Origin of the sequence: Comamonas kerstersii (assembly GCF_008801935.1) — a bacterium.
GTDB lineage: Bacteria > Pseudomonadota > Gammaproteobacteria > Burkholderiales > Burkholderiaceae_C > Comamonas > Comamonas kerstersii.
In genome coordinates, this window is sequence record NZ_VZOT01000015.1 from 1 (window position 1) to 55,525 (window position 55,525).

General features: G+C 60.4%; 54 protein-coding genes and 2 tRNA genes (1 of these 56 cut by a window edge). 26 read left to right on the forward strand and 30 right to left on the reverse strand.

What is annotated here, in order from left to right; genetic code table 11:
* The first annotated feature begins 765 nt into the window (after positions 1-765).
* From bioB to F7P80_RS17445, 5 genes are all read left to right on the forward strand, one after another.
* Positions 766-1,818, forward strand: a complete 1,053-nt coding sequence (bioB, locus tag F7P80_RS14615) for a biotin synthase BioB (RefSeq protein ID WP_077344763.1) — start codon at positions 766-768, stop codon at positions 1,816-1,818.
* Between the two features lie 133 nt (positions 1,819-1,951).
* Entirely contained in the window at positions 1,952-3,289 is a 1,338-nt protein-coding gene (gene bioA / locus F7P80_RS14620) for an adenosylmethionine--8-amino-7-oxononanoate transaminase (protein WP_151045743.1), read from the forward strand.
* A 21-nt stretch (positions 3,290-3,310) separates the two neighbouring features.
* On the forward strand, positions 3,311-3,994 hold the full coding sequence (bioD, locus tag F7P80_RS14625) for a dethiobiotin synthase (RefSeq protein WP_151045745.1): 684 nt from the start codon (positions 3,311-3,313) through the stop codon (positions 3,992-3,994).
* On the forward strand, positions 3,994-5,190 hold the full coding sequence (bioF, locus tag F7P80_RS14630; protein ID WP_151045776.1) for an 8-amino-7-oxononanoate synthase: 1,197 nt from the start codon (positions 3,994-3,996) through the stop codon (positions 5,188-5,190). Before bioD ends, bioF begins: the two co-directional genes overlap by 1 nt.
* On the forward strand, positions 5,187-5,474 hold the full coding sequence (locus F7P80_RS17445; protein WP_151045778.1) for a CoA-transferase: 288 nt from the start codon (positions 5,187-5,189) through the stop codon (positions 5,472-5,474). The genes bioF and F7P80_RS17445 overlap by 4 nt, the downstream gene beginning before the upstream one ends.
* On the opposite strand, the gene F7P80_RS14640 is transcribed toward F7P80_RS17445, so the two are convergent.
* Positions 5,431-5,507, reverse strand: a tRNA-Met gene (locus tag F7P80_RS14640). The genes F7P80_RS17445 and F7P80_RS14640 overlap by 44 nt on opposite strands.
* Before the next feature lie 42 nt (positions 5,508-5,549).
* Positions 5,550-5,634 (reverse strand) — tRNA-Leu (locus tag F7P80_RS14645).
* A 39-nt stretch (positions 5,635-5,673) separates the two neighbouring features.
* Here F7P80_RS14645 and cysM point away from each other — a divergent pair.
* The 3 genes from cysM (at position 5,674) to F7P80_RS14660 (ending at position 7,588) form a co-directional block, all read left to right on the forward strand.
* On the forward strand, positions 5,674-6,582 hold the full coding sequence (cysM, locus tag F7P80_RS14650) for a cysteine synthase CysM (protein ID WP_151045748.1): 909 nt from the start codon (positions 5,674-5,676) through the stop codon (positions 6,580-6,582).
* 76 nt (positions 6,583-6,658) lie between these two features.
* Positions 6,659-7,270 (forward strand): NUDIX hydrolase, encoded by a 612-nt coding sequence (locus tag F7P80_RS14655; RefSeq protein WP_054066541.1) that lies wholly within the window; start codon positions 6,659-6,661, stop codon positions 7,268-7,270.
* 90 nt (positions 7,271-7,360) lie between these two features.
* The gene (locus F7P80_RS14660; protein ID WP_054066540.1) at positions 7,361-7,588 is read left to right on the forward strand and encodes a sulfurtransferase TusA family protein; all 228 of its coding nucleotides are present in this window, start codon (positions 7,361-7,363) and stop codon (positions 7,586-7,588) included.
* Between the two features lie 74 nt (positions 7,589-7,662).
* Here F7P80_RS14660 and galU read toward each other — a convergent pair whose 3' ends face one another.
* From galU to hemC, 6 genes are all read right to left on the reverse strand, one after another.
* On the reverse strand, positions 7,663-8,550 hold the full coding sequence (galU, locus tag F7P80_RS14665) for a UTP--glucose-1-phosphate uridylyltransferase GalU (RefSeq protein ID WP_054066539.1): 888 nt from the start codon (positions 8,548-8,550) through the stop codon (positions 7,663-7,665).
* Between the two features lie 77 nt (positions 8,551-8,627).
* Positions 8,628-11,510 (reverse strand): valine--tRNA ligase, encoded by a 2,883-nt coding sequence (locus F7P80_RS14670; RefSeq protein ID WP_151045750.1) that lies wholly within the window; start codon positions 11,508-11,510, stop codon positions 8,628-8,630.
* A 186-nt stretch (positions 11,511-11,696) separates the two neighbouring features.
* On the reverse strand, positions 11,697-12,980 hold the full coding sequence (locus tag F7P80_RS14675; RefSeq protein WP_151045780.1) for a heme biosynthesis HemY N-terminal domain-containing protein: 1,284 nt from the start codon (positions 12,978-12,980) through the stop codon (positions 11,697-11,699).
* Between the two features lie 17 nt (positions 12,981-12,997).
* Positions 12,998-14,092, reverse strand: a complete 1,095-nt coding sequence (locus F7P80_RS14680) for a uroporphyrinogen-III C-methyltransferase (RefSeq protein WP_058879719.1) — start codon at positions 14,090-14,092, stop codon at positions 12,998-13,000.
* Positions 14,089-14,874 carry a uroporphyrinogen-III synthase gene (locus F7P80_RS14685; RefSeq protein ID WP_151045752.1) on the reverse strand — a complete coding sequence of 262 codons (786 nt, stop codon included), beginning with the start codon at positions 14,872-14,874 and terminating at the stop codon, positions 14,089-14,091. Before F7P80_RS14685 ends, F7P80_RS14680 begins: the two co-directional genes overlap by 4 nt.
* An 11-nt stretch (positions 14,875-14,885) precedes the next feature.
* Positions 14,886-15,818, reverse strand: coding sequence for a hydroxymethylbilane synthase (gene hemC, locus F7P80_RS14690; RefSeq protein WP_058879871.1), 933 nt, complete (start codon positions 15,816-15,818; stop codon positions 14,886-14,888).
* Positions 15,819-15,905: 87 nt separating this feature from the next.
* Between hemC and ppc the strand changes: the two genes are divergently transcribed.
* Positions 15,906-18,764, forward strand: coding sequence for a phosphoenolpyruvate carboxylase (gene ppc / locus F7P80_RS14695; protein ID WP_082669742.1), 2,859 nt, complete (start codon positions 15,906-15,908; stop codon positions 18,762-18,764).
* Between the two features lie 105 nt (positions 18,765-18,869).
* On the opposite strand, the gene F7P80_RS14700 is transcribed toward ppc, so the two are convergent.
* Positions 18,870-19,775 (reverse strand): AEC family transporter, encoded by a 906-nt coding sequence (locus F7P80_RS14700; protein WP_054066535.1) that lies wholly within the window; start codon positions 19,773-19,775, stop codon positions 18,870-18,872.
* 182 nt (positions 19,776-19,957) lie between these two features.
* On the opposite strand from F7P80_RS14700, the gene F7P80_RS14705 reads away from it, so the two are divergent.
* The 3 genes from F7P80_RS14705 to F7P80_RS14715 all read left to right on the forward strand — a co-directional run bounded on the left by F7P80_RS14705 (position 19,958) and on the right by F7P80_RS14715 (position 22,981).
* A complete protein-coding gene (locus F7P80_RS14705; RefSeq protein WP_054066534.1) occupies positions 19,958-20,923 on the forward strand; it encodes a tripartite tricarboxylate transporter substrate binding protein BugE in 966 nt (321 codons plus the stop codon).
* Positions 20,924-20,999: 76 nt separating this feature from the next.
* Positions 21,000-21,914, forward strand: coding sequence for a site-specific tyrosine recombinase XerD (xerD, locus tag F7P80_RS14710; protein WP_058879720.1), 915 nt, complete (start codon positions 21,000-21,002; stop codon positions 21,912-21,914).
* An 83-nt stretch (positions 21,915-21,997) separates the two neighbouring features.
* Positions 21,998-22,981 carry a Bug family tripartite tricarboxylate transporter substrate binding protein gene (locus F7P80_RS14715; protein ID WP_058879721.1) on the forward strand — a complete coding sequence of 328 codons (984 nt, stop codon included), beginning with the start codon at positions 21,998-22,000 and terminating at the stop codon, positions 22,979-22,981.
* Between the two features lie 78 nt (positions 22,982-23,059).
* Here the strand turns inward: F7P80_RS14715 and F7P80_RS14720 are convergent, their stop codons facing one another.
* The 3 genes from F7P80_RS14720 to F7P80_RS14730 all read right to left on the reverse strand — a co-directional run bounded on the left by F7P80_RS14720 (position 23,060) and on the right by F7P80_RS14730 (position 26,528).
* Positions 23,060-24,343, reverse strand: a complete 1,284-nt coding sequence (locus F7P80_RS14720; RefSeq protein ID WP_151045754.1) for an EAL and HDOD domain-containing protein — start codon at positions 24,341-24,343, stop codon at positions 23,060-23,062.
* Positions 24,344-24,438: 95 nt separating this feature from the next.
* A complete protein-coding gene (locus F7P80_RS14725) occupies positions 24,439-25,701 on the reverse strand; it encodes an EAL and HDOD domain-containing protein (protein ID WP_077344767.1) in 1,263 nt (420 codons plus the stop codon).
* 26 nt (positions 25,702-25,727) lie between these two features.
* A complete protein-coding gene (locus F7P80_RS14730) occupies positions 25,728-26,528 on the reverse strand; it encodes a ferritin-like domain-containing protein (RefSeq protein WP_054066529.1) in 801 nt (266 codons plus the stop codon).
* A 45-nt stretch (positions 26,529-26,573) separates the two neighbouring features.
* On the opposite strand from F7P80_RS14730, the gene F7P80_RS14735 reads away from it, so the two are divergent.
* Positions 26,574-27,098 carry a gamma carbonic anhydrase family protein gene (locus F7P80_RS14735; protein ID WP_054066528.1) on the forward strand — a complete coding sequence of 175 codons (525 nt, stop codon included), beginning with the start codon at positions 26,574-26,576 and terminating at the stop codon, positions 27,096-27,098.
* 41 nt (positions 27,099-27,139) lie between these two features.
* The gene (gene hslO / locus F7P80_RS14740; protein ID WP_054066527.1) at positions 27,140-28,132 is read left to right on the forward strand and encodes an Hsp33 family molecular chaperone HslO; all 993 of its coding nucleotides are present in this window, start codon (positions 27,140-27,142) and stop codon (positions 28,130-28,132) included.
* Positions 28,133-28,265: 133 nt separating this feature from the next.
* Here the strand turns inward: hslO and F7P80_RS14745 are convergent, their stop codons facing one another.
* The 5 genes from F7P80_RS14745 to pyrG form a co-directional block, all read right to left on the reverse strand.
* The gene (locus F7P80_RS14745; RefSeq protein WP_151045756.1) at positions 28,266-28,691 is read right to left on the reverse strand and encodes a hypothetical protein; all 426 of its coding nucleotides are present in this window, start codon (positions 28,689-28,691) and stop codon (positions 28,266-28,268) included.
* Between the two features lie 41 nt (positions 28,692-28,732).
* Positions 28,733-29,011 (reverse strand): septum formation initiator family protein, encoded by a 279-nt coding sequence (locus F7P80_RS14750; RefSeq protein ID WP_054066525.1) that lies wholly within the window; start codon positions 29,009-29,011, stop codon positions 28,733-28,735.
* Between the two features lie 65 nt (positions 29,012-29,076).
* Positions 29,077-30,363 (reverse strand): phosphopyruvate hydratase, encoded by a 1,287-nt coding sequence (gene eno / locus F7P80_RS14755; RefSeq protein ID WP_077344769.1) that lies wholly within the window; start codon positions 30,361-30,363, stop codon positions 29,077-29,079.
* 176 nt (positions 30,364-30,539) lie between these two features.
* Positions 30,540-31,397: a 3-deoxy-8-phosphooctulonate synthase gene (gene kdsA, locus F7P80_RS14760; RefSeq protein WP_058879724.1), complete on the reverse strand. Its 858-nt coding sequence runs from the start codon at positions 31,395-31,397 to the stop codon at positions 30,540-30,542.
* A 154-nt stretch (positions 31,398-31,551) separates the two neighbouring features.
* Complete coding sequence (pyrG, locus tag F7P80_RS14765; protein WP_151045758.1) at positions 31,552-33,213, reverse strand: CTP synthase; 1,662 nt, start codon at positions 33,211-33,213, stop codon at positions 31,552-31,554.
* A gap of 152 nt (positions 33,214-33,365) precedes the next feature.
* Here pyrG and coaBC point away from each other — a divergent pair, with 152 nt between their 5' ends.
* The 4 genes from coaBC to F7P80_RS14785 are packed head-to-tail and all read left to right on the forward strand — an operon-like array spanning position 33,366 to position 36,003.
* Positions 33,366-34,595, forward strand: coding sequence for a bifunctional phosphopantothenoylcysteine decarboxylase/phosphopantothenate--cysteine ligase CoaBC (coaBC, locus tag F7P80_RS14770; protein WP_151045759.1), 1,230 nt, complete (start codon positions 33,366-33,368; stop codon positions 34,593-34,595).
* A gap of 26 nt (positions 34,596-34,621) precedes the next feature.
* Positions 34,622-35,137 (forward strand): hypothetical protein, encoded by a 516-nt coding sequence (locus F7P80_RS14775; protein WP_054066520.1) that lies wholly within the window; start codon positions 34,622-34,624, stop codon positions 35,135-35,137.
* Positions 35,138-35,174: 37 nt separating this feature from the next.
* A complete protein-coding gene (dut, locus tag F7P80_RS14780) occupies positions 35,175-35,624 on the forward strand; it encodes a dUTP diphosphatase (RefSeq protein ID WP_054066554.1) in 450 nt (149 codons plus the stop codon).
* Positions 35,625-35,658: 34 nt separating this feature from the next.
* A complete protein-coding gene (locus F7P80_RS14785) occupies positions 35,659-36,003 on the forward strand; it encodes a zinc ribbon domain-containing protein YjdM (RefSeq protein WP_054066519.1) in 345 nt (114 codons plus the stop codon).
* Positions 36,004-36,128: 125 nt separating this feature from the next.
* Here the strand turns inward: F7P80_RS14785 and F7P80_RS14790 are convergent, their stop codons facing one another.
* The 3 genes from F7P80_RS14790 to F7P80_RS14800 form a co-directional block, all read right to left on the reverse strand.
* Positions 36,129-37,463 carry an ATP-binding protein gene (locus F7P80_RS14790; protein ID WP_151045782.1) on the reverse strand — a complete coding sequence of 445 codons (1,335 nt, stop codon included), beginning with the start codon at positions 37,461-37,463 and terminating at the stop codon, positions 36,129-36,131.
* 83 nt (positions 37,464-37,546) lie between these two features.
* A complete protein-coding gene (locus F7P80_RS14795; RefSeq protein WP_054066517.1) occupies positions 37,547-38,224 on the reverse strand; it encodes a response regulator transcription factor in 678 nt (225 codons plus the stop codon).
* On the reverse strand, positions 38,224-38,490 hold the full coding sequence (locus F7P80_RS14800) for a PepSY domain-containing protein (protein ID WP_114070924.1): 267 nt from the start codon (positions 38,488-38,490) through the stop codon (positions 38,224-38,226). Before F7P80_RS14800 ends, F7P80_RS14795 begins: the two co-directional genes overlap by 1 nt.
* A 232-nt stretch (positions 38,491-38,722) precedes the next feature.
* Here F7P80_RS14800 and F7P80_RS14805 point away from each other — a divergent pair, with 232 nt between their 5' ends.
* Together F7P80_RS14805 and F7P80_RS14810 are read left to right on the forward strand one after the other, a co-directional pair.
* Positions 38,723-39,088 carry a PepSY domain-containing protein gene (locus F7P80_RS14805; RefSeq protein WP_240183904.1) on the forward strand — a complete coding sequence of 122 codons (366 nt, stop codon included), beginning with the start codon at positions 38,723-38,725 and terminating at the stop codon, positions 39,086-39,088.
* Between the two features lie 63 nt (positions 39,089-39,151).
* On the forward strand, positions 39,152-40,516 hold the full coding sequence (locus tag F7P80_RS14810) for a ferredoxin reductase family protein (RefSeq protein ID WP_151045760.1): 1,365 nt from the start codon (positions 39,152-39,154) through the stop codon (positions 40,514-40,516).
* Positions 40,517-40,655: 139 nt separating this feature from the next.
* Here F7P80_RS14810 and F7P80_RS14815 read toward each other — a convergent pair whose 3' ends face one another.
* Positions 40,656-41,183 carry an FKBP-type peptidyl-prolyl cis-trans isomerase gene (locus F7P80_RS14815; protein WP_054066514.1) on the reverse strand — a complete coding sequence of 176 codons (528 nt, stop codon included), beginning with the start codon at positions 41,181-41,183 and terminating at the stop codon, positions 40,656-40,658.
* On the opposite strand from F7P80_RS14815, the gene F7P80_RS16965 reads away from it, so the two are divergent.
* Entirely contained in the window at positions 41,182-41,319 is a 138-nt protein-coding gene (locus tag F7P80_RS16965) for a hypothetical protein (protein WP_162777417.1), read from the forward strand. The genes F7P80_RS14815 and F7P80_RS16965 overlap by 2 nt on opposite strands.
* A 48-nt stretch (positions 41,320-41,367) precedes the next feature.
* Here F7P80_RS16965 and F7P80_RS14820 read toward each other — a convergent pair whose 3' ends face one another.
* The 4 genes from F7P80_RS14820 to F7P80_RS14835 all read right to left on the reverse strand — a co-directional run bounded on the left by F7P80_RS14820 (position 41,368) and on the right by F7P80_RS14835 (position 45,306).
* The gene (locus F7P80_RS14820) at positions 41,368-42,918 is read right to left on the reverse strand and encodes an FAD-binding oxidoreductase (RefSeq protein WP_054066513.1); all 1,551 of its coding nucleotides are present in this window, start codon (positions 42,916-42,918) and stop codon (positions 41,368-41,370) included.
* Between the two features lie 23 nt (positions 42,919-42,941).
* A complete protein-coding gene (locus F7P80_RS14825) occupies positions 42,942-43,439 on the reverse strand; it encodes a hypothetical protein (protein WP_151045761.1) in 498 nt (165 codons plus the stop codon).
* Positions 43,440-43,453: 14 nt separating this feature from the next.
* Entirely contained in the window at positions 43,454-43,777 is a 324-nt protein-coding gene (locus F7P80_RS14830) for a c-type cytochrome (RefSeq protein ID WP_054066512.1), read from the reverse strand.
* A 77-nt stretch (positions 43,778-43,854) separates the two neighbouring features.
* Positions 43,855-45,306 carry an aldehyde dehydrogenase gene (locus tag F7P80_RS14835; protein WP_151045762.1) on the reverse strand — a complete coding sequence of 484 codons (1,452 nt, stop codon included), beginning with the start codon at positions 45,304-45,306 and terminating at the stop codon, positions 43,855-43,857.
* 440 nt (positions 45,307-45,746) lie between these two features.
* On the opposite strand from F7P80_RS14835, the gene F7P80_RS14840 reads away from it, so the two are divergent.
* The 3 genes from F7P80_RS14840 to F7P80_RS14850 all read left to right on the forward strand — a co-directional run bounded on the left by F7P80_RS14840 (position 45,747) and on the right by F7P80_RS14850 (position 48,582).
* Entirely contained in the window at positions 45,747-46,721 is a 975-nt protein-coding gene (locus F7P80_RS14840; RefSeq protein WP_058879730.1) for a helix-turn-helix domain-containing protein, read from the forward strand.
* A gap of 135 nt (positions 46,722-46,856) precedes the next feature.
* On the forward strand, positions 46,857-47,987 hold the full coding sequence (locus F7P80_RS14845; protein WP_151045764.1) for a cupin domain-containing protein: 1,131 nt from the start codon (positions 46,857-46,859) through the stop codon (positions 47,985-47,987).
* 244 nt (positions 47,988-48,231) lie between these two features.
* Entirely contained in the window at positions 48,232-48,582 is a 351-nt protein-coding gene (locus F7P80_RS14850; RefSeq protein WP_151045766.1) for a hypothetical protein, read from the forward strand.
* 223 nt (positions 48,583-48,805) lie between these two features.
* Here F7P80_RS14850 and bamC read toward each other — a convergent pair whose 3' ends face one another.
* Positions 48,806-49,918: an NlpB/DapX family lipoprotein gene (bamC, locus tag F7P80_RS14855; RefSeq protein WP_054066551.1), complete on the reverse strand. Its 1,113-nt coding sequence runs from the start codon at positions 49,916-49,918 to the stop codon at positions 48,806-48,808.
* A gap of 50 nt (positions 49,919-49,968) precedes the next feature.
* Positions 49,969-50,865 (reverse strand): 4-hydroxy-tetrahydrodipicolinate synthase, encoded by an 897-nt coding sequence (dapA, locus tag F7P80_RS14860; RefSeq protein WP_054066507.1) that lies wholly within the window; start codon positions 50,863-50,865, stop codon positions 49,969-49,971.
* A 375-nt stretch (positions 50,866-51,240) separates the two neighbouring features.
* On the opposite strand from dapA, the gene F7P80_RS14865 reads away from it, so the two are divergent.
* Complete coding sequence (locus F7P80_RS14865) at positions 51,241-52,209, forward strand: DUF2254 domain-containing protein (protein ID WP_211372050.1); 969 nt, start codon at positions 51,241-51,243, stop codon at positions 52,207-52,209.
* A gap of 252 nt (positions 52,210-52,461) precedes the next feature.
* Here the strand turns inward: F7P80_RS14865 and F7P80_RS14870 are convergent, their stop codons facing one another.
* Genes F7P80_RS14870 through F7P80_RS14875 form a run of 3 tightly spaced genes read right to left on the reverse strand, consistent with a single transcriptional unit; the run spans position 52,462 to position 54,452 of the window.
* Positions 52,462-53,052, reverse strand: a complete 591-nt coding sequence (locus F7P80_RS14870) for a class I SAM-dependent methyltransferase (protein WP_211372051.1) — start codon at positions 53,050-53,052, stop codon at positions 52,462-52,464.
* A gap of 11 nt (positions 53,053-53,063) precedes the next feature.
* The gene (locus tag F7P80_RS16835; RefSeq protein WP_162777416.1) at positions 53,064-53,225 is read right to left on the reverse strand and encodes a hypothetical protein; all 162 of its coding nucleotides are present in this window, start codon (positions 53,223-53,225) and stop codon (positions 53,064-53,066) included.
* A 30-nt stretch (positions 53,226-53,255) separates the two neighbouring features.
* Positions 53,256-54,452: an MFS transporter gene (locus F7P80_RS14875; protein WP_054066549.1), complete on the reverse strand. Its 1,197-nt coding sequence runs from the start codon at positions 54,450-54,452 to the stop codon at positions 53,256-53,258.
* Positions 54,453-54,772: 320 nt separating this feature from the next.
* Between F7P80_RS14875 and F7P80_RS14880 the strand changes: the two genes are divergently transcribed.
* Positions 54,773-55,525, forward strand: partial view of a DNA topoisomerase IV subunit B gene (locus tag F7P80_RS14880; protein ID WP_054066505.1) — the beginning only. It continues 1,227 nt past the right edge of the window; 753 of the gene's 1,980 nt are visible here — the first part of the coding sequence; the start codon lies at positions 54,773-54,775; its stop codon lies off the right edge, out of view.

Genomic DNA, 55,525 nt, shown 5'->3' on the forward strand with positions numbered 1-55,525 from the left:
CACGTCAAAGTTCGCTACCGAGGCTTGAGAAAGAACACGCAGCAATTGCATACCCTGTTTGCCTTGGCGAACTTGTGGATGGCCCGTGGCCGTTTGCTGAAAAACAGCCAATCCAAACCTGGTGTGGGTGCATAAAAAGCAAGATGCCCGCGAAACGCGGGCATCTTGAGTGCCAGGGGCAAGGGAACATCACACTCGTTCAAGCACTATCACGCTTGAAATCGAGTTATGCAGAGGTTCCTTAGTTTGCAGGCGCGTAGTGTTCCATTCTCCATGGGTGCCAGATGACAGCAATTGCCTAGATCGCCGGTGATGAGCATGTATGGGGCATCAGCCTCTGAGCGAAAGTACGCAACATAGGTTTATTGGCCTCATGTGCTAGTGCGATAAATAGGCCGATCAATACACAAAAGAGAATTGTCACACAATATTACATTTCATAATGCGGAAATTTTCTGGTTTTCCGCCTAAATCATCTAAATTTTCAATAAAAAATACTCTATATGTCTTTAAATACGCTTAATTTGAATGAAACTAAATTCTGAATATGCGCAAGATGGCAGGAGATCAACTAATTTTCACCGATGATGAAGGATTGGTTTAGTAATTTGTGTCTATCTCCTTTTAAATTCTGAAAAATTTCAGCTAAAAATAGACAAATTTCGCGCAATAGTAATTTCGGTATATGTAGGACGAGCGGTAGATCTGCAGAGGTTTTTTTGTGCTGACAATGAATGGGATACCTTTTCAGAGGATTTATTTCTCATGTCACACACTTCTTGCACATCTCCCGATGTCTCTTCCGTAACCAGCCAAACGGTGAATTTCCACCAGCCTGTAGTCCGTACGACTGCTGATGCGGCTGCACAGCGATGGCCTGTAGAGGCTGTGCAGCAATTGCTGGATTGGCCCTTCATGGATTTGATGTTCAAAGCACAAAGCGTGCACCGTGAACATTGGCCGGAAGGTGAAATTGAGTTGGCGACTTTGCTGTCTGTGAAGACCGGCGGATGTCCAGAGAACTGTGGATATTGCCCACAGTCAGCGGAGTTTGATACCGGCGTGAAAGCAGAGAAATTGATGAGCGTGGAAGAAGTCACGCGTGCCGCCAAAGCTGCGCAAATTGCAGGAGCCACACGCTTTTGCATGGGAGCTGCATGGCGTGCTCCCAAGGATCGCGACATCGAAAAAATGAATGAGCTGATCGCTGCTGTCAAAGGGCTAGGAATGCAAACCTGTGCCACGCTGGGTATGTTGCAGCCACATCAAGCTCAATCTTTGCGTAGCGCTGGGTTGGACTACTACAACCACAACCTGGACACTGCACCAGAGTATTACCAAGACGTGGTGAGCACGCGGCAGTACCAAGACCGGCTCGACACCTTATCTGCTGTGCGTAATGCAGGCATCAGTGTGTGCTGCGGCGGCATCATTGGGATGGGTGAAGCACCAGTGCACCGCGCAGGATTGATTGCGCAGCTTGCCAATATGGAGCCTTACCCAGAATCAGTGCCTATCAACAGCTTGGTGCGTGTGCCTGGTACACCCTTGGCGGACAGTGATCCCGTCGACCCCTTGGACTTTGTGCGGGTGATTGCTGTAGCTCGTATCACCATGCCCAAAGCACGCGTTCGCCTATCTGCAGGTCGTCAGCAATTAGGTGAAGCGGTGCAGGCTTTGTGCTTCATGGCTGGAGCCAACTCCATTTTCTACGGCGACAAGCTCTTAGTGACGGGTAACCCTGATGTTGAAGCCGACACACAGTTGATGCAAAAGCTTGGGCTTAAGGGGCTGCGCATAACTGCTCACGCCAAATAGTTGCTAGCTCTACCGCGTTGAAGCAAAGGCGCAGACCTCACTAGCGTCATCCACTCCCCCCACCTTTAAGTCTGTATGACGTGCTAAATAAGCGGCCGTCACGGCGCAGCTTTGCCTGCGCAAGGAGACATCTATGTCTACATCATCACTCGCTGAGCGCAGCCTAGCTGCTGTTTGGCACCCTTGTACCCCAATGAAGCGACACGAGCATGAGCCTTTGCTGGCCATCGATCGCGCTGAAGGAACTTGGCTGTACGACACGCAAGGCCATCGTTATTTGGATGCGATCAGCTCATGGTGGGTCAATCTGTTTGGTCACAGCCATCCGCATATCCGCGAAGCACTCACGCAGCAACTGAAGCAACTGGACCACGTGATGTTAGCTGGTTGCACCCATGCCCCTGTCGTGGAGTTGTCTGAAAGGTTGGCTGCGCTGACTGGGCTCGGTCATGCGAGTTTTGGAAGTGACGGAGCTTCCGCAACAGAGATGGCACTCAAAATGAGCGCTCATTACTGGCGCAATAGCGGGCAACCTGAAAAAAATAGCTTTGTTGGTTTGGCCGGTGGTTATCACGGAGAAACTGTGGGTGCGCTCTCTATCACGGATGTAGAGATATTCCGCAGCGCCTACGCACCTTTACTGCGCCTGTCTGCCACCGTGCCAAGCCCGGATAAAAGACAAGCCTTGCCGGGAGAGTCTGCCGCTGATGTAGCGCGACGCGCTGCGGCCAAGCTGGAGGTGTGGCTGCAACAGCACCACGCGCATACCGCCGCTTTGGTAGTGGAGCCCTTATTACAGTGCGCAGCTGGCATGGTGATGTATGACCCACTGTACTTGCGCTTGGCGCGTGAGATGTGCACCCGCTATCAAGTGCATTTGGTGGTCGATGAAATTGCCACTGGCTTTGGGCGCACAGGCAGCATGTTTGCTCACCAGCAGGCAGGCATTCGACCAGATTTCATCTGCTTATCCAAAGGTTTGACGGGCGGCACATTGCCTTTGTCGGCAGTGCTCACCACGGAGGATGTCTACCAAGCTTTTTATGGAACAGACACTGCTCGCGCGTTTTTGCACTCACATTCGTACACAGGCAATCCTTTGGCGTGCCGCGCAGCATTGGCCACCTTGGAGCTTTTTGAAAAACGCAATGCACTGAAAGAAAACCAAGAGTTGGCAAAGCAACTGAGTGCAGCATTCCTTCCCCTCACTACCCATCAACGGGTGCGACATGCACGCCATTTGGGGATGGTGTGGGCTTGGGACATAGATACCACTTTGCCAAATTTTGCCCAGTGCTATCACGCTGCCGCAAAGGCTCGTGGGCTGTTGCTACGTCCTATTGGCAACACCTTGTACTGTATGCCGCCTTATGTGTTGCAAGCCAAAGAGGTGCAACACCTGTCTAGCCAAATGCTCGCAGCACTTGAGGACTGCTTGGCGCAAGAGGCGCAGCAGTATCCATTGATTTAATACCTGATAGGGGTAATTTCTATGATCGCTTGTTTTGTCACCGGCACCGATACCGGGGTCGGTAAAACGCTTTCCAGTTGTGCCCTGCTGCATGCACTTGCGCAGCATCACCCACGCGTGGTGGGTATGAAACCTGTAGCCTCTGGCGCACAGCGCGATGGGCAGGCCGGGTGGGCAAATGAAGACAGCATTGCCCTGCGCACTGCCAGCACATTGAAGGTGGCCGCTTCTTTAGATAACCCATTCTTACTGGCCGATCCAGTCTCCCCCCACATCGCCGCTGAGCGGGCGAAGGTGGTCGTCACACTGCCCCCAATTCTCGCGGCGTTCCAAGCTTTGCACCAGCAGGCTGACGCCATCGTAGTGGAGGGGGCTGGAGGCTGGCAGGTGCCTTTGTCACCCAGCTTGCGCATTGCAGATCTGGCTTTGGCGCTGCAATTGCCGGTGGTCTTGGTGGTGGGCATGCGCTTGGGGTGTCTCAACCATGCGTTGCTCACTGCGGATGCCATTCGCGCCAGTGGGCTGCAGTTGGCGGGCTGGATTGCCAGCCATGTGGACCCACACATGCTGGAGCCCGAGGCCAACATGAATTATCTGCGGGCACACATAGGTGCTCCCTTGTTGGCTGATATCCCATGGCAGGCGCAGCCTGATGCCAGCACCATCACTGTGCATCTACCCAAGGAGTGGACATGCAAGCCTTAATGCCTGACTCTTGGTTGCAAGCCTTGCCCCAGCAATTGCAAAAACTGCAAGACCAGCACTTGCAGCGACACAGGCGTGAGGTAGTGCCTGCGGGGGGGGCGCATGTCAAAGTGAATGGCCAGCCAATGCTGCAGTTTTGCAGCAATGACTATCTGGGTCTGTCACAACACCCCGCGCTGATCGAGGCTGCTCGCCAAGGCGCTTTGGAGTTCGGCGTAGGCGCTGGGGGATCCCCGATGGTTAACGGCCACAGTACCGCCAATGCGCAATTGGAGGAGGCACTGGCCAGTTATGTTCAACTTCCTCGTGCTTTGTATTTCTATGCGGGTTTTGCGACCAATGTCAGCGTGATACCCGCCCTAGTGGGGGCAGATGATGCTATTTTTTCCGATGCACTGAATCACGCCAGTTTGATAGACGGCTGCCGCCTCTCACGCGCCAGCATTCACCGCTATGAGCACACTGACCTTGCTGATTTAGAGTGTCGACTTGCCGCTAGTTCACATCGCCGAAAATTGGTGATCAGTGATGCCGTTTTCAGCATGGATGGGGACGTTGCAGACATCCGCGCGCTGGTGGCATTGTGCGAGCGTTATGACGCACTACTGATGCTCGATGACGCCCATGGTTTCGGTATTTGCGGCCCCCAAGGGCGTGGCAGCTTGGCTGCTGCTGGCCTAACTGGCACGAATGCCAGCCCTCGCGTGCTGTATATGGGTACGCTCAGCAAATCTGCGGGTGTTGCAGGTGGTTTTGTGGCCGGCAGTAATACTCTGATCGAATGGTTGTTGCAGCGTACGCGCAGCTACACCTTTGCAACAGCCGCTCCAGGGATGTTGGCGCGAGCGCTGCAACAGAGTTTGTCAGCGATGGAAGAAGGCGACCATTTACGCAGCCAATTGCAAGCGCGTATTGCGCAGTTGCGCGCTGGTTTAGCGCCAGTTTTAGCCATGACAGGCTGGCAGCTATTGCCATCGAACACGCCTATTCAAGCTCTGGTCATTGGTGACAACAGCAAGGCACTACAACTGATGGAGGCACTGCGAGAACGCAGCATTTGGGTGCCTGCTATTCGCCCACCTACCGTCGCTGCAGGTACCGCACGCTTGCGCATCGCTTTGTCGGCCGCCCATACCCCTCAAGATATCGTGCAGTTGGTGAACGCTTTGCAAGAAATCGCTGGTCGGTCGCGATGATTAACAAGATCTCAAGTGATTTGTCCGTAGCGATTGGGCACGTATCTGATGGGGATACCGTGTTGGTGAGTGGCTTTGAGCAAGCTGGTGCACCTGAACTACTGATTCAGGCACTCGTTGAAAACGGTGCGAAAGAGTTGACAGTGGTGAGCCATGGTGCGGGACCTGACATTTCTGGTAGCTGCAGAAATAGACAAGAAAAAAGCCTTGGTGAACATGGATTCACCAAGGCTTTTTATGTGGTTGCGAGGGCCGGATTTGAACCAACGACCTTTGGGTTATGAGCCCAACGAGCTACCAGACTGCTCCACCTCGCGGTAATTTTGATGCATGATGACGACGCTAGCAAACTTGTGCTGTGGTGCCCGGGGCCGGAATCGAACCGGCACGCCTTGCGGCGGCGGATTTTGAGTCCGCTGCGTCTACCAATTCCACCACCCGGGCGTCATCAGTGCGTGGCCGGAATTATGGCACATTTACGGGATGCAAAAAAAATATTCTTCGATTGAAGCAGCCATCGGTTCAACGCCGCTGGTCGCTTTGCAGCGTATCGAGGCTGCAGCCAATGCGCAGCGCGGCAACGTGGTGCTGGGCAAGCTGGAAGGCAACAATCCTGCAGGTTCGGTCAAGGACCGTCCTGCACTGTCCATGATTCAGCGTGCTGAGGAGCGCGGCGAGATCAAGCCTGGCGACACCTTGATCGAAGCCACATCGGGCAACACCGGTATTGCACTGGCCATGGCTGCTGCCATCAAGGGCTATCGCATGGTGCTGATCATGCCTGAGGACTTGTCCATTGAGCGTGCCCAGACCATGAAGGCTTATGGTGCGGAGCTGATCCTCACGCCCAAGAGCGGCGGCATGGAATACGCACGCGACCTGGCCGATCAGATGGTGGCACAGGACAAGGGTGTGGTGCTGGACCAGTTTGCCAATGAAGACAACCCCCGTGCGCACTATGAGACCACAGGCCCCGAGATCTGGGAGCAGACCGGTGGTGAGGTGACCCACTTTGTGAGCGCCATGGGCACGACCGGCACCATCACAGGCGTGGCCAAGTTCCTCAAGGAAAAGAACCCCAACGTCAAGATCATCGGTGCCCAGCCTTCGGAAGGCTCACGCATTCCGGGCATTCGCAAGTGGCCGGAGGAATACCTGCCCAAGATTTACGACGCCAGCCTGGTGGACGAGCTGGTCTATGTGAGCCAGGATGATGCAGAAGACATGTGCCGCCGCATGGCGCGTGAAGAAGGCATCTTCGCAGGCATTTCTGCCGCAGGTGCCTGCTGGGTCGCGCAGGAGATTGCCAAGCGCGAGCAGAACGCCACCATTGTGTTCATCGTCTGTGACCGTGGTGACCGCTATCTCTCAACGGGCGTATTCCCCGCCTGATTGAGCTTCACCACAAGCAAAAGGTCGCGCTGCTGCGGCCTTTTTTATCGCCCATACCTACAAGGAAAGCTGCTCCATGAGCCATGAAATGCGTTTTTGCCCCAGCTGTGCCACGCCTTTGCAGTGGAGGTCGCAGCAGGAAGACAGTGGAATGAAAGCGCGGCTGCGCTGCCCGGCCTGTGACTGGACGCACTGGGGCAACCCCACGCCCGTGCTGGCTGCGGTGGTGGAAAATGATGCAGAGCAGGTACTGCTGGCGCGCAATGCACTGTGGCAGGAAGGCATGTTCGGCCTGATCACGGGCTTTATGGAGGCCGGTGAGTCGCCAGAGGCCGGGATTTGCCGTGAGGTGCTCGAGGAAACCGGCTTGCGCGTGAAAGCGCTGCGCATACTGGGTTCGTGGGAGTTCCTGCGCATGAACCAGGTGCTGATTGCCTACCACGTGCGTGTAGAGGGCGAAGTGCGTCTTTCGCCAGAGCTGGTGGAGTATCAGTGGAAGAGCGCACAGGAGGCGCGCTGCTGGCCATCGGGTACAGGCTATGCGCTGGCACACTGGATTCGCAGCAAGGGGCTGGAGCCACAGTTTGGCGCTTTCCGGCCCAATCAGTCGCCAGAGCCTGATCCTGCCAAGTGGCCGCCGCAATACTGGGCCGAGGATGGCCGCTTTATGCTGCCGCCTGCGGTGTAGGCATGGGAGTGTTGCCGTACGCCACATGCGTGCACGGACTATGGATTTGCTGCGCTGCCTACAATGCAGGCAGTAAAAGGAATCTCAGTCATGGAAATTCACCAGGAAATTGACACACGCGGTCTGAATTGCCCCCTGCCTATCCTCAAGGCCAAGAAAGCCCTGGCCGCCATGAGCAGTGGTGAGCTGCTGAAGGTGGTGGCCACGGATACCGGCTCGCTCAAGGACTTTCAGGCCTTTGCCAAGCAGACCGGCAATGAGCTGGTGCAGCAGGAGACAGTGGGTGATGAATTCATCCACATCCTGCGCCGCCGTTAAAAATAAGAGCTGCTTACGCAAGAAAGGCCTGCATTTGCAGGCCTTTTGTATTGGAAACGCTTGAAAATCCAGCGTTAGATGCTCAGATTTTTGAGGTAGTCACGGAAATGCGCGCCCACATCGGGGTGCTGCAGCGCCAGCTCGACCGTGGCTTCCAGAAAGCCTTCCTTGCTACCGCAGTCATAGCGCTTGCCGATGTACTGGTAAGCGTAGACGGCCTCGTGCTGCATCAGGCGCTCGATGGCATCGGTCAGCTGGATTTCTCCGCCCACGCCCTTGGGCTGGTTGCGGATTTCCTCAAAGATGCGTGGTGTCAGCACATAGCGGCCAGCCACGCCCATGCGAGAGGGCGCCACTTCGGGAGCGGGTTTTTCTACGATCTGGTCAATACGCATCAAGGGGCCGCCAGCTGGCTCGCCCTTGACAATGCCATAGCGCTTGGTGTGCTCCTGTGGCACTTCCTGCACGGCCAGCAGTGAGCGGCCTTGCTTGGCAAAGGCGTCGACCATCTGTTTCATCACGCCGGGGCCACCAGCTTCGCCGCGCATCAGGTCATCGGCCAGGATGACGGCAAAGGGCTCGTTGCCCACCAGCGGCTCTGCACACAGCACGGCGTGGCCCAGGCCCAGCGAGCGGGGCTGGCGCACAAACAGGCAGTTCATGTCTGCAGGGGCAATGCTGCGCACCAGGTCCAGCATGGCATGTTTGCCAGCGCGCTCGAGTTCGTTTTCCAGTTCGTAGGCGGTGTCGAAATGGTCTTCAATCGCGCGCTTGCTGCGGCCGGTGACGAACACCATGTCGCGAATGCCTGCTTCATAGGCTTCTTCCACGGCGTACTGGATCAGGGGTTTGTCCACCACGGGCAGCATCTCCTTGGGTGATGCCTTGGTGGCAGGCAAAAAGCGGGTGCCAAGACCAGCGACAGGAAAAACAGCTTTGCGAACTGGGGTTTGGTTGGACATGGTCTTAATCCTTCTTGTTCTGGATGGAAAAAAGGCGCAGAGAACTGCGCCTTTTTGTTGCTCAACGACGAAGCATATCAGCCCAGACGGGCCAGTTGCTCCTGAATGCGGGCCAGTGTGGCGCCAAAGTCAGCAACGCGCTTTTTCTCCTGCTCCAGCACGGCGGCAGGGGCCTTGGCGCAGAAGGCTTCGTTGCTCAGCTTGCCGTTGGCCTTGGCGATTTCGCCTTCCAGGCGCTTTGCTTCCTTGGTCAGACGGGCCTTTTCGGCTTCCACGTCAATTTCCACAAACAGGGCCAGACGGGCATCGCCCACCACGGACACAGGTGCAGACTGCGCTTCGGCCTGCCATGCAGCTTCATCTTCAAACACCTTGACGTCGCTGAGCTTGGCCAGGTTCTTCAGCACGGCAGCGTTGGCACGCAGGAACTCTGCAGCTTCGGCGTTGTCGCCCATGACCAGCAGAGGCAGGCGCTGGGCGGGGGAGACGCCCATTTCACCACGCAGCGTGCGGCAGCTGTCCACCATGGCCTTGATGCGTTCCACGTAGGCGATGGAAGCCTCGTCGATCTTCTCGGGCTGGGCTTCGGGGTAGGCAGCCACAGCAATCGATGCACCTTCGCGGCCTGCCACAGGTGCCACTTTCTGCCACAGCTCTTCGGTGACAAAGGGGATGATGGGGTGGGCCAGACGCAAAATGGTTTCCAGCACGCGGATCAGCGTGTGGCGTGTGGCGCGCTGCTGGGCTTCGCTGCCGTTCTGGATCTGCACCTTGGCAATTTCCAGATACCAATCGCAGAACTCGTTCCAGACAAAGTCGTAGATAGTGTTAGCGACGTTGTCCAGACGGTACTCGGCAAAGCCCTTGGCGATTTCGGCTTCCACCTTTTGCAGCTGCGAGACGATCCAGCGGTCAGGCTGGCTGAACTGCATATAGGCTTTTTCTGTGCCGCAGGCCGACTTGTCGTGGGGCAGCAGACCGCAGTCGTAACCTTCGCAGTTCATCAGCACAAAGCGGGACGCATTCCACAGCTTGTTGCAGAAGTTGCGGTAGCCCTCGCAGCGCTTGCTGTCAAAGTTGATGGAGCGGCCCAGCGATGCCAGTGCGGCAAATGTAAAGCGCAGCGCGTCTGCACCGTAGGCGGGAATGCCTTCTGGGAATTCCTTTTGCGTGTTCTTGCGCACTTGCGGTGCGGTCTCGGGCTTGCGCAGGCCGGTGGTGCGCTTCTCGAGCAGGGGCTCCAGTGCAATACCGTCGATCAGGTCCACGGGGTCCAGCACATTGCCTTCGGACTTGGACATCTTCTTGCCCTGTGCATCACGCACCAGGCCGTGGATGTAGACATGCTTGAATGGCACGCGACCGGTGAAGTGCGTGGTCATCATGATCATGCGCGCCACCCAGAAGAAGATGATGTCGTAGCCCGTCACCAGCACGGAGGAGGGCAGGTACAGGTTGAAGTCGTCATCAGCGGCATCGGTCTGGTTGGGCCAGCCCATGGTGCTGAAGGGCACGAGGGCGGACGAGTACCAGGTGTCCAGCACGTCGGCATCGCGGCGCAGCTGCTTGCCGGGGGCCTGCGCTTGCGCTTCTGCTTCGTTGCGGGCAACGTAGACATTGCCTTCTTCGTCATACCACGCAGGAATCTGGTGACCCCACCACAGCTGGCGCGAGATGCACCAGTCCTGGATGTTGTTCATCCACTGGTTGTAGGTGTTGACCCAGTTCTCGGGCACAAACTTCACGTCGCCATTGGCCACAGCGTCGATGGCTTTCTGTGCAATGGACTTGCCGGTAGCATCGCCTTCGCCGACCTTGTTCATGGCCATGAACCACTGGTCGGTCAGCATGGGCTCGATCACCTGGCCGGTACGGTCGCAGATGGGCACCATCAGCTTGTGCTTCTTGATCTCGACCAGCAGGCCCAGTTCTTCCAGATCCGCCACGATGGCCTTGCGGGCCACAAAGCGGTCCATGCCACGGTATTTCTCGGGGGCTTCGTGGTTGATCTTGGCGGTCAGGTCCAGCACGCAGATCATGGGCAGGTTGTGGCGCAGGCCGACCTGGTAGTCGTTCTGGTCATGGGCAGGGGTGACCTTCACCACGCCGGTGCCGAATTCCTTGTCCACGTACTCGTCGGCAATCACGGGGATTTCGCGGCCCACCAGCGGCAAAGTCACGGTCTTGCCAATCAGGTGCTTGTAGCGCTCGTCTTCTGGGTGCACCATGACGGCCACGTCGCCCAGCATGGTTTCGGGTCGGGTGGTCGCCACCACCAGCTGACCAGAGCCATCGGTCAGAGGGTAGGCGATGTGCCAGAGGCTTCCGTCTTTTTCCTGGTTTTCCACTTCCAGGTCAGACACGGCGGACTGCAGCACAGGGTCCCAGTTCACCAGGCGCTTGCCACGGTAGATCAGACCTTGCTGATACAGACGCACAAAAGTCTCGGTCACGACCTTGGACAGCTTGTCGTCCATGGTGAAGTATTCGCGGCTCCAGTCCACGGTGTCGCCCATGCGGCGCATCTGGGTGGTGATGGTGTTGCCGGACTTTTCCTTCCACTCCCAGATCTTCTTGACGAACTCGTCACGGCCCAGGTCATAGCGGCTCACGCCTTGCGTTTGCAGCTGACGCTCCACCACGATCTGGGTGGCAATGCCAGCGTGGTCGGTGCCGGGAATCCAGGCCGTGTTGTAGCCCTTCATGCGGTGATAGCGCGTCAGCGAGTCCATGATGGTCTGGTTGAACGCGTGGCCCATGTGCAGCGTGCCAGTCACATTGGGTGGTGGCAGCTGGATGGCAAACGCAGGCTGGCTGGCATCAGGCTTGCCTGTGCCGCGTACGCCTGCAGCGCCATAACCGCGCTTTTCCCATTCTGGGCCCCAGTGGGCTTCGAGGGCAGCAGGTTCAAAGGATTTGGACAGGCTGTTCAGGCCTGGCTGGGCAATGGATTCACTCATGGCGTGTTTGCAAATGAAAACGGCATCCTGCTTGCGGGATGCCGTCTGGTAGCTAGTAGCTGAAATGACGGATTACCAAGGATTTTAGCGACCCCGTTCCTGCACCAGTCAGGGTGGGGCATTGTTTTGCGCTGTAATGGGTTCCAGCGCAGATGCATAAAGCCTTGGTAGCTATGGTTTTGAAAGTCATGCCGTCTGCTGCAGCGCGGCTTCGCGCCAGGCATGGGCGGCTGCGGCATGGTCTTCGCGCTGCTCGGCCAGCAGGGCCAGGGCTTTCCAGCTCTGGGTGCGCAGTGCGGGCTCCTGCAGGCGCTGCAGCGCCTGGCGCAGCAGTTGCTCGCCCTTGCCCCACAGCTGGCGCTGCACACAGGCCATACCGGCCAGATACTGCAGCAGCGCATCCTGTGGCGCAGCGCGCTGGGCTGATTCAATGCGTGCCAGCCAGTCTGCATCCAGATCTTCCAGCGCCTGCTGCAGGCACATGAAGAGGCGTTGCTGCTGGCCTGCATGCATCTGTCTGGGGGACTGTACATAGCGCTCCCACAGCGGCAGCAGCCAGCTGCGTGCGGTCGTACTGTCTCCACCTACATACAGCCAGCGCTGGGCAAAGCTCAGCACAATGTCTGCATCCTGGCGTTCCACGCTGGGCAGATCGCTCCACAGTTGCTGTACCTGGGCGCTGTCATGGGTGTCGTGCAGCTGCTCCTGCAGCAGGCTGCGGACAATACCGCTGGCTGCCTCGGTAGACAGGCCACCGTGCTTGTACAGCAGGCGCGCAGTCTCCAGCGAGGTCTGCACTTCCCGCGCCAGGCGACCGGCCTTGAGCTTGATGCGCAGCGCCATGGTGCGGCGCTTGGCGCCGGGAGCAAGCTGGTCCAGGCGGCGCAGGGCTTCCTGCGGGTCGCGGTCGTCCAGCGCCCAGCGCGCAGCACGCATCTGCGCACCTTCGCGCACTTCCTGCTGCTGCTGGCTGCCGTTGAGCGGCACATCTTCCAGCGCCTGGGCGTAGTGGCGGTCACGCTCTTCCACATTGCGCAGAGCGTGCGCGCTGTCGGCGGCAAACATATGGGCAATGGCGCGCATGGTGGAGTCTTGGGGAACCTTGGCGTGTTCATTGCGCAGCTCATCGCTGAGCTTGAGCAAGGTCTGCGCCGACTTGCTGGCGCGTACATAGCGGCCTGCCTGCAGGTGGGAAAAACTCTCGACGAAGGCCAGGTACATCTGGCGCTCCTTTTGCTGCTGGCGCCAGCGCTTGGCGTTCTGGGGCAGCATGAGCAGTGCAGAGAAGGCGCGCAGTGCCGCATAGCCGATGGCAAACGTGGCCAGCAGCGCCAGCAGCAGCATGTTCAGCGAGATATCGACGCGGTAGGGTGACCAGAACAGGCTGACCATGCCCTCGTTGTTGCCTGCGAACAGGGCAATGGCAACGGCCAGGGCAAACAGACCGACAAACCACAGGGCTGCACGGATCATGGGCATCTCTCCTTTCAGAGTGCGGCAGCAGCCGTGGACAGAGCGGTCAGCGTATCGTCCAGCGAAGGCTGCTGGCTGGCCTGCATATGGGTCTGCAGTTGTGCCAGCACGGCCTGGGCCTGGTGGATGCGGCGGGAGTTGCTGTCAAAGTACTTGCCCAGCGAGGCCTGTGCTGCACCGATGTCGGCACGTGCTGCATCGTACTGGCGCGCCAGTACGGCCAGACGTGCATTGAGCAGCTTGAGCTTGATGTTCTCGCGCACAAAGAAGGCCTGCTCGGGGGCCATTAGCATGGCATCGGGGTTGTCAATGCGGCTGACGCGCAGCAGATCGCGTGCTTCTTCACGCACTCCGAACCAGATGCGCTGGCCCCAGTGCACCCACCACTGCCATTGCGCAGGGCTGGAGGCTTCGTCGGCGGCAGAGATATCGGGCTCAGGTGCCGTACGCAGCGGCTGGCGCAGTTCCTTGGGCACTGGGGGGCTGTTCTTGACGTGCAGGTCATCGACCATGTGCACCACATCGTCGATGCGTGCCAGCAAGCCGGCGGTGTCTGTGACCTTGATCTGGGTCAGTCGCTCCAGATCTTTTTCCATGGCCTGCTGTACCGGTGCAAGACGTGGCTGGGCTGCGCGCTCAATGCGCTTGATGCTGCTTTGCAGCGTCGCGACCAGTGGCTCGGTGCTGCCCGTCAGCTGTACCTGTTGCTGGGCCATGCGGATGGCAGATTCAATGTCTACCAGCAGGGTGTCGTCGCGTGAGCGGGTCAGGTTCTGCACCAGGGTATCGAGCTGTCCGCGTTGCAGGCTGACTTCGTTGACACGCATCTCCATGACGGAGAGCTTGGCACTGGCGTCACGCACCAGATCCTGTGATTCGCGGGCCAGGGCACGTGCTTCCGTAGCCTGTGTGGCGGCATCCGCAGTCTGGCGGGCCAGCTGTTCCTGCATGCCATCCACTTTCTGCCAGAGCATGACGCTGCAGCCCAGGCCTGCAGCACCTATCACCAGAGATAACCAGGTCCAGCCGGGAGTGGCGGGGCGGGGGGCATATTGCTGCTCCACAGGAGCGGCTTGCGAAGGGGTGGAAGTGCCGTCAGAAGAGGTCATGCGAGGGATTTTATCGACGCCGCAATGCTGTGCACGGCCGGCAGGCTCTCGATCACCTGACCAAAACCCGCCTGTCGTGCCTGCTCGGCAATGCGTGGATGGGTGATCAAGGCAGTATGCGCCTGCCAGGACCAGCTGCTGTGGCAGTGCACCAAATGTTGCACACATTCGGAACTGCTGAACAGCCACAGCGCCTGCTGGGTGCGCAAGCTTTGAATATGTGCCAGCAGCGCCGGTGTGGCTTGCGGTGCCTGGCGTTCGTAGACCGAAACAAAGTCGATCTGCACGCCGTGCTGCTGCAGCTGCTCACTCAGCCACTGGCGGCCCTGGCCACCGGGCTGGCTGCCATCGCCGCCGCGCACGATGAGTACCCGGTCACCCGGCTGAATGTGGTGGCGAGCCTGCGCCCACAGTGCCTCAGAATCAAATTGAGGAGCATCTGGCGCAGGCTGGATAATGCTTTGTGCCGAAATTCCTTCAGAAAGCAGGGCCTTGCTGGTGCCGGGGCCGGGCGACCAGTACTGGGTCTGCACAGGGGGCGTGATCGCCTGTGCCTGCAGTGCCGCAAAGAAATAGCGCACGGCATTGCCGCTGACAAACATCAGTGCGCGGTAGCGCGCCAGCTGTGGCAGGGTCTGCTGCAGGCTGGCGATGGCAGCCGGGCTGCGGCTGGGGCCAATCACCATCATGGGCAGGGCGCAGGCCTGCAGGCCAGCATCCTGCAGCTGCTGTACCCACAGCGCGGCATCGGGCTGCGGGCGGGTGACGACCACGGTCGGCATGGCGTACGGCTTCAGTGGGGTTGCACCTTGGCGCCGTTGGCCTGCAGCTGGGCAGCCACGGCAGCGCCCAGTGCCTCGGCCTGTGCCAGGGTAGTCACCGTGGCGCTTTGCTGCACACGGACCAGAGGCTGCACGCCTTCGGGGTCGCCCCAGGCAGCATCCAGCTGCATCTGCGTGCCGTCGAGCACTGCGTGTGCAGCCAGCGGCACGGAGCAGCTGCCGCCCATGCCACGGCTCACAGCGCGCTCTGCGGCTACGCGCAGCCAGGTGGGCATGTGGGCCAGCGGAGCCAGCGCCTCGGCCAGGTCCTTGCGGTCGGTGCGAATTTCAATGCCCAGCGCGCCCTGACCGGCGGCGGGAATCATCTGTTTTTCGTCAAAGATGGTGCGGATGCGCTCGTGCAGGCCCAGGCGCTTGAGGCCAGCGGCAGCCAGCACGATGGCGTCGTACTGGCCTGCGTCGAGCTTGCGCAGGCGCGTGTCCAGATTGCCGCGCAGGGGCTCGATCTTCAGATCGGGGCGCAGGGCTTGCAGCAGCACCTGGCGGCGCAGGCTGGAGGTGCCGACGACCGCGCCCTGAGGCAGGGCGTCCAGACTGGCGTATTGGGGCGAGACAAAGGCGTCGCGCGGGTCTTCACGCTCCATCACGCAGGCCAGAGCAAAGCCTTCGGGCATGTCCATGGGCACGTCCTTGAGCGAGTGCACGGCGATGTGGGCACGGCCTTCTTCCAGCGCCACTTCCAGTTCCTTGACGAACAGGCCCTTGCCACCCACCTTGGAGAGCGTGCGGTCCAGAATCTGGTCGCCCTTGGTGGTCATGCCCAGCAGTTCCACGGTGTGGCCGCGTGCGCGCAGCAGGGCCTGCACATGCTCGGCCTGCCACAGGGCCAGGCGGCTTTCACGGGTGGCAATCACAAGAGGGGAAGAAGAGGTATCAACGGTCATGAGAGGTTCAGCGGCCACAGCCTTGAGATCAATGGGCGATGCTAGCATGCTGCGTTGCCGCATGAAGCGGCAGGAGTATTCGCCAATATGACCGCAGTCAAGACACAGAAGAACAAAGGGGATGTTGCGTCGCATCTGCCTGCCAGGGCCGCTGCTGCACGCCACAATGACAAGGATTTACCGCTGCTGGAAGATATCCGGCTGCTGGGCCGCATTCTGGGAGACATCATCCGTGAGCAGGAAGGCGAGGCCGTATTTGCACTGATCGAGCAGGTGCGCCAGCTGTCCGTAGCGTTTCGCCGCGATCACGACCATGCGGCTGACAAGGCGCTGAAAAAGCTGCTCAAGGACTTGAGCACCGACCAGACGGTGAGCGTGATCCGCGCCTTTACCTATTTCTCGCACCTGGCCAATCTGGCCGAAGACCGCCACCACATTCGCCGCCGTGCAGTGCACGAGCGTGCAGGCAATACGCAGGAAGGCAGCATTGAGGTGGCGCTGTCGCGTCTGCGCTGGGCAGGCATTACGCCGGATGAGATTGCGCAGACGCTGGCCAGTGCCTATGTCTCGCCCGTGCTCACGGCCCACCCCACCGAGGTGCAGCGCCAGAGCATCTTGCAGGCCGAGCACGACATTGCCCAGCTGCTGGTGGAGCGGGATGACATGCTTGCCCGTGCCCAGCTGTTCAACAGTGCCAGGGATGCGCTCACGCCGCGTCAGCTCGCAGCCAACGAGGCGCAGCTGCGTGCCCGTGTGGCCCAGCTGTGGCAGACGCGCCTGCTGCGCTACTCCAAGCTCACCGTGGCCGACGAGATTGAAAACGCGCTCAGCTATTACGAAGCCACCTTTCTGCGCGAAGTGCCCAAGCTCTACGCCGCGCTGGAAGAGGCGCTCGATGGCCGCGCCGTGCACAGTTTTTTGCGCATGGGGCAGTGGATTGGGGGCGACCGCGACGGCAATCCGAATGTGACGGCGCAGACCCTGGAGCTGGCACTGCGCCGCCAGAGCGAAGTGGCGCTGCGCCACTACCTGACGGAAGTGAACTACCTGGGCGCGGAGCTGTCCATGTCTGCGCGCCTGGTGCAGGTGTCGCCCGCGATGCAGGCGCTGGCCAATGCCTCGCCCGATACCAACCTCCACCGTCAGGACGAGCCCTACCGCCGCGCGCTGACAGGCGTGTACGCCAGACTGGCCGCAACCCTGGAGCAGCTCACGGGCGGCAAGGCCGCGCGCCATGCGGTGCCCCCGCAGAACGCCTATGCCAGCGTGCAGGAGTTTCTGGCTGACCTGCAGACCATTCATGACTCACTGCTGCAGCACCATGGCGAGGCACTGGCTGCGCAGCGTCTAAACCCCTTGATACGCGCCGTGCAGGTGTTTGGTTTCCATCTGGCCACCGTGGATTTGCGCCAGAGTTCTGACCAGCACGAGGCCGTGCTGGCCGAACTGCTGGCGACTGCACGCATGGAGCCGGATTACGCCCAGCTGGACGAAGCCGCCAAGTGCGCCCTGTTGCAGCGCCTGCTGGAAGACGCCCGCCCCTTGCGCGTGGTGGGAGCCAGCTACAGCGACTTCACGCGCAGCGAAATGGCCATTTTTGAAACCGCGCGCCAGATGCGCGAGCGCTATGGGGCGCAGGCCATCATCCACTACATCATCAGCCACACGGAAACGGTGAGCGATCTGCTTGAAGTGCTGCTGCTGCAAAAGGAAGTGGGGCTGATGCACGGCACGCTGGGTGATGCCCAGGCCACGGTGGATCTGATCGTGGTGCCGCTGTTCGAGACCATTGGCGACCTGCGTGCGGCGGCGGACATCATGCGCCGCTACTACGCCATACCCGGCGTGGCTGCTTTGCTGCAGCGCTCGGGCAGCGTGCAGGACATCATGCTGGGCTATAGCGACAGCAACAAGGATGGCGGCATCTTCACCAGCAACTGGGAGCTGTACCAGGCTGAACTCGCACTGGTGGAGCTGTTTGACACACTGGGCGTGCAGCACGGCATTCGCCTGCGGATGTTCCACGGCCGAGGCGGCACCGTGGGGCGCGGCGGTGGACCAAGCTACCAGGCCATTCTGGCCCAGCCACCGGGCACGGTGCGCGGGCAGATTCGCCTGACCGAGCAGGGCGAGGTGATTGCCTCCAAATACGCCAACCCTGAAATTGGCCGACGCAACCTGGAAACACTGGTGGCCGCCACACTGGAGGCCACGCTGCTGCAGCCCACCAAGCCGGCAAGCAAGGCTTTTCTGCAGGCGGCCGAGCAGCTGTCGCAGGCCAGCATGGCGGCCTACCGCAAGCTGGTCTATGAGACGCCGGGCTTTGCGGATTATTTTTTCAGTGCTACGCCGATCCGCGAGATTGCGGAGCTGAACATCGGCTCACGCCCTGCATCGCGCAAGGCCACGCAGGCCATTGAAGACTTGCGCGCCATTCCCTGGGGCTTCAGCTGGGGGCAATGTCGCCTGACGCTGCCCGGCTGGTATGGCTTTGGCGCAGCGGTGGAGGCGTTTTTAAGCAGTGGCGAAGACCCGAAACGCCAGCTCGCGCTGCTGCAGAAGATGTACCGCCAGTGGCCGTTCTTCAAGACGCTGCTGTCGAACATGGACATGGTGCTGGCCAAGAGCGATCTGGCGCTGGCCTCGCGCTACAGCGAGCTGGTGCAGGACAAGCGCCTGCGCAAGAAGATCTTCTCGCTGATCGAGGCCGAGTGGCTGCGCACCGTGGATGCGCTGAACCGCATCACGGGCGAGACCGACCGTCTGGCTAGCAATCCTGCGCTGGCACGCTCGATTCGCCATCGCTTCCCCTACATCGACCCGCTGCACCACCTGCAGGTGGAACTGGTGCGCCGCTGGCGCGATGGGCATGCCGAAGAGCGGCTGAAGAACGGTATTCACATCTCCATCAACGGTATTGCCGCAGGGGTGCGCAATACGGGCTGAGGCTGAAAACTTTCAAAAAAATAGCTGCTTGCGCTTGATTAGCAATAGTTTCAGATGCTTTTATATCTGAAACATAAGCAGATCAAGCGCTGGCAGCTATGAAATTCAAGGCATCAGCGACAGCGCATAGGGCAGGCTCACTACGCCCAGTACGGTAGAGAGTGTGACTAGGCCCGCGATATACGGCCCGTTGTAACCCATGCGCGCGGCCAGCACATAGCAGGTAGAGGCCGTGGGCAGGGCAGAGAACAGCAGCAGCACCAGCGCCTGGTCGCCCTGCAGGCCAAACAGGTGAATGCAGCCCAGTGCCACCAGCGGCTGAATCAGGTGGCGAATGCCCAGCACGCAAACGCTCAACCGCTTGGTCTGGGTGAGCAGGCCCAGCTGCATGCCTGCACCAGCAGACATCAGGCCCAGCGCAATCGAAGCCGCACCCAGGCGCGCCACGGGGGGCTCCAGCCACTGCGGCATGCGAAAGCCCAGCAGGTTCGCTGCCAGGCCGCACAGCGTGGCCACCACCAGCGGATTGCGCACCAGCTGTGCCCAGAAGCTCTGCTGGCTCTCGCGTGCCATGGGCCAGACTGCGGCGATGTTGAACATGGGCACGCAAAAGCCAATCAGCACCGAGATGAAAAACAGCCCCTGCGAACCGGCCAGCCGGTCAGCCAGTGCCAGCCCGATGAAGGAGTTGAAGCGAAACGCCACCTGCGCTGCACAGGCGTGGTCGCGTGCGCCGATGCTTTTGCGCAGGCCCGGCCACCAAGGCAGGCTGTAGGCCAGTGCAATACCTGCCAGCCCCAGGGTGATGCCTGCAGCAATCAGGCTGGCGGTGGCATCCCACTGCAGCGGGCTTTTCACAATGGAGTGAAACAGCAGCACCGGAAACAGCAGGTAGTACACCAGCGCTTCCACGCTGTGCCAGATGGGGCGGTTGAGTGGGCTGAAGCGGCAGAGCAGATAGCCCAGCAAGATCAGGGCAAAGTCAGGGAAAAGCAGCTGGGCGTAGTTCACGGGGGCGAAGCTTACTCCTATCCCGATGGCTGTCTGGGCTGTGCAAGGCAGCTTGCCTGGAGAAAAGGCTAGGGAATTTACGGAGGAAAAACGGCCAAAAAATGCCACCGCTTGTCGGCCTGCTCCACTAGAGTCATCCCACCCTAAACGCAAACTTACAAAAGTTGAGGAGGCTGACTACTATGAAACGTCGTACCTGTCTGGGACTGGCTTTTGCATTGCTGGGCACTGCGTCCATGGCGCAGCAGGCGTATCCGTCCAAGCCCATCAAGCTGCTGGTGCCCTTTGCGCCTGGTGGCACTACCGACATCATTGCGCGCGTGATTGCCGATCCTCTGAGTCGTGAGCTGGGGCAGCCCGTGATCGTGGAAAACAAGGGCGGCGGTGGCGGCGTGATTGGCGCTCAGGAAACCGCACGCTCTGCACCAGATGGGTACTCGCTGGGGATTGCCACGGTGTCGACCACCGCCACGAATCCGGCCATCAACCCCAAGATTCCCTACAACACCCTCACGGACTTCACGCCCGTCATCAATATCGCAGCCACACCCAATGTGCTGGCGGTGAACCCCAAGTTTGGCCCGACCGACTACAAGAGCTTTGAAGACAAGGTCAAGAACTCCAAGGGTGAGTTCTCCTATGCCTCTTCTGGTACGGGCGGCATTCAGCACATGCTGATGGAGCTGTACAAGAACCTGACTGGTACCTTCATCACCCATATCCCCTACCGCGGAGCAGGCCCGGCGCTCAGCGACACGGTCTCTGGCCAGGTGCCCATGATTCTGGACAACCTGCCTTCGGCTCTGCCCTTCATCAAGGACCGGCGCCTGCTACCCATTGCCGTGGCTGCGCCTGAGCGTCTGGCCGTACTGCCTGATGTCCCCACCTTCAAGGAAGTGGGTCTGGAGCCTGTGAACCGCATGGCCTTCTACGGCATTCTGGGCCCCAAGGGCATGCAGCCAGAGGTAGTGGAAAAAATCAATGTGGCTGTCAAGAAAGTCCTGCAGGACCCTGCCGTGCGTCAGCGCATTGAGGACACGGGCTCGCTGGTCGTAGGCAACAGCCCAGCGGAGTTTGCGGATCAGATCAAGAATGAGTACGAGGTCTACCGCAAGGTGGTGCAGGACCAGAAGCTCACACTGGAATAAGCTCCTGGACACAGGGTGTGTACCCAGGGCGCTGCATCCGAAAGGTGCAGCGCCTTTTTTTGTTCACAATCACGGCATGAGTGATGCTGCATTGCAGGCCAGTGTGCTGGCGATTGATGACTTTATCGAGGCCTTGTTTCTGGAGGATGGTCTGTCGACCAACACCTTGCAGGCCTACCGCCGTGACATGACGGCCTGTGCCCAGCATCTGGCGCAGTCGGAAAGTGCATGCTCGCTGCTGCAGGCGCAGGAGCATGACTTGCAAGATTTTCTGCAGGCGCGGCATGCACAGGGCGTGAAAGCTGTCTCCAGCAACCGCAGCCTGAGTGTGCTGCGGCGCTTTTACCACTGGGCATTGCGTGAGCAGCGCGTGCAGGCCGACCCGACTGTGCGCCTGCTGGCCGCCAAGCGGCCTTTGCGTGTGCCGCATACGCTGACGCAGCAGCAGGTGGAGGCCTTGCTGCTGGCGCCCGATGACAGCACGCCGCTGGGCCTGCGTGACAGGGCCATGCTGGAGCTGATGTATGCCAGCGGCCTGCGGGTGAGTGAACTGGTGAGCCTGCAGGTGCATCAGGTTGACATGCAGGCCGGGGTGCTGCGCACCGAGGGCAAGGGGCGCAAGGAACGTCTGGTGCCCTTTGGTGAAGAAGCGCAAAGCTGGCTGCAACGCTATGTGCAGCAGGCGCGTGCCGTCATTCTGGGCGGGCAGGTCAGCCACGATCTGTTTGTCACCCAGCGCGGCAGCGGCATGACGCGTGTGATGTTCTGGATGCTGGTGAAAAAATATGCTGCACTCGCTGGCATTACCGCGCCGCTGTCTCCGCACACCTTGCGCCACGCGTTTGCCACGCACTTGCTCAACCATGGCGCAGACCTGCGTGTAGTGCAGATGCTGCTGGGGCATGCCGATATTTCAACCACCACCATCTATACCTATGTGGCCCGGGAGCGGCTGCAGCAGCTGCACGCCAAGCACCATCCGAGAGGATAAATTGCGAGTAAGAAAAGCTGATGTTGGTTTAGTGATTTTGATTTGGCAAGATAATTGTATTTATTTGTCAATCCGGAGTAACGATCATGAACGCCTTGCGCCGAGGTGTGCTCACCGCCGCACTGTGTGCCGCGGTAGTGCCTGCTGTTTCTTGGGCAGACGCTGCACAGTGGCCGAACAAACCCATTCACATCATTGTGGCCTATCCCGGAGGCGGTGTGAGCGACGTGGTGGCACGCGCACTGGGTGAGAAGCTCAGCACGCAGCTGAACACGCCAGTCGTGGTGGAAAATAGGGCGGGCGCAGGTGGCGTGATTGGCATGGATGCCGTAGCTAAGGCTGCACCTGATGGTTATACCATCGGCTTTTCGGCCATCAGCCCTCTGGCTTTGACGCCGCATCTGAATGGTACGCCCTTTGACCCTGCCAGAGATATCACCCCCGTTGTGAGCGTGATGTATTCGCCGGTACTGATTCTGGGCACGACAGCCAACCGTGCTGCCAGCTTCAAGGAGCTGCTGGAAGAGTCCAAGGCCAGCCCCGGCGTGATTCGCTGGGCTACGGCTGGTCTGGCATCGCTGGGCCACATCGTGCTCGAGCAGATCAAGTACGAAGGCAAGGTGGATATCACCCATATTCCTTACAAGGGAGGCGGACAGCAACTCAATGACGCGCTGGGCGCGCAGTACGAGGTGCTGTCTACCAACGCCGGCCCTACCGTGATGCAGCACATCAAGGCAGGCAAGCTGCATCCGCTGGCAGTGGGTGCGCCTCAGCGTCTGGAAAGCATGCCCAAGGTGCCTACGCTGGCAGAGCTGGGTTTCCCAGCCGCCAACACAACCTCGCTGTTCGGTATCTTCGCACCAGGCAAGACACCTCAGGACATCGTGCTGCGCCTGAACCAGGAGCTGAACAAGGCATTGGCTGAACCTGATATTCAGGCCAAGCTCAAAGCCTCAGACAATGTGCCCATGGGCGGTGATGCGCAGACTTTCGCCAAGCAGATTGCTCAGGAGTCTGCCAACAATGCACGCATTGTGAAGGCAGCCAATCTGCAGGCCAACTGATTCATCATTGTTCTGCACGCAAAGCGCCACCCGAAGGTGGCGCTTTTTTATCTGTGCAGCGGAAACGGCAGGGAAGAATCAGATGTCCATTTCGGTCAGCGTATCTGCCCATGCCAGGGCCTGTAGGTGTGCCCAGTTGACCTGGTGGTTGGACAGATGCAGGCTTTCCACGTGCTTGGCAAAGGCTTCATCATTGCCGCTCTCGCAGGCCAGCGCCAGTTCCAGGAAGGGGGCATAGACCCCGGTGCGGTGCAGCAGGGCATCGACCACGGGCTGCGGCAGTGCCACGGCGCTGAGAGCCTGCTCCATGGGCATGCCCAGCATGGTGTCGAGCATGGAGAACACGCCCACCACAAAGGCATTGTCAGCTTCTTCGGCAGACAGCATGTCGGTCGCCAGCAGTTCCATCAGGCGGCCGCGTACCACCGCAATATGACCCGCTGCCGGGGTGTTGCCGCCGTTGCGCGAGGAGGTCAGCAGCAGAGCCGCCCAGCGAAACAGCTTTTTCATGCCCAGAATCATCACTGCATGGCGGAACGAGGTGATCTCGCACGACAGTCCAAAGCCTGACGAATTGATAAAGCGCAGCAGATTGAAAGACAGGGTGGGGTCTTTCTTGAGCAGGTCTTCGATCTCTGCCGAACTGCTTTGCTGGCGGATCAGGTTGAGCAGCTGCAGGATGATGGCCTGAGAGGGGCGGATGGTCTTGGCCTGCACGACATCAGGCTTGGCAAACCAGAAGCCCTGGAACAAGGTCACGCCCAGCGCCTGCATGTGTTCGTACTGCTGCTGTGTTTCTACTTTTTCAGCCACGATCTGTGCGCTGGTGTGGGCACGGATAAAGCGCACCAGTGCTGCTGCGTTTTCCAGCGGGAGGCCCAGGATGTCCAGCTTGATAAAGCTGGCCAGGGGCAGCCAGCTGGCATAGCTGCTGCGCAGCATGTGCTGATTGAAGGCCAGGCGAAAGCCACGCTGGCGCAGGGTTTCCAGCACTGGAATGATGGCTTCAATTTCCTCTGCGCTGGCTTCCTCCTTGAGGGTGGGCACCTCCAGCACGACCTTGTCGGGGTGCACCAACTCCAGGTGACCGCCTGCCAGGCTTTCGTGAGTGCAATTGATGAAGACCAGCTTGCGGCCTACCAGCATCTCGGTGCCGGTATAGGACAAGGCATTGAACAGCATGGCTGCATCGCTGGCAGCGGTATGGGCAGCCGCCGCTGTGGTGCGGTCGAACAACTCGTAGCCAAAGACCTCGCGACGCTCATTCAGGATAGCCTGCCGTCCGATCATGGCAACCGAATCGTCGGGAATGCCGGGGGCGGGCGGTGTAGCAGAAACAGCGGGCGTGGTCACAGAGTTCATGGCAGTCAGCGCAAAAAAAGCAATGTAGTCTTTAAATGTAGCGCTATGTGTATCGTGTAAGCAAACGTACTTCTCTGGCGGGCACGCAGACCGGATTACTGCGTGATCTGGTCGCACCAAGCCAAGGCCTGCAAATGAGCCCAGTTGATTTGCTGGCTGTTGAGGCCAAGGACTGAGGCTGCCTGGTCGAAAACGATGTCATCGCCGCTTTCACAGGCTTCGGCCAGGGTGAGCAGCTCACCAAAGACTCCTTGGCGTAGCAGCAGGGCATCACGCACGTTGTCGGGGAGGCGAATCAGCTGCAAGGCTGCGGTAAGTGGCATGTTGAGCATGGCGTCAAGCAGCGAGAACACCCCTACGAGGAAGGCTTGCTCGGCATCGTCTTCGCTCATGAACTCCATGGCCAGCAGTTCCATGAGTCGTGCGCGAATCACGGCGGTATGCCCAATGGTCGGGGTGGAGGTTCCGAACTGTGAGGCAGTCAGCAGCAGGGCAGACCAGCGGAACAGCTTTTTCAGCCCCATGATCATGATGGCCTGGCGCACGGAAGTAATGGCGCGGGAGCTGTTAAAACCAGCAGAGTTGATCAGCCGCAGCAGATTAAAGGCCAGTCCGGCATCCTTTTTCAGGACATCTTCAATTTCATCGGTGCTGGCTTGCTGACGCAGCAAATTGATCAGCTGAATGATGCTGACCTGGTTGGGGGCCAGCAGCTTGGTTTCAACTACAGCCGGGCGTGAGAACCAGTAGCCCTGGAACAGGGCCGCGCCCAGGCTGCGTGCCAGCGTGAACTGTTCTTCCGTTTCAATCTTGGTAGCCACCAGCTGCGCCTTGCTATGGCGGATGGCATGGCTGGTGAGCACTGCCAGCTGCTCGGGGCGCAACAGGTTCATATCCAGCTTGATGTAGTCTGCCAGCGGCAGCCAGGTGGCATAGGCCGACTCCAGCACCGTGTGGTTGAACGAGAGCTTGAAGCCGCGCTCGCGCAGCGAACGCAAAATGGGCAGGCGCGCTAAGGCTTCCGAGGCCGCCACGTGGCCCAAAGGCTCCACCTCCAGCACCACTTTTTCAGGGCTGAGCAGCTCCAGGTGGCCGCCTGCCAGACTTTCGTGCGTGCTGTTGACGAACAGCAGCTTGGTGCCCACCAGGTCTTCACGGCCTGTGTGTGACAGGGCCGTGAACAGCAGCAGCACATCCGTAGCTGCGGTGTGCTCCATGGGCGCGCGGGAGCGATTGAAAAGCTCATAGCCGATGACCGCTTTTTCGGCATTCACAATGGCCTGTCGCGCGATCATGGAGGTGCCCTTGGAGGCAGTAGCGGCCGGCGCAGCAGGAGAGGAGGAGGAATTGGCGGGCATGGTGGGAACGTCTGGGGATCGGGGTGTCAATGCTGTTCAAGCCAGGCGATTTCTTCGTCGGTGAATCCAGCGGCTTGACGGGCCTCTGTATTAAAAGGCGGGCGCGGCCGCGGCGCTTCATATTTATGCGCCAGTACAGTGTAGTAGGGTTGGGGATCCAGACCGTAGCGCTCACATAAGAAGCGATACCAATGGTTACCAATGGCCACGTGGCCGACCTCTTCTTCCAGGATCACATCGAGTACGGCCACGGCGGCCAGTGCATCCGGGGTTCCGACCTGGCGCAGCTTGGCCTGGATCTGCGGCGTGGCATCCAGCCCGCGCGCTTCCATGGTGCGTGGCACCAGGGCCATGCGGGCGGTGATGTCGCCCGCCGTCTTTTCGCACATGGTCCACAGCCCCTGGTGGGCAGGGAAGTCGCCATAGTCATGGCACTGCTGCTTGAGCCAGTCGCAGATGAGCAGAAAGTGCTTGCCTTCTTCACCGGCCACGCGCAGCCAGTCCAGGTAGTACTGGCGCGGCATGTCATCAAAGCGCCAGATGGCATCCAGCGCCAGGTTGATGGCATTGAACTCGATGTGTGCAATGGCATGCATCAGAATGATGCGCCCCTCCAGCGTCGCAGGTGAGCGGCGTGCCACCTCGGTGTGGTGGCGCAGCTCGGGGCGTGCGGGATGGCCTGGTAAGTGGGCGTCAGGGGGAAGGGCGGGGGATTGCTGGGCGATGTCCCATTGCTGAGACTGAGCATGCATGTGCATGGCCTGTGCTGCCTTTTCAGCAGCATCGCAGAGGCGCAAAACCTCGAGTGCGCGTTGTCGGAGCTCCATACCTACAATTGTATTTTCCCGTAGGCACAAAAAAGAGGAGACAAGATGGCCGTGTATGAACTGGAGGGTGTAGCCCCGCAGATTGCCGAGAGCGCATGGATTGCTGACAGTGCGCAGGTCATGGGCGATGTGCAGCTGGGCGCTGATGCCAGCGTGTGGTTTGGCACCGTGGTGCGAGGGGATACGGCCCACATTACCATTGGCGAAGGCACTAATGTGCAGGATGCCAGCGTGCTGCATGCTGACGAAGGCATGCCACTGACGATTGGCCGCCATGTCACCGTAGGCCATCAGGTCATGCTGCATGGATGCACGATTGGGGACGAGAGCCTGATCGGCATCGGTGCGATTGTGCTGAACGGGGCCAAAATTGGCAAAAACTGCTTGGTGGGTGCAGGTGCACTGGTGACCGAGGGCAAGGAGTTTCCGGATGGCTCCATGATCATCGGAAGCCCGGCCCGTGTGGTCCGGCAGCTGACCCCAGAGCAGATCGAGGGACTGCGCCGCAGTGCGCAGCATTACATCCATAACGCGCGGCGCTTCAGGGCGGGACTGCGCAAGCTGGGCTAGCCGCCCGGCATTTCACCAACACTGATCGGGATACACACAGCGTGTCTGAACTCCACAAATTCCTTTTTGATGGCCTGCCGGTTCGCGGCATGATCGTACGTCTGACTGACGCCTGGAAGGACATCCTCCAGCGCCGTGCCAGCAATACCTCCACGGGTGCCTACCCAGTGCCTGTGCGTGAGCTGCTCGGTGAAATGGCAGCCGCCAGCGTACTCATGCAGTCCAACATCAAGTTCAATGGCGCGCTGATTTTCCAGATTTTTGGCGACGGCCCGGTCAAGGTGGCTGTGGCTGAGGTGCAGTCTGACCTGGGCTTGCGTGCCACGGCATCGGTCAACGGTGATGTGCCTGTCGGCGCTTCGCTGGAGCAGCTGGTGAATGTGAACGGCGTGGGCCGCTGCGCCATCACGCTGGACCCTAAGGACCGCCTGCCCGGTCAGCAGCCTTACCAGGGCGTGGTGCCCCTGACCAGCCCTGATGGCCAGCCACTGAACAAGATTTCGGACGTGCTGCAGCACTACATGCGCCAGTCCGAGCAGCTGGACACCACCATTGTGCTGGCCGCCAACGACGAAGTTGCCGCAGGCCTGCTGATTCAGCGCATGCCGCTCAAGGGTCAGGACAACCTGGCAGGTGCCACCGAAAGCGCACAGGATGAGCAGGACCGCCTCGGCGCCAACGAAGAGTACAACCGCATCGCCACACTGGCTGCCAGCCTCAAGCGCGAAGAGCTGCTGACGCTGGATGTGGACACCATCCTGCGCCGCCTGTTCTGGGAAGAAAAGCTGCTGCGCTTTGTGCCTCAGGATGGCGACAACGGCCCCCACTTTGCCTGTACCTGCAGCCGTGAACGCGTGGAAGGCATGCTGCGCAATCTGGGCAAGGAAGAGGTGGACTCCGTGATCGCTGAACGCGGTACGGTGGAAGTGGGCTGCGACTACTGTGGTGCTGAGTACCACTTTGATGCGGTCGATGCTGCGCAGATGTTTGCGGATGCATCGACGCAGGCCCCCGGCTCTTCCTCGGTACAGTAAGCACTGCTTGCCCGAAGCGGGCTTGGCCATAGCGCTTCTCTGAAAAAGAGAGCTGCTTGCGCTGGTTAAATCAGGGTTTCAAATACTTTTGTATGTGAAATGCTGATAAATCCAGCGCTGGCAGCTCTTTTTTTTATGTCTGCTGGGTGGTCTGACTGCGCTGCAGCAGGTGCTGGAACAGGGACTGCTCGCTGCGCGCGTCCAGGCACTCGGGGCAGTCTGCATCAGTTGCAGAGCCTGCATCGGTAGTTTCTGCCTTGATCCAGGGGGCCAACTGGCGGGCCTGCTGCGCGGCGGAGCCATACAGCATCTGGATGGTGAAGTGCTGGGCCTGTGGCTGCAGCATGTGCGCACGCCACTGGGCTTCCAGGGCCAGTGCGGCGGCATCGCAGGCAGTGGGCAGCAAGGCCCACAGAATCAGGGGATGGGTGTCAGGAGCAGGGCTGGGCCAGCGGGTGCTGGGCTGCAGGTTGTGGAGCTTGACCCGGTCTGCGGCAGCTGCCTGCAGTACCTGGGCGCAGTGTGCGGCGCTGGCACACAGAAGGATGCGGTCGTGCATCAGAACTGAATGAAAAGAGTCAGGCGGAACAAGGCGCTGGCTCAGGGGCGCATGATGTGCACATAGATTTCGTTAGGCTTGACCATGCCCAACTCATAGCGTGCTTTTTCCTGGATGGTTTCCTTGCCTTCGCGCAGGTCGTTGACCTCGGAGGCCAGGCGTTCATTTTCCTTGCGGGCAGCGTCGTTGGAGGCACGGAGTTCGTTGATCTGGCCCCGCAGTTCGGCGACACGGTCCATGCTGCCGGCACCCCACCACAGCTGGGCATGGGTGATGGCCAGCAGACTCAGTAAAACAAGGGTGACGATGCGAGAAACCATGGTGCAAATTGAAAAAACGGGGCCGCGGTGAGCCCCGTTTTTGAAGTCAGGCGCGAGCCTAGAGATTAACGCAGGTTATAGAAAGCGTCACGGCCGGGGTAAACCGCCACGTCGCCCAGATCTTCTTCGATGCGCAGCAGCTGGTTGTACTTGGCGATACGGTCAGAGCGGCTCATGGAGCCGGTCTTGATTTGACCAGCATTCAGGCCCACGGCGATGTCAGCAATCGTGCTGTCTTCGGTTTCACCCGAACGGTGCGAGATCACGGCGGTGTAGCCAGCGCGCTTGGCCATTTCGATGGCGGCGAAGGTTTCGGTCAGGGTGCCGATCTGGTTGATCTTGATCAGGATGGAGTTGGCGATGCCCTTGTCGATGCCTTCCTTCAGGATCTTGGTGTTGGTCACGAACAGGTCGTCACCCACCAGCTGCACCTTCTTGCCCAGACGCTCGGTCAGTACCTTCCAGCCTTCCCAGTCGCCTTCGGCCATGCCGTCTTCGATGGAGATGATGGGGTACTTGTCGCACCAGCCGGCCAGCATGTCGGTCCACTGGGTGGCGTTCAGGGTCATATTGCCTTCGCCAGCCAGCACATACATGCCGTCCTTGTAGAACTCGCTGGAAGCGCAGTCCAGTCCCAGAGCGATGTCTTCACCGGCCTTGTAGCCTGCAGCGGTGATGGCTTCGATGATCAGCTGAATCGCAGCTTCGTGGTTTTCCACGGAAGGGGCGAAGCCACCTTCGTCACCCACGGCGGTGGACATGCCACGGTCGTTGATGATCTTCTTCAGGGCGTGGAACACTTCTGCGCCCCAGCGCACGGCTTCGCGGAAAGTAGGTGCGCCCACGGGGATGATCATGAATTCCTGCAGGTCCAGCGAGTTGTTCGCGTGGGCACCGCCGTTGATCACGTTCATCATGGGCACGGGCAGTTGCACGCCGCCCATGCCACCGAAGTAGCGGTACAGGGGCAGCCCAGCTTCTTCAGCAGCGGCGCGGGCCACGGCCATGGACACGGCCAGCATGGCGTTGGCGCCCAGGCGGCTCTTGTTGTCCGTGCCGTCCAGGTCAATCATGGTCTTGTCCAGGAAGGCTTGCTCTGCGGCGTCCAGACCGACCACGGCCTGTGCGATTTCGCCGTTGATGTGCTCTACGGCCTTGAGCACGCCCTTGCCCAGGTAGCGGCTCTTGTCGCCGTCACGCAGTTCGATCGCTTCGCGCGAACCGGTCGATGCGCCGCTGGGTACCGCTGCGCGGCCCATCACGCCCGATTCCAGCAGCACATCACATTCCACTGTGGGGTTGCCACGGCTGTCCAGAACTTCACGTCCTACGATGTCAACGATTGCACTCATGGGTTTTCCTCTTCAGGTTTTTTACAAACTGGGTGCTGCGCAGGCTGGATGTTGTTGTTGCTCGGCGCCTGGCATGCAGAAATCGGGTCGGTACATGTGAAAAAAGCACGTTCCACGGAGCGTGCTTTTTCGCGTTGGCTAATTCACGTATCGTGCGGTGCGCATCTTACGCAAACTCAGGCCGAAAAGTTGTTTTCGAGGAAACCGTTGCGCTTGGTCACGTCGTCCAGCGCCACCAAAGTCTCCAGCAAGGCCTTCATGTGCTTCAGGGGTACAGCGTTGGGGCCGTCGGAGAGGGCATTGCATGGGTCGGGGTGGGTTTCCATGAACAGGCCTGCCACGCCCACGGCCACAGCGGCGCGGGACAGGACAGGCACCATCTCGCGCATGCCGCCACTGGATGTGCCATTGCCGCCAGGCAACTGCACGCTGTGGGTGGCATCAAACACCACGGGGGCGCCGGTTTCGCGCATGATGGCCAGCGAGCGCATGTCGCTCACCAGATTGTTGTAGCCAAAGCTGGCACCGCGCTCGCACGCCATGAAGCTGTCTTCAGGCAGGCCCACTTCCTTGGCAGCAGCGCGTGCCTTGTCGATGACATTCTTCATGTCATGCGGCGCCAGGAACTGGCCCTTCTTGATGTTCACGGGCTTGCCGGACTGCGCTACGGCGCGGATGAAGTCCGTCTGGCGGCACAGGAAGGCGGGGGTCTGCAGCACGTCGACGACGGCGGCCACATGGGGCACTTCGGCTTCGGTGTGGACGTCCGTCAGCACGGGCACGCCAATTTCCTTGCGTACCTTGGCCAGAATTTCCAGGCCTTTTTCCATGCCGGGGCCACGAAAGCTCGTGCCCGAAGAGCGGTTGGCCTTGTCGAAGCTGCTCTTGAAAATAAAGTTGATGCCCAGCCCGGACGTGATTTCCTTGAGCTGGCCAGCCACGTCCATCTGCAGTTGTTCAGACTCGACCACGCATGGGCCAGCAATCAGGAAGAAGCGCTTGTCCAGACCGATGTCAAAGCCGCAGAGTTTCATGGCAGTGTTCCTTGTGTGCATGTCTACATGCTTCAAAAACCAAAGCTGCTAGCGCTGGTGATTCAAAGACTTCACATGCATTTGATGCTGAAGTCGTGAATTATCAAGCGCTGGCAGCTCCTTTTTTTAAAGACGCGTTTCCGTTATCAGGAAATTACGCCTTTTTACCGCCCTTGGCGTGGTTGTCCATGGCCGCCTTGATGAAGGCGTTGAACAGGGGGTGGCCATTCCAGGGCGTGGACTTGAACTCGGGGTGGAATTGCACACCGATGTACCAGGGGTGAACTTCCTTGGGCAGTTCCACGATTTCGGTCAGCTGCTCGCGCTGTGTCAGCGCAGAGATCACCAGACCGGCTTCGCGCAGCTTGTCCAGATACTGCACGTTAGCTTCGTAGCGGTGGCGGTGGCGCTCGGTCACCACGTCGCCGTAGATGCTGTGTGCCAGTGTGCCGGGCTGCACGTCGGAAGACTGCGCGCCCAGACGCATGGTGCCACCCAGGTCGGAGTTGGCGTCACGGGTCTTGATGGTGCCGTCTTCGTCCTTCCACTCGGTGATCAGGGCGATCACGGGGTTGGGCGTGTTGGGGTCAAACTCGGTGGAGTTCGCGCCTTCCAGACCAGCCTTGTGGCGTGCGTACTCGATGGTAGCCACTTGCATACCCAGGCAGATGCCCAGATAAGGCACCTTGTTTTCACGGGCGTACTTGGCCGTGGAGATCTTGCCTTCCACACCACGCGAACCAAAGCCGCCGGGCACCAGGATGGCGTCGTACTTGGACAGCTGCTGCTTGGCGTTGGCGTCGGTGATGGTTTCGGAGTCCACGTGGGTGATCTTCACGCGCACATGGTTGCGCAGACCGGCGTGCTTCAAGGCCTCGTTCACGGACTTGTAGGCGTCGGACAGCTCCACGTACTTGCCGACCATAGCCACTTGCACTTCGCCTTGTGGGTGCTCGGTCTCGTAGACCAGGTCGTCCCAGCGCTTCAGGTTGGCGGGCGCGGTGTTCAGGCGCAGCTTGTCGCAGATCAGGCCGTCCAGACCCTGCTCGTGCAGCATGCGGGGCACCTTGTAGATGGTGTCCACGTCCCACATGGAGATCACGCCCCATTCAGCCACATTGGTGAACAGCGAGATCTTGCTCTTTTCTTCCTCAGGCACGGCGTACTGTGCGCGGCACAGCAGCGCATCGGGCTGGATGCCGATTTCGCGCAGCTTCTGCACGGTGTGCTGGGTAGGCTTGGTCTTGAGCTCGCCTGCGGCTGCAATATAGGGCAGGTAGCTCAGGTGCACGAAGGCCGCGTTGTTGGGGCCCATCTTCAATGCCAGCTGGCGGATCGCTTCCAGGAACGGCAGCGATTCGATATCGCCCACAGTGCCGCCCACTTCGCAGATCGCTACGTCCACGGCATCATCAGTGCCGATGCCAGCGCCGCGCTTGACGTATTCCTGGATTTCGTTGGTGATGTGGGGGATGACCTGCACGGTCTTGCCCAGATAGTCACCACGGCGTTCCTTTTCCAGCACAGACTGGTAGATACGACCGGTCGTGAAGTTGTTGGATTGCTTCATGCGCGTTTCGATGAAACGCTCATAGTGACCCAGGTCCAGGTCCGTCTCGGCGCCGTCGTCCGTCACAAACACTTCGCCGTGCTGGAAGGGGGACATCGTGCCGGGGTCCACATTGATATAGGGATCCAGCTTGATGAGGGTGACTTTGAGGCCGCGCGATTCGAGCAGCGCAGCAAGGGAGGCTGAGGCGATTCCCTTGCCCAGGGAAGACACCACACCGCCTGTGACGAAGACGAATTTGGTCATGTCTTGTGTTTTTATGGTGGTGGTAAAGCGAGATTATAGGTTCCGCCGGACAAAGGCCGTGGCGCGCTAGGTCAATCGACCTTGGGCATATCGCTGGTTATGCAGCATGCGTATTGACAGTTGCAGCGCGCCGCCTCTGCTACATTCGGCCCATGCAAGAACTCGCTGGCAAACACATTGTTCTGGGCCTCTCCGGGGGCGTTGCTTGTTACAAAAGTGCACATCTGTGCCGCCTGCTGACCAAGGCAGGTGCCACCGTACAGGTGGTGATGACGGAAGCTGCCGAGCAGTTCATCACCCCTGTGACCATGCAGGCGCTCTCGGGCCGCACGGTCTACACCTCGCAGTGGGATGACCGCGAGGGCAACAACATGCCCCACATCAATCTGAGCCGTGAGGCAGACGCCATCGTCATCGCGCCCTGCAGCGCAGACTTTGTGGCCAAGCTAGCCCAGGGCCGGGCCGATGAGCTGCTCAGCCTGATGTGCATTGCGCGCCCCATCGAGCGCGTGCCCCTGCTGCTGGCACCCGCCATGAACCGCGAGATGTGGGCCCACCCCGCCACCCAGCGCAATTTTGCCCAGGCGGCCGCCGATGGCGCCCATGTGCTTGGCGTGGGTGTGGGGGAACAGGCCTGCGGGGAAACAGGCGACGGCCGCATGCTTGAGCCGGAAGAGCTGATCGAAGACATTGCCGCTTTTTTTGCCCCCAAGGTGCTGGCCGGGAAAAAGCTGCTTATCACTGCTGGCCCCACCTTTGAAGCCATTGACCCGGTGCGCGGCATTACCAACCTCTCCAGCGGCAAGATGGGTTTTGCCATTGCAGCGGCGGCCAAGGCGGCCGGTGCAGAGGTGACGCTGGTTGCTGGCCCCGTGCATTTGCCCACGCCACGTGGCGTGCAGCGCATCAATGTGAAGTCTGCTCTGCAGATGCTGGACGCCGTGCAGGCCCATGTCGGTCACGCCTCTATCTTTATTGCGACCGCGGCTGTGGCCGACTGGCGTCCTGCCAGTGCCGCAGACCAGAAGATCAAGAAAGACGGCTCGGGCGAAGTGCCTGCGCTGGCTTTTGTGGAGAACCCTGACATTCTGGCCACCGTGGCCAAGAGCGAGCGTGCCCAGCGTGGCGAGCTGTACTGTGTTGGCTTTGCAGCGGAGAGCCATGACTTGCTGCAGCACGCCACAGCAAAACGTGTGCGCAAGGGTGTACCTTTGCTTGTAGGCAATATCGGGCCAGCGACTTTCGGGCAGGATGACAATGCATTGCTGCTGGTCGATGCCAGCGGCCACCGTGAACTGCCCCGCGCCAGCAAGACCGAACTGGGCCGCCAGCTGGTGGCAGAACTGGCACGACGACTGCCGACTGCACAGACCAAGGCCTGAATCACATCAAGAAGTGGAGGGAAGCAATGGCGCTACTGCCTAAAAATCACCATCGCAAGACCCGCCTGTTTGCGCCTTCCCGTCCCAATTACAGCGACTTCAACAGCCCGCCGGATGGCGACTATGTGCGCTATGTCGAAGATCTGATGGCCTGGGCCGAGCATGAGCAGCAACGCCAGCGCCTGCGTGCGCTGGGTGAAAAGTCTGCCCTGCAGTCTTCCGAGCAGGAGTGGGGCCGCACGCCCGCCGCACCAGCCCTCAAGCCTTCCAGCACAGCAGTGCCCACCACCGAGCCCGGCAGCGTGGAAGGTGCTGTGGCGCGCTTTCAGCGCAAGGCCCAGCAGTTGCAGCAGAAAGCCCAGGCCCAGGGTACATCCAAGGGCAAGCCGCAGGCCAGCTCGCTGGGCTGGGTGCTACTGATTCCCATGCTGGTGGTGGCTGGCATTTTTGCGCCCGACCTGCTGCCCGTGGTCATTGTGCTGTGGGTGGTGTTCAGCGTGATTCAGAGCGTGCGCAAGGCTTCTCAGTCCAATAAGCGCTGAGCCAGCGCCTTGCCATTACCCCTTACCATTGCTGCCCATGCAAGTAGATATCAAGATTCTGGACGCGCGCCTGCGCGACAACATGCCTTCCTACGCAACCCCTGGCAGCGCTGGATTGGATTTGCGTGCCTGTATTGATGCGCCTGTGACGCTGGAGCCCGGTCAGTGGCAGCTGATTCCCACAGGCATGGCCATGTACCTCAAAGACCCCGGCTATGCCGCCATGATCCTGCCGCGCTCCGGCATGGGCCACAAGCACGGCATTGTGCTGGGCAATCTGGTGGGCCTGATTGATTCGGACTACCAGGGCCAGCTCATGGTCAGCGCCTGGAACCGCTCGCAGACCGCGTTCACGCTGCAGCCCATGGACCGACTGGCACAGCTGGTGATCGTGCCCGTGGTGCAGCCCAGCTTCAACGTGGTGGACGAGTTTGAAGCACCTTCCGAACGCGGTGAAGGTGGCTACGGCTCCACCGGCAAGCAGTAATTTTTCACCCCATTTATAAAAAAGGACGAGATCAATGAGCCATAGCTTGCCGCCATGCCCCGCCTGCGCTTCTACGCTGACCTATGAGGATGGCGATTTGCTGATCTGCCCTGAGTGCGGGCATGAGTGGTCTGCCGCCGCTGCTGCCGAGCAGGACGATGATGCGCTGGTGGTCAAGGATGCCAACGGCAATCTGCTGCAGGACGGCGACACGGTCACCGTGATCAAGGACCTGAAGATCAAGGGCGCCTCTTCCGTGGTGAAGGTGGGCACCAAGGTCAAGAACATTCGTCTGGTGGGGGGTGACCACAACATCGACTGCAAGATCGATGGCGTGGGTGCCATGAAGCTCAAGTCGGAGTTTGTGCGCAAGGCCTGATGTCTGCCAGTGCCACACAGGCACTGTATTTTTCCTGTTCCTGTATTTGTAGCTGCTTGCGCTGAATAGGCAAGGGTTTCATGGCGAAAGTTATGTGAAACCCTTGTTTTTCAAGCGCTAGCAGCTCATTTTTTTGGATTAACGGATTCTGATGCCAGCGGCAGCAGCAGCTCCAGCCGCAAGCCGCCCAGTGGCGAGGGCAGCGCCTGCACGCTGCCGTCGTAGGTGTGGGCCAGCTCCTGCACGATGTGCAGCCCCAGGCCGCTGCCGGGGCGGTTTTCATCGAGCCGCTGGCCGCGCTCAAAAATCTGGCGGCGTTGCTGGGCATCGGCAATTCCGGGGCCATCGTCATCAATGCAGATCTGCAGCTGCTCCTGCAGAGGCTGCACGCTGATGCTGACCTGCTGGTGCGCCCATTTGCCCGCGTTGTCCAGCAGATTGCCCAGCATTTCGAACAGGTCCTGCTCTTCACCCTTGAAGGCCAGCTGCGAGGCGTCGTTCTCCTGCGCAAAGTCGATATGCGGATACAGCCGCGCCATGGTGCGCAGCAGGGCCTGCAGGGGCTGCTGCACCGGTGTGCGCAGGCCGGTCGCACGCACGGCGGCGGCTGCGCGTGCGCGGGCGAGGTGGTAGTCCACCTGACGCTGGGCGGTGGCGACTTGTTCGCGCACCAGCAGGGCCAGGGGTGAATCCTCCTGCGCTGCCGCATTGCCCAGAATGCTCAGGGGCGTGTGTACGGCATGGGCGAGATTACCCGCCTGGGTGCGCGCGCGCTGCACGATGTCTGCATTGGCGCGCAGCACGTGGTTGAACTCGCTGACCAGTGGTTGCAGCTCATGAGGAAAGGGCCCGTCCAGCTGGATGGCCTCACCGGTGCGCACTGTGCCCAGCTGCTGGCGCAGCAGCTGCAGGGGGCGCAGGGCCAGCTGCAGCTGTACCACCACGGCCAGCACCAGCCCTGCAGCCAGCAGGCCCAGGGCGATCAGCAGCATGTGCGTAAAGCGCTGCAGGGGCTCGGCCAGCAGTTCCTGGTCGGCAGCCACGGTCAGGCGCAGCAGCGGGGCATTGGCTTCGGGCAGCTGCAGGGTGCGGCTGACGGCCAGCAGCGTATGGCCCTGCAGGGCATGCAGATGCAGTACGGCGTAGCCCTGGGGCTGGCTTTGCCGGGCGCTGTGGGCGGGCAGCTCCAGCACCTGGTCCCAGAGGGAGCGCGAGCGCTCCACGCCGAGCTTGGGTGCTGCGTCCGCAGGCAGTTCATCGACCTGCCAGTACAGCCCGGACAGCGGTGTGGCAAAGCGCGAATCGCTAGCAATGGGCTGCACTTCAATGGTTTGCTCAGGGCTCAGATTGACGGCGGCACTGAGCTGGTTGAGCTGATGCACCAGCTGGTTCTGCAGCTGCTGGGCAATGTGTTTTTCAAACAGATCACGCAGGCCCCAGCCAGCGACGGCAATGGCCATGGCAATCCAGATCAGCGTGCTCAGCAGCAGGCGCAGCCGCAGGGAGCCGTGGCGCAGGGACAGGGGCGTGGGCCAGTGCAGCTTCACGCGCTGGCCTCGCTGTCGCTGGCCTGCAGGCGGTAGCCCAGGCCGCGCACGGTTTCTATGCAGCCGGGTGGTAGCTTCTTGCGCAGGCGACCCACAAAGACTTCGATGGTGTTGGAGTCGCGCTCGCTGTCGCCGGGGTACAGGTGCTCCGACAGCTCGGTGCGTGAGAGTACTTCACCGGGGCGCTGCATGAGCAGGGACAAAATTTTGTACTCGTGGCTGGTCAGCAGCAGCGGCATGCCGTGGACCGAGACCGTCGCCTGGCGCGTGTCCAGCAAGATGGGGCCGCACTGCCACTGCGCGCTGTGGTGGGGCGACAGACGCCGCAGCAGGGCGCGCAGCCGGGCCAGCAGCTCTTCCATGTGAAAAGGCTTGGTCAGGTAGTCGTCTGCCCCTGCGTCCATGCCTGTGACTTTTTCGTGCCAGGCATTGCGCGCCGTCAGAATCAGCACCGGCATGTTGCGCCCGTGGGCCCGCCAGTGGCGCAGCACGCTCAGGCCATCGACCACGGGCAGACCCAGGTCCAACACCACGGCGTCAAAGTCTTCTTCCTGGCCCATGTAGCGGCCTGTGGCGCCGTCGCTTGCCACCTCCACCGTATGGCCTGCTGCAGCAATGGCCTGCTGCAGTTGCTGCGACAGCAGGGGCTCATCTTCCACTACCAGAATGCGCATCAGTCACGTCCTTTTCTGCGAATGCGCAGCACGCGCCCATCGACGGCATCCACCTTGAGCTTGCTGACCTCGCCATTGGGGTGCAGCAGGCGCAACTCATAGATGAAGCGGCCATCGTCGTGTTCAAACTCAATCTTGATGACCTGGCCGTTGTGTTCACGCTCGACCTGGTCCAGCACGGTGCGCAGCGGCAGCACCTTGCCCTGCTGCAGTGCCTGGCGTGCCAGTTCATGGTCGCTTTCGTCGGAATAGGCGGGCGGCAGCATCAGCGCAGCACCGGCAGCCAGTGCGCCGATCAGGGTCAGACTGCGCAGACCGCTGCGCCATGTGAGAGCAAGCATGTAGTGGCCTCCTTCAGACAGACATTCTGACGTTATAGCGGATGGCAGATGAATGCCAGATGAACACGCGCTTCAGACTGCGTTCAGGCGTGGTTTTGAACAATGCAGTCAGGTCAGCAAGGGGCTGATCACCAAGCATTCAACAAGGAGTACCACCATGAACCACATCCGCAACGCATTCACCGTTTCCAAGGCACGCAACTGGGCTGCTGCTGCATTGTTTGCAGGCATGGCTGCTGGTGCCATGGCCCAGACACAGCCTGCAGCGCCTGCTGCCGCTCCCGCCGTCACAGCCGCACCTGCAGCAGCAGCTGCCCAGCCTGGCCGTATGTACTACGGGCCTGCGCTGACGATTCGCCAGATCTATGACCAGCTCGACGCTGCAGGCTACCGTGATCTGCGTGAAATTGAATGGTCCGATGGCCGCTATGAAGTCAAGGGTCGCAATGCACAGGGCGCACGCGTCAAGCTGGAGCTCGATGGCAACACTGGCGCTATCCTGCGCGAGCGCATCAAGCGCTAAGACGCGGTGCGCTGGCGCACCCAAAGGTAGTTCATTTCAGACATAAAAACAGGGAGGTTAGACATGCAAGTTCGTATCGCCTGGGGTATCTGGTGGCTGGGGCTGACCCTGGCCTGGGCTGCCGCCGCCGCGCCGTGGCAGGGCATGGCAGCGGCCAGTGAGCCTGCTTTCTGGTGGCAGTTGCGCCAGCATGCGCTGTATCTGAGCGGTATCTGGAGCATTGGCATGATGAGTCTGGTGATGCTGCTTTCGCTGCGCCAGCGCTGGATGGAGCGGCCGCTGGGCGGTATGGATCAGGTCTATTGCCTGCACAAATGGGCAGGGATTGCAGCGGCGGTGGCTGCAGTGCTGCACTGGGGGGCCAAGGAGTCCAGCGGTCTGATCAAGGGCATGGTGGGCACGGCAGGGCGTGTACCGCGCGAAGCCGTACTCAGCTGGGCCACAGACTGGCGTGGCACGGCCAAGGACCTGGGTGAGTGGGCGTTTTACGCCCTGCTCATCATGGTGGTGCTCACGCTGTGGCAGCGCCTGCTGCCGTATCGCCCCTGGCGCAAGCTGCACCGCGTCATGCCTGCGCTGTATCTGCTGCTGGCATTCCACACCCTGGCGCTGACGCCGCTCACCTTCTGGCAAGCCCCGCTGGGCATGGTGATGGCAGCGCTGCTGCTGGTAGGCAGTGTGGCTGCGCTGTGGTCACTGGCTGGGCGCATCGGGCGTGGCCGCAACCGCTATGCCGCGCAAGTGCATGAAGCACGTGTGCTGGGTGGCGCTGCTGGACAGGCTCCGCTGGAAGTGCTGTGTGCCATGCCCAAGAACTGGCCAGGGCACCGTGCCGGGCAGTTTGTGTTCGCCAGCTTTGAAGGCGCAGAAGGCCCGCACCCCTTCACGATTGCCAGTGCGCCCGAAGGCTGCGGTCGCACGGCCGATGGCAAGGAACTGCTGCGTCTGGTGATCAAGCCGCTGGGTGACTACACCCGCCGTCTGCCCAGTTTGCTGCAGCCAGGGCAGGCGGTGCAGATCGAAGGCCCTTATGGCTGTTTTGATGCGCAGGGTGGCGCAGCACGCACCCAGGTCTGGGTGGCTGGTGGCGTGGGCATTACCCCGTTTCTGGCGCTGCTGCAGGCACGCCAGCCCGGTGTGGCATGCAGGGATGGCCTGCAGCCTGCGCATCTGCACTACTGCACGCGCAATGCCGCGCAGGATGTCTTGCTACCCCAGCTACAGGCTTTGTGCGAAGCGGCACAGCCCAGCGTGCGCCTGCAGGTGCATGATGCGGCGCAGGGCGAGTATCTGACGCCCGAGCATCTTGCCCAGTACGGTGCGCAGCTGGACATCTGGCTGTGTGGGCCTGCAGGCTTGGGCAAGGCCATGCGCCAGGCGCAGCAGCGCGGCTGGCGTATTCACCAGGAAGCCTTTCAGATGCGTTAAGACCTGTCAGCACTGACCTGGTTGCTTAAGAAAAAAGAGCTGCCAGCGCTTGATAAATCTATGTTTCCACATAAAAACTATGTGAAAACAAAGAAATATCAGCGCTGGCAGCTCTTATTTTTGTTGCAATCTATACGGCTTAGTGCAGCGTAGGTGTGCTGGGCGCTTCGGGGGGCAGAATGCGGAAAAAGCCTGTGCCTGCAGTGCCACGGCCGACTTCTTCCTCGGTGGCTTCACGCACGGCTTCCACCTTCAGCTCAATGCGCAGCGCAATGCCGGACAGCGGGTGGTTGCCGTCCAGCACCACGTGCTCGGGGTAGATCTCGGTCACGGTGTACAGCGCGTCCTTGGGTGCTTCGGGATTGCATCCGGGGGGCAGGCTGTAGCCTTCGAAGGTCATGCCTTCTTCGATTTCTGCGGGGAACAGTTCGCGCTTTTCCAGAAAGATGAGCTGGTCGTTGTAGTCGCCAAAGGCGTCTTCAGGCTCCAGGTGCAGCTGCAGCGTGTCGCCCACCTTGTGGCCCTGCAGTGCTTCTTCAATACGCTTGAGCAGATCGTCACCACCGACGAGGAATTCAACGGGTGTGTCCAGAACGTCCAGTTCTTCACCCAGGGTGTCCTTGAGGGTCCAGGTCAGTGCAACGACGCATTGAGAGGTAATTTCCATGAAAGTGCAGCCTTGTGCGGACGGTGCCGCGAGGAAAAAAGAAAAGACCGCGCAGGGGCGGATCACTGCGGCTGATTTTCCCACGACTGCCAAGCTGGGGCTGCAGAGCCGGGCATTGGCAAGAACAGCACCATAAAAAACGCCACCCGCAGAGGGTGGCGTGGTGTTTCAGCGTGCGCGGCGCTCAGATATCAATGCCGCACTTGCCGGGGGCCAGAATGCCGTTGGGGTCCAGCGCGCGCTTGATCTTGCGTTCCACTTCGCGCTTGACGGGGCCGTAGCTCTGGGCCACGCGCTCCTGGAAGGCGGTGTTGACGCGATAGACGGCGTAGCCGTGTTCTTCAAAAACATCCAGCAGCTCGTTGAAGCAGGCGTTGGCACGCTTGGTTTCTTCTTCGTTGCTGCGGTCGTACAGCACGTCAATGACGTGGTGCATGTCGCGCCAGCCGACGATGAACTCGCCCACATAGTCAAAGCCGTACTTGTTCAGAATGTCCTTGGCCAGGGTCTTTTGCTTGTCGCACTCGCTGCCGCGTGCCTGCGACACAGGGGCGAACCACATCGAGCCACCGCCCCCACGCCAGTTGTACAGACCAAACTCCTGCAGGTTGGGCACGCCGGACATGAGCTGGGCGCGGTACTTGAAGGGCTGGGTGTCACCCGCTTCTTCCTGGGTGATGAGGCGACCCTTGCCGAGCTTCTTGAGCGCATCGGTGACGATCTTCCAGTTCACATCTACCTGCTCCTGCGTGCCGTACAGCGCGGCATACACGTTCCAAGCGCCCAGGTGCTTGTCCTTCTGGATCTGCTTGAGGATGGCTTCGGGCGTAGCGCCGGGTTCGGTGGTGTAGTCTGAGCGGCGGGTGTTGCAGGTCGAGGCTTCCCACAGCAGGCCAGCAATCACCACCGAGTTGGGGATGATCTGGGCAATGCGCAGGGGGCGGATGAATTCAACGATCTCGTTGATGTCGCTGTCTTCGTCGAACTGGATTTCAAAAGGCTTGAAGACCGGGGGCTTGGGCATGAGCCAGAAACCCATCTTGGTGCAGATACCGTAGTTCGACTGGGTGAACATGCCGTCCAGTGTCGGGCCATAGCCCCACTTGAAGACCTGCCAGGAGTTCTCGCCCTTGACGCCACCCATGCCGGTGCGCAGCACATCGCCATTGGCCATCACCACTTCCATGCCGCACTGCATCATGAAGTGCTCGCCATAGGGGGTATAGCCCACGCCACGGTCCATGGTGTTGCCCAGTGGGCCTGCAATGGCCGAAGGGGCGGAGAAGGACAGCATCAGCGGGATGTTGTTGTCCTGCAGGTAGTCATACAGCTGCTGGTAGGTCACGCCGGGCTCGACCAGTGCTGTGCACAGCTCGGGATCGATGTGCAGGATCTTGTTCATCTTGCGCAGATCCAGAATGATCTGACCGCGCTGCACGGGAGCCGCAGAGCCGTAGCCAAAGTTGCGGCCGGTGGAAATGGTCCACACGGGCACCTTGAACTCGTTGCAGATCTTCACGACCTGCTGCACCTGCTCCACGGTGGTGGCCGTCACCACGGCAGAAGGCACGTGCTCTTCGGTCGGCACGGCCATCATGATCTTGGAGTAGGGGCGAACCAGGTCTTCCTGGATCATGACGTTGTCTTCGCCCAGCGTCGCCTTGAACTTGGCGATGGCGGCGTCGAAGGTGTTCTCGCTCATGCCCTCGGGCAAGGCCATGTATTTGCTAGTCATACGCGGTGTTTCCTAGTATGGGTTTAGATCAGGCAGCGCAGGGCCACGCGGGATTCTTGGCCGGGCTGTGCAGGGGCAGCGTGGCTCTGGCCGCTGACCAGGGTCTGGCCCAGCTGCTGCGCCCAGCCTGTGGCATCGGCGGCAATGCGGTGGTGCTCTTCAGACAGCACGCGGCCACCGGCGGAGCGCACCAAGTCCAGCACCAGGGTGGCGCTGGCGTCATCGAGCAGGCCGACGAGCAGCGTGTCCTGCTGGTCATGGAGCATGGTGTGCAGCTGCTGGAAGCTGGCACTGTCAAAGCCCAGCAGCTGGCTGTGCTGTACACGGGCTGCCACAGACTGCGCGCCCTGCACAAAGGCGGCTTCCAGTGCGTGACCATGTGTGGCCGAGGTAATGGCCAGCACTTCCTGGCCTGCTGCTGCGGCAGGCTTGCCGGTACTGGCCTGTGCCAGGCCCATGCCGGTCAGGGCAAAGCCCGCGGCGGTCAGGGTCTGCAGAAAGGCACGACGGTTGGTATGCATCATGGCTTCCTCGTTCAGCGCAGCTTGGCTGGATCTTCGGTGAATGGCAGCTTGGTTTGCGACAGGTATTCGCCCAGGCTTTGCAGCGTGGCGTCGTCAATGTCGGTCACGCGAAACGCTGGCATGGCGTTGAAGCCGTTGCGCGCAATGGCGGCGAAATACTCGGGCGGCAGGCCACGGCCTTTCAGATTGGGGCCTACGCCAGCTTCGTGGCACTTGGCGCAGATCTTCTCGTAGTAGCGGTGGCCGGATGTGATGTTCTGTGGGTCTGCGGCAAAAGCGGGTGCAGTCAGCCCGGACAGCAGGGTCACTGCTGCCAGATGGATGCGGAACTTCAAAGGGATTCTCCTGGGATGCGGTGTGTCGGGCAGCCATGTGGCGGTGGCTGCCCGGCGCTGGAGGTCAGAGAAAAAACTCAGAAGGGGTACTGACGGGGGGTGGTCTGCATGGTGATCCAGCGCGTTTCGGTGAACGCGTTGATACCTTGCTGGCCGCCAAAGTGACCATAACCCGAAGCCTTGACACCGCCGAAAGGCATTTGTGCCTCGTCGTGCACGGTGGGGCCGTTGATGTGGCAGATGCCGCTGTCGATGCGGGCCGCCACGCGCCAGCCGCGTGCGGTGTCGCGGGTGAACACGGCAGACGACAGGCCAAACTCGTTGTTGTTGGCCACGGCAATGGCTTCTTCTTCGCTGTTCACACGCACGATGCCCTTGACGGGGCCGAAGGTCTCTTCGTGGAAGATGCGCATCTCGGGCGTCACATGGTCCAGCAGCGTAGCGGGCATCAGCGTGTTTTCGGCCTTGCCACCGCACACCAGCTTGGCACCCTTGGCCAGCGCGTCATCAATCATGGCGTTGCAGCGCTCCACGGTGGCCATATCGACCACGGAGCCCAGCACCACAGGACCCTTGCGGGGGTCGCCCAGAGGCAGCGACTGTGCGCGTGCTGCCAGCTTGGCAATGAATGCATCAGCGACCTTGTTGTCCACCACAAAGCGCTCGGTAGACATGCAGATCTGGCCAGAGTTGGCAAAGGCACCAAAGGTGGCTCCGGCCACGGCGGCGTCCAGATCGGCGTCGTCCAGCACGATGAAGGGGGCCTTGCCGCCCAGCTCCAGCAGCGCAGGCTTGAGGTGCTTGGCGCAGGTCTGGCCAATGATCTTGCCCACGCGGGTGGAGCCCGTGAAGCTGATGCGGCGCACCGCAGGGTGGGCAACGATGGCTTCCACAATCGCGCCAGCGTCGGCGGGGGCGTTGGTCACAAAGTTCACCACGCCTTCGGGCAGGCCTGCTTCCTGCAGGGCTTCAATGATCAGGCCGTGGGTGGCAGGGCACAGCTCGGAGCCCTTCAGAATCACGGTGTTGCCGCAGGCCAGTGCGGTGGAGATGGAGCGCACCGCCAGAATCACGGGGGCATTCCAGGGGGCAATGCCCAGCACCACACCGGCGGGCTGGCGCACGGCCATGGCTACGCTGCCGGGCACGTCGGAAGGAATGATCTCGCCATTGATCTGCGTGGTCAGCGAAGCCGCTTCCAGCAGCATGCTGGCCGACAGGTGCACGTTGAAGCCTGCCCAGATGCCGGATGCGCCAGTCTCGGCGGCCATGGCAGCGGCAATGGCATCACCCTTGGCTTCCAGCGCCTGCGAGGCCTTCATCAGCATCTGGCGGCGGGCGTTGGGGCCCATTTGCGACCAGATGGGGAACGCAGCGGCGGCGGCGTCACAGGCGCGGATGGCATCTTCCACCGTGGCAGCAGGTGCGCGGGTGGCAATGCTGCCGTCCAGGGGGTTGAGGCGGTCAAAGGTGGCTGCATTGCTGGCGTTGACGGACTGGCCGCCAATCAGCATTTTTTGCTCGATCATGGAGCACTCCTTGATGTAGTTCGACGTAAGAGTGTGTTGCCGGTGACATGCAGCAACACCAAACAGTGACACAGGCACGGTCAGGCAGATGCCTGGCGTGCTGTTCACGACAGATCAACTCGGGGCTATGCGAAGTCTGTACTGCTGCATATCTTTGTCTCCTGTGCCTTGTGGGTGCGCTGCATCTTTGTGCAGATGGCATGGTGCAATCCTAGAACGCTGCACCATCTTGGGACTGCGCGAATGCGCACAATTTGTTTGACGGTTTGTGCAGATATATTCGGGTTTTCCCTTGATACGCCGCAAAAGTCTGACGTTTTGTCATCTTGCACGTATAAGGGGGAAATTTTTCATAATCTGGGTCAATGCAGCCGGCAGTCGGTTGTGTTAAGTGCACCGAATGGGTGCGCAGCACCTTTAGGCAAGGAGACAGTTTTCCCATGAAGCAAGGCTTTGCGCTCAGCACCGATGGCATGAATGGCCGCGAAGCTGCGCAGGCGTGGCATGACTGGATGGCCATGCTGTTCGCTGGCATCGACAGCGATATCTACGGCGACACCAGCTTTGAAGGCCGGGTGCGCGTAGAGCATGCGGGAGATGTGGTCATGACCAAGCTGGAGGCTGCGCGCCACCGGGTCATGTGCACGGTGCAAAGCGTCCAGGGGCAGGGCGCGGATTACCTGAAGATCGTCGCTCCCTGGCAGGGCATTGCCAATGTGCAGCAAGGTGACTGCAAGGCCAGCGCCCGCAGCGGCAGCTGGGTGATCTATGACACCTCCCTGCCTTATGAAGTAGCCAGTCCGGAGTGGTCGGAATACCTGGTGGTCATGCTGCCCAAGCAGAGCATTGTGGAGCGTGGCCTGCGGCTCGATGGCCTGATGGGGCGCAATATTGGTGGCTGCAGCGGCATTGCCCGCATTGCGCTGGAGACCATGCGCAGCACCTACCAGGAGCTGCCTGCCATGACGCCTGCGGTGGCCCTGCGTGCCGGGGAGCTGCTGCTGGACATGGTGCATCTGTCTCTGCAGGAGCTGGCAGGCCAAAGCACGGCCATGACGCAGCAGCTGGCACTCAAGGACCGTATCCGAGCCTATGTGATGGCGCATCTGCGCGACCCTTCGCTGTCCGTAGAAAGCGTGGCCCAAGCGCTCAACTGCAGCAAGCGCCACCTGCACAATGCCTTTGCCGATGAGCCCGTCAGCGTGGGCGGCTTCATCCAGCAAAACCGTCTGGAGCTGTGCATGCGCGAGCTGCTCTCGCCACAGCTCAAGCACTACTCGATTGCCGATGTGGCGCAGCACTGCGGCTTTGGCAGCAGCGCGCATTTCAGCCGCGCCTTCAAGACTTATACCGGCATGTCGCCCAGCGAATTTCGCGCTATCCGCGTGCAGGCTGATACGGCGCTGCAGCGCTGAGCAGGACTTCCTGCGCGCTGTGCGTGTGCGCGGGGAAGCCAGCGCATATTCTGTGGTTGAGCTGTGGTGCATCAAGCCGCCTCAGCGCTGGCATAAGACAATGGTGGCTGGTTTATAGATTTTTCCCCTCACACCATGGACATCAAAGCCCCTCTGACATTGCTTGGCGGTATTTCGCCTGAGAAATTCATGCGTACTTACTGGCACAAGAAGCCTTTGCTGATTCGTCAGGCAATTCCCGGGTTCAAGCCAATTCTCAGCCGCGCCGAACTGCTGGCGCTGGCCGGTGAGGAAGGTGTGGAATCGCGCCTGATTCAGCAGCTGGGTGAGGGGCAGTGGAAGCTCTCGCACGGCCCCTTCTCGCGTCGCAGCTTTCCTTCGCTGACCAAGCAGGGCTGGACGGCACTGGTCCAGGGCGTGGACCTGCACAACGAAGCAGCACACGCGCTGCTGCAGCAGTTCCGTTTTGTGCCTGATGCGCGCATGGATGATCTGATGATCAGCTTCGCCACCGACCAGGGCGGCGTGGGCCCCCACTTTGACAACTACGACGTATTCCTGCTGCAGGCCCATGGCAAGCGCCGCTGGCGCATTGGCCGACAGAAAGACTTTTCGCTGCAGCCTGATATGCCGCTGAAGATTCTGACCCATTTCGAACCTGAGGAAGCGTTCGTGCTCGAGCCCGGCGACATGCTGTACCTGCCACCCAAGTGGGCGCACGATGGCATTGCTGAGGGTGGCGAGTGCATGACGTACTCCATTGGCTTTCGCTCGCCCAAGCAGGACGAGATGGCGCGCGAGATCTTCCTGCGCATGTCCGATGCGCCCGATGAGTGCCCCAAGGACGTGGTCTACAAGGACCCCAAGCAGTCTGCTGTCGCCAACCCTGGCCAGATTCCAGAAGGCCTGTACGCATTTGCGCGTGAAGCTCTGCAAAAGGCACTGGCCGAGCCTCTGGCGCTGGAGCGTGCGCTGGGTGAGTACATGACTGACCCCAAGCCCAATGTCTGGTTTGAACCTGCAGACGGCTACGCCATGATTGAAGGTGTGCGTCTGAACCGCCGCACCCGCATGATGTATGACGCCAAGCACATCTTCATCAATGGCGAGAGCTACCTGGCCGGTGGCAAGGACGCCAAGCTCATGCAAAAGCTGGCCGACACCCGCGTGCTGACACGCCGTGAAGTGCAGCAGTTCAGCGACGACGCGCTGGAGCTGCTGTCCGAGTGGGTGGATGCAGGCTGGGCCGAAAGCGTGAACGACTAACACTGGCACGCGTCACGCTGCACATCAGCCATGTGCAGCGTGGTGTTGCTTGCAGGGAGTACCTCTGGACATCACAAACGGTTACAAAAACTGTAGCAAATGCCTGTCAACGGAGTTCTGAGAGCAGGCGTTAAGGTGGGGAAGTCTGCGAAGTTGTGATCGAGCTGATCGCCGCGCAGAGGGCAGATAGGTCACGCAATAGCGTGGAACTGCATAACTTTTTTCTACCCATCGAGGTTTAACTATGAAGAACGCTTTTATCCTGGCTACCGTTATCGCTTCTGCTGCTTTGGTTGCTTGCGGCAAAAAGGAAGAAGCTCCTGTAGCGCCTGCTCAAGCTCCTGCCGTGGAAGCACCCGCTCCTGCCGCTGAAGCACCTGTGGCACCCGCTGTGGACCGCGCTGCTGAAGCTGCTGGTCAGGCTGCCGAGCAAGCCGCTGACAAGCTGGAGCAAGCTGCTGAAGCTGTGAAGGAAGACGCTCAGCAAGCTGCTGAAGCCTCCAAGGAAGCTGCTGACAAGGCTGTAGACGCTGCCAAGGAGCAGGCTGACAAGGCTGCCGAAGCTGCCAAGTCTGCGATCGAAGCCACCAAGTAATCATTCCCTGCAACACCCGGCATTCACTGCCGGAGGTGATGTACACAAAGACCCGCTTGCATGCACATGCAGCGGGTTTTGTTTTATCTGCTGTCTGTGGGGCCAGGTCTGGCGCAGTGCATGGTGTGGCGCAGCTGCTTCATGTCGCCAGCGCCCGAGGCATAAAAAAACCGCTCACCCGGCTGGGGAGCGGTTTTTGGTTGGCCAGCAGGCCTGAAGCGCTTTACTTCAGGTCGTCTGCAATCACGCGCACGATGCGCTGTGCGGCCTGCGTAGTCTCGGGCTGGCCCTTGGCGTCGAGCACGGTGACCTGGGTCTGCTCGCCGCTGCTGCGCACGGCAATCTGGTACTGGCTGGGCTTGTTCTCAGGCTTGCTGCTGAACAGGCCGCTGAACCAGCCCTTCTTCTTTTCTTCCGTATCAGGGTTGGGTGCCACGTAGCGCACGTAGTACAGGCCCTTGGAGCGGTCGCGGTCTTCCACGGTGAAGCCGGTACGGTCCAGTGCCACGCCCACGCGGCGCCATGCACGGTCAAAAGGCTCTTCCAGTTCCACGGCTGGCTGGCCGTTGATGGTCGCAATCTTGGCGGAGGGGGCGGCCTGCACGGCCGTGGCCTTGTCGGCTGCCACCAGTGCGCGGGACTGCTCTTCGCTCGTGCCCAGCTTGATCATCAGGCGGCGCAGGAATTCGGTTTCCAGCTCAGGGTCAGCATCGCGAGGCTGCCAGACGGTGGAGTCCTTGTTGCTGTTGCTGTAGACCTCTTCCATGCCACGGTGGGTGATGAAGATTTCGGTCTTGCCGTCAGGGCGGCGCTCCAGACGGGTGCGGAAGCGGTCGCGCTCGCTGGTGGAGTAGAGCGAGTCAAACAGCTTGCCGATGGTCGAGCGGATGATGTCCTGAGGCAGCTTGGCGCGGTTTTCCGCCCAGTCGGTCTCGATGATGCCCAGGTCAGGCTTTTCCTGTGACAGGTTGAAGCCGTGGTCAATCCAGAACTCGCGGGTGGGTTCCCACAGCTGGTCGGCAGGGCGGTTGACCACCAGCCAGCGCTTGTTGCCGTCGCGCATGATTTCCACGTCACCCACCTTCAGGGGCGCTGCGCGCTCCACGACAGGCACCTGGTTCTGCTGGCCAGCGGCCAGCGCCACGGCAGAGACCGAGCGGTCAGGTGCTGCCGTGTAGCGGGTGTCGCGGGTCAGCTGTGTCAGATCTGGAGGTACTTCCAGCGTGCTGGCCTTCTTGGCGCTCTTGTAGTCGATCTTGCTCTCTTCAATCACAGAGCAGGCAGACAGTGCAACAGCCAAGCCGATCAGGCTTAAGCGGGCGGTAGTTGTGGTCACTTTCACGCGGAAATTCCTCGAGTGATACAAGACAAATAAAGCAATGCGGATTAAATCAGACCAGCATTACGCAGCGCGGTTTCTACCACAGGCTGGTTGGCTGCCGACAATTCTGTCATGGGCAGACGCAGCGTACCGCCACAGTGGCCCATGCGTGCCACGGCCCATTTCACTGGGATGGGGTTGGACTCCACGAACAGGTGCTTGTGCAAAGGCATCAGCTTGAACTGGATTTCCATGGCGCGCTGGATGTTGCCAGCCAGGGCAGCGGCGCACAGCTCGCTCATCAGGCGGGGGGCTACGTTGGCGGTTACGGACACATTGCCGTGGCCGCCGCACAGCATCAGCGCCACAGCGGTGGGGTCATCACCGGAGTACACGCCAAAGCCCTGAGGCACATCGCGGATCAGCCATTGTGCACGTTCGATATTGCCGGTGGCTTCCTTGATACCGAAGATGGAATCAATCTGTGCCAGACGCAGCACGGTGTCGTGCTGCATGTCTGCGCCGGAGCGGCCGGGCACGTTGTAGAGCATCATGGGCAGATCGCCGACGGCTTCAGCAATGGCCTTGAAGTGCTGGTACTGGCCTTCCTGCGTAGGCTTGTTGTAGTAGGGCACTACCTGCAGCTGGCTGTCGGCACCAACGCTCTTTGCAAACTTGGCCAGCTCAATGGCTTCGTGGGTGCTGTTGGCACCGCAGCCGGCCATCACGGGCACGCGGCCTGCAGCCTGTTCAACGGCCACGCGAATGATTTCGCAGTGCTCTTCTACGTTCACGGTGGGCGATTCGCCCGTAGTGCCCACGACGCCAATGCAGTTGGTGCCCTCTGCGACATGCCAGTCGATCAGTTTGCGCAGGCTCGGGTAGTCGACGCTACCGTCCTCATGCATGGGGGTGACAAGGGCAACGATGCTGCCTTTCAAGGCGACTGTAGATGTGGTCATGACCGCGAGAGAAAACGGGAAAAGGGCATTCTAACGATTGCGCCAGCATGCAATGCAAGCAATGTATTCGCGTTGACCCTAGACAACACGGATTTGCGCAAACTTTGCAGATAGTCACTCAAAAAAATGAGCTGTCAGCGCTGTTTATACAAGCAATTGCGATCTATTTATATGTAAAATGCTTTCAAATCAAGCGCTGAATGCTCTTATTTTTATGAGGATGCGCCTTGGCTGTCTGTCTGCGCTGATAGGCAATGCTGCCTTGTCTGACATCGTGTCACCCAAGGATGCGGCATACACAAGTCTTCACAAGGAGACGGTGTATGAGCGTGAATAAATGGTGGTGGCAACTGTCAGGTTGGCTGCAGACTGTGGGTGCGCACCACACTGATTGGCTTGCTGGGGGTGCTCACGGCATTGCTGGCTGCGGTGGTGGAGATCTGGATTCCCTGGGAGCTGCCGGGCTTTGTAGATGTGGCAGCCATTGAAAGTCTGCTGACCATCATTGCCTCCAGCATGCTGGCTGTGACCACGTTTTCGCTGGGTGTCATGACCTCGGCCTACGGCTCTGCCACCAGCAACGTCACACCGCGCGCCACCAAGCTGCTGATGGAAGACCCCATCACCCAGACGGTGCTGGCCAGCTTTATTGGCTCATTCATCTTCAGAGTGGTGGGCATGATCGTGCTGCGCTTTGGTGCCTATGGTGAACGTGGGCGCGTGGTGCTGTTCATCGTCACGATTGCCGTGATTGCCCTGATCGTGGTCAACCTGCTGCGCTGGATTGACTACCTCACCCGCTTCGGGCGCATGGGGGAGACGATGGGCCGCGTCGAAGACGCCACCCGCACCGCGCTGCAGCAGTGCCTGGCGCAGCCCTATCTGGGCGGGCAGTGCTGGCCGTTTCCGCAGCACCCGCCGCAGGCAGGTATTGCGATTGCTGCAGAGCAGGTGGGCTATGTGCAGCACATCGACATGCCCGCGCTGGCGCAGGCTGCCAAGGAGGCAGGAGGGACGATCTACATGGGAGCCACACCGGGCAGGCATGTGTTTGTGGACTCACCGCTGGCGTGGCTGGTGTGCAGTGCACAGACATCGCCCGAAGTGCTGGAAGCGGCTTTGTCCGCCATACGTGCCAGCTTCAGCGTGGGCAATGAGCGCAATTTTGAGCAGGACCCGCGTTTTGGCCTGGCGGTGATGTGTGAGATCGCCTCGCGGGCGCTCTCTCCTGCCACCAATGACCCGGGCACGGCGCTGGACGTGATTGCGCGCAGCACCCGGCTGCTCAGTGTCTGGGCGCAGGGGCTGCGTGAGCGCGAGGCGCAGGAAATTGCTGCTGACTAACCGGAGATCTTCGTGCCCCCGCTGCGCAGCGCAGACCTGTTCGATGACGCCTTCATGCTCATGGCTCGCGATGGCGCAGGGCTGGTGGAAATTCAGCTGCGCCTGCAAAAGTCACTGGCGGCGCTGGGGCGCATTGGTCATGGCGAATTCCGGCAAACCGCGCGCGAACAGGCTGAACTGGCGCTGGCGCGTGCCGATGTGGCCATGGCACTGGAGCACGACAAGCAGCGCCTGCATGCCCTGGTGCAGGAGTTAAGGCAGCAAAGCTGCGGGCGCAGCCGCCGCGTCTTTGACGGCTGCAATGCGCTGCACGACGCGCTCTGGGCTGTGGCGCAGGCCGTGCTCATAGGCCACCACCTGCCAGCCGCTGCACACCTGCAGCAGCTCGCCGGGGGCCAGCAGAAAGTCCGGGCGCGAGGGCTTGCCGTAGGCGGCATTGCCCTGGCCAAAGGTTTCATAGATCAGCAGGCCACCATCGCGCACGCTGCCCAGCACCTGGGGCCACAGCGGCCGCCACAGGTAGTTGGTCACCACCACGGCATCAAACTGCTGGCCGGGCAGGGGCCAGGGGCCGTTTTCAATATCCGCTTCAATGGCGCGCACGCTGGCAGGCAGCTGTGCCAGGGCTTGCGGATTGCGGTCAATACCGGTGACATGGTGGCTCAGTGCCGCCAGAAAGCTGGCATGGCGGCCATTGCCGCAGGCCACGTCCAGCACCTGTGCGCCTGCAGGCAGCAGATGGGCAAAGCGCTGCACCCATTCAGAAGGGGCAGAAAGTGCAGACAGTGCAGAAGGTGCGGGCGCAGGCGTGCTGCCCTGCGGCAAAGCAGTAGAACAAGTCATGGGGTGTGGGGTCAGAAGCAGGCCCAGACCTGGTCTGCCAGCGTCAGCATGAAGTCGGGCTGCAGGTACATGGCAAATACGGCCAGCAGGGCCAGGCAGACCACCACCCAGATCACGCCGCGCAGCCACGCGGGCAGTCTGGGCATGGAGGAGGGGGGAGAGGTGGTGGACATGCCTGTTATTGTGACAGCAGTGGCTGCAGCTTACGCCGCCGTTGCTGCCTGACGCTGCAGTGGCGCTTCACGCACGGGCAGGTTGACGAGGGCGGCAAATACGCCCAGCGCAATCGACAGATACCAGACCATGTCGTAATTGCCATTGATGTCATACAGATAGCCGCCCAGCCACACGCCCATGAAGCTGCCAATCTGGTGGCTGCAGAACACAAAGCCACCCAGCATGGACAGGTGTTGCACGCCAAAGATCTGTGCAATCGTGGCGTTCGTCAGCGGCACGGTAGACAGCCACAGAAAACCCATGGCTGCGGTGAACAGGTAGACCGACCAGTCCGACAGCGGAGTCAGCAGGAACAGCACCGTGACTACCGAGCGCATGCCGTAGATGCCTGCCAGCACATAGCGCTTGCGCATAGGGTACTTCTGGCCCAGATTGCCCGCCAGATAGGTGCCAAAGATATTGAACAGCCCCACCAGCGCCAGCCCCACGCTGGCCACATGGGGCGACATGCCAAAGTCCTTGAGGTAGCTGGGCATGTGCACACCAATAAACATCACCTGAAAGCCGCAGACAAAGTAGCCCGCCGTCAGCAGCACAAAGCTGGGGTTGGTCCATGCCTCCTTGAAGGCCTGCAGGGTGGACTGCTGGCGCTGCACGGGTTTGCCTGAGGCAAAGCCCGGCTCACGCAGGCCAAAGGCCAATACGGCAATGATGAGGGCCATCACCGCCAGAATCATCAGCGCATTGCTCCAGCCAAAGGCGCTGATCAGGCCGCCCTCTACCGGCACCATGAAGAACTGGCCAAATGAGCCCGCCGCCGCCGTCACCCCCATGGCCCAGCTGCGCCGCTCCGGGGGAATCTGCCGCCCCAGCACACCATAGACCACGGCGTAGGTCGTGCCCGCCTGGGCCATGCCAATCATCAGCCCGGCAAACAGCGCAAACAGCAGCGTGGTGGGGGCCAGCGCCATGCCCACCAGCCCCAGTGCGTAGAGGATGGCTCCGCCAATGAGCACTTTGAAGGCCCCCATGCGGTCGGCAATCATGCCGATGAAAATGCCAAAAATGCCCCAGGACAGGTTCTGGATGGCAATGGCCAGCGAGAAGCTCTCACGCGTCCAGCCCATGTCCTGCGTAATGGGCTGCAGCCACAGGCCGAAGCCGTGGCGAATGCCCATGGACAGGGTGACGACCATGCCGCCGCACAGCAGCACCTGCAGCATGGGCAGGCGTTGGGGCGTCGTTTGTTGTGTATGGTTTTGCATGACAGCAATGTAGCGAAATGCGTTTGCAAAAGCTGCAACCTGCGCGATATGCATTGCACAAAGCTGCCATCGAATGGCACGATGGACGTTTTCAGACCCGTTCACCCCGCCGCCATCCGGTGCAGCCATGCCCGCCTGTGGGCCTGTTCAGCTGGCATGCGGCATGGGCGTGAGCGGTGCCCATGCGGGGCCATGTGCCCTATTGCAGCCGGAGTCGACGATTGGTTACTGTGAATTTATCCAGCACTGAGCTGTGGCCGGAACTACAATCCGCCCCCATGGCAGCTAAACCCTCTACTTCTGCATCCGCCTATTCGGAAGGCTCAATCCGTGTTCTCAAGGGCCTGGAGCCCGTCAAGCAACGCCCCGGCATGTACACCCGCACCGATAACCCCCTGCACATCGTGCAGGAGGTGATCGACAACGCGGCGGACGAAGCACTGGCCGGATACGGTAAAAAAATCAAGGTCACATTGCACAGCGACGGCTCCGTCAGTGTGGAAGACGATGGCCGCGGCATTCCCTTTGGCCTGCACCCTGAAGAAAACGCTCCCGTGGTGGAGCTGGTCTTTACACGCCTGCACGCTGGCGGCAAGTTCGACAAAGGCAATGGCGGCGCGTACAGCTTCTCCGGCGGTCTGCACGGCGTGGGCGTCTCGGTGACGAACGCTCTGGCCACGCGCCTTGAAGTGACGGTGCACCGCGACGGTCAGGTCGCTTCTCTGGCCTTTGCTGGCGGTGATGTGGTTGAACCCTTGACCACCCGCGACATGGCCAGCGGCGACCGCAAGCACGGCACCACGGTGCGTGTGTGGCCAGATGCCAAATACTTTGACAGCGCCAACCTGCCCATGCATGAGCTGGTGCACCTGCTGCGCTCCAAGGCCGTGCTCATGCCCGGTGTGAGCGTGACGCTGACCAATGAAAAGAACAAAGACGTTCAGCAGTGGCAGTACAAGGGTGGCCTGAAGGACTACCTCTCGCAGACGCTGAATGCCGACCCCGTCATCCCGCTGCTCGAAGGCGAAGCT

What these genes read in the sequence shown, in the direction of transcription:
- F7P80_RS14800 (WP_114070924.1), bottom strand. Translation starts at nt 38,490, where the DNA reads ATGCTGCCGCCCGCCTATTCCGACGAAAGCGACCATGAACTGGCACGC.
- F7P80_RS14750 (WP_054066525.1), bottom strand. Translation starts at nt 29,011, where the DNA reads ATGGTTTCTCGCATCGTCACCCTTGTTTTACTGAGTCTGCTGGCCATC.
- bioF (WP_151045776.1), top strand. Translation starts at nt 3,994, where the DNA reads ATGCCTGACTCTTGGTTGCAAGCCTTGCCCCAGCAATTGCAAAAACTG.
- F7P80_RS14845 (WP_151045764.1), top strand. Translation starts at nt 46,857, where the DNA reads ATGGACATCAAAGCCCCTCTGACATTGCTTGGCGGTATTTCGCCTGAG.
- F7P80_RS14730 (WP_054066529.1), bottom strand. Translation starts at nt 26,528, where the DNA reads ATGGAGCTCCGACAACGCGCACTCGAGGTTTTGCGCCTCTGCGATGCT.
- F7P80_RS14815 (WP_054066514.1), bottom strand. Translation starts at nt 41,183, where the DNA reads ATGGAAATTACCTCTCAATGCGTCGTTGCACTGACCTGGACCCTCAAG.
- F7P80_RS14745 (WP_151045756.1), bottom strand. Translation starts at nt 28,691, where the DNA reads ATGCACGACCGCATCCTTCTGTGTGCCAGCGCCGCACACTGCGCCCAG.
- F7P80_RS14735 (WP_054066528.1), top strand. Translation starts at nt 26,574, where the DNA reads ATGGCCGTGTATGAACTGGAGGGTGTAGCCCCGCAGATTGCCGAGAGC.
- ppc (WP_082669742.1), top strand. Translation starts at nt 15,906, where the DNA reads ATGACCGCAGTCAAGACACAGAAGAACAAAGGGGATGTTGCGTCGCAT.
- F7P80_RS14670 (WP_151045750.1), bottom strand. Translation starts at nt 11,510, where the DNA reads ATGAGTGAATCCATTGCCCAGCCAGGCCTGAACAGCCTGTCCAAATCC.
- xerD (WP_058879720.1), top strand. Translation starts at nt 21,000, where the DNA reads ATGAGTGATGCTGCATTGCAGGCCAGTGTGCTGGCGATTGATGACTTT.
- F7P80_RS17445 (WP_151045778.1), top strand. Translation starts at nt 5,187, where the DNA reads ATGATTAACAAGATCTCAAGTGATTTGTCCGTAGCGATTGGGCACGTA.
- dut (WP_054066554.1), top strand. Translation starts at nt 35,175, where the DNA reads ATGCAAGTAGATATCAAGATTCTGGACGCGCGCCTGCGCGACAACATG.
- F7P80_RS14725 (WP_077344767.1), bottom strand. Translation starts at nt 25,701, where the DNA reads ATGCCCGCCAATTCCTCCTCCTCTCCTGCTGCGCCGGCCGCTACTGCC.
- F7P80_RS14805 (WP_240183904.1), top strand. Translation starts at nt 38,723, where the DNA reads ATGAACCACATCCGCAACGCATTCACCGTTTCCAAGGCACGCAACTGG.
- F7P80_RS14875 (WP_054066549.1), bottom strand. Translation starts at nt 54,452, where the DNA reads ATGCTGCAGGTGCTGCTGTGCGGCGGCATGGTCGTCACCCTGTCCATG.
- coaBC (WP_151045759.1), top strand. Translation starts at nt 33,366, where the DNA reads ATGCAAGAACTCGCTGGCAAACACATTGTTCTGGGCCTCTCCGGGGGC.
- dapA (WP_054066507.1), bottom strand. Translation starts at nt 50,865, where the DNA reads ATGACCACATCTACAGTCGCCTTGAAAGGCAGCATCGTTGCCCTTGTC.
- F7P80_RS14825 (WP_151045761.1), bottom strand. Translation starts at nt 43,439, where the DNA reads ATGCATACCAACCGTCGTGCCTTTCTGCAGACCCTGACCGCCGCGGGC.
- F7P80_RS14840 (WP_058879730.1), top strand. Translation starts at nt 45,747, where the DNA reads ATGAAGCAAGGCTTTGCGCTCAGCACCGATGGCATGAATGGCCGCGAA.
- cysM (WP_151045748.1), top strand. Translation starts at nt 5,674, where the DNA reads ATGCAAAAAAAATATTCTTCGATTGAAGCAGCCATCGGTTCAACGCCG.
- hemC (WP_058879871.1), bottom strand. Translation starts at nt 15,818, where the DNA reads ATGACCGTTGATACCTCTTCTTCCCCTCTTGTGATTGCCACCCGTGAA.
- F7P80_RS16835 (WP_162777416.1), bottom strand. Translation starts at nt 53,225, where the DNA reads ATGTCCACCACCTCTCCCCCCTCCTCCATGCCCAGACTGCCCGCGTGG.
- F7P80_RS14705 (WP_054066534.1), top strand. Translation starts at nt 19,958, where the DNA reads ATGAAACGTCGTACCTGTCTGGGACTGGCTTTTGCATTGCTGGGCACT.
- bioA (WP_151045743.1), top strand. Translation starts at nt 1,952, where the DNA reads ATGTCTACATCATCACTCGCTGAGCGCAGCCTAGCTGCTGTTTGGCAC.
- F7P80_RS14680 (WP_058879719.1), bottom strand. Translation starts at nt 14,092, where the DNA reads ATGACCTCTTCTGACGGCACTTCCACCCCTTCGCAAGCCGCTCCTGTG.
- F7P80_RS14820 (WP_054066513.1), bottom strand. Translation starts at nt 42,918, where the DNA reads ATGACTAGCAAATACATGGCCTTGCCCGAGGGCATGAGCGAGAACACC.
- F7P80_RS14655 (WP_054066541.1), top strand. Translation starts at nt 6,659, where the DNA reads ATGAGCCATGAAATGCGTTTTTGCCCCAGCTGTGCCACGCCTTTGCAG.
- galU (WP_054066539.1), bottom strand. Translation starts at nt 8,550, where the DNA reads ATGTCCAACCAAACCCCAGTTCGCAAAGCTGTTTTTCCTGTCGCTGGT.
- F7P80_RS14660 (WP_054066540.1), top strand. Translation starts at nt 7,361, where the DNA reads ATGGAAATTCACCAGGAAATTGACACACGCGGTCTGAATTGCCCCCTG.
- F7P80_RS14810 (WP_151045760.1), top strand. Translation starts at nt 39,152, where the DNA reads ATGCAAGTTCGTATCGCCTGGGGTATCTGGTGGCTGGGGCTGACCCTG.
- eno (WP_077344769.1), bottom strand. Translation starts at nt 30,363, where the DNA reads ATGAGTGCAATCGTTGACATCGTAGGACGTGAAGTTCTGGACAGCCGT.
- F7P80_RS14785 (WP_054066519.1), top strand. Translation starts at nt 35,659, where the DNA reads ATGAGCCATAGCTTGCCGCCATGCCCCGCCTGCGCTTCTACGCTGACC.
- pyrG (WP_151045758.1), bottom strand. Translation starts at nt 33,213, where the DNA reads ATGACCAAATTCGTCTTCGTCACAGGCGGTGTGGTGTCTTCCCTGGGC.
- F7P80_RS14795 (WP_054066517.1), bottom strand. Translation starts at nt 38,224, where the DNA reads ATGCGCATTCTGGTAGTGGAAGATGAGCCCCTGCTGTCGCAGCAACTG.
- F7P80_RS14850 (WP_151045766.1), top strand. Translation starts at nt 48,232, where the DNA reads ATGAAGAACGCTTTTATCCTGGCTACCGTTATCGCTTCTGCTGCTTTG.
- kdsA (WP_058879724.1), bottom strand. Translation starts at nt 31,397, where the DNA reads ATGAAACTCTGCGGCTTTGACATCGGTCTGGACAAGCGCTTCTTCCTG.
- bioB (WP_077344763.1), top strand. Translation starts at nt 766, where the DNA reads ATGTCACACACTTCTTGCACATCTCCCGATGTCTCTTCCGTAACCAGC.
- F7P80_RS16965 (WP_162777417.1), top strand. Translation starts at nt 41,182, where the DNA reads ATGAAAGTGCAGCCTTGTGCGGACGGTGCCGCGAGGAAAAAAGAAAAG.
- bioD (WP_151045745.1), top strand. Translation starts at nt 3,311, where the DNA reads ATGATCGCTTGTTTTGTCACCGGCACCGATACCGGGGTCGGTAAAACG.
- F7P80_RS14835 (WP_151045762.1), bottom strand. Translation starts at nt 45,306, where the DNA reads ATGATCGAGCAAAAAATGCTGATTGGCGGCCAGTCCGTCAACGCCAGC.
- F7P80_RS14790 (WP_151045782.1), bottom strand. Translation starts at nt 37,463, where the DNA reads ATGGCCATTGCCGTCGCTGGCTGGGGCCTGCGTGATCTGTTTGAAAAA.
- F7P80_RS14720 (WP_151045754.1), bottom strand. Translation starts at nt 24,343, where the DNA reads ATGAACTCTGTGACCACGCCCGCTGTTTCTGCTACACCGCCCGCCCCC.
- F7P80_RS14685 (WP_151045752.1), bottom strand. Translation starts at nt 14,874, where the DNA reads ATGCCGACCGTGGTCGTCACCCGCCCGCAGCCCGATGCCGCGCTGTGG.
- F7P80_RS14775 (WP_054066520.1), top strand. Translation starts at nt 34,622, where the DNA reads ATGGCGCTACTGCCTAAAAATCACCATCGCAAGACCCGCCTGTTTGCG.
- F7P80_RS14870 (WP_211372051.1), bottom strand. Translation starts at nt 53,052, where the DNA reads ATGACTTGTTCTACTGCTTTGCCGCAGGGCAGCACGCCTGCGCCCGCA.